Annotated in this window: 52 protein-coding genes and 1 tRNA gene (2 of these 53 only partly in view); 29 read left to right on the top strand and 24 right to left on the bottom strand. The window is 65.5% G+C overall.

The features are described 5' to 3' along the window. Positions 1–378: the 5' end (the start) of a 16S rRNA (cytidine(1402)-2'-O)-methyltransferase gene (gene rsmI / locus HNW77_RS00830; RefSeq protein ID WP_172154462.1), read on the bottom strand. It extends 615 nt beyond the left edge of the window; the window shows 378 of its 993 coding nt (coding positions 1–378); its start codon is at positions 376–378; the stop codon falls past the left edge of the window. An 11-nt stretch (positions 379–389) separates the two neighbouring features. Here rsmI and HNW77_RS00825 point away from each other — a divergent pair, with 11 nt between their 5' ends. Further along, positions 390–1730 (top strand): penicillin-binding protein activator, encoded by a 1341-nt coding sequence (locus tag HNW77_RS00825; RefSeq protein ID WP_241694202.1) that lies wholly within the window; start codon positions 390–392, stop codon positions 1728–1730. A 45-nt stretch (positions 1731–1775) separates the two neighbouring features. Here the strand turns inward: HNW77_RS00825 and HNW77_RS00820 are convergent, their stop codons facing one another. The 4 genes from HNW77_RS00820 to HNW77_RS00805 form a co-directional block, all read right to left on the bottom strand. Continuing rightward, the gene (locus HNW77_RS00820; RefSeq protein ID WP_172154458.1) at positions 1776–2120 is read right to left on the bottom strand and encodes a hypothetical protein; all 345 of its coding nucleotides are present in this window, start codon (positions 2118–2120) and stop codon (positions 1776–1778) included. A 175-nt stretch (positions 2121–2295) separates the two neighbouring features. Next, positions 2296–3222: an LpxL/LpxP family acyltransferase gene (locus HNW77_RS00815; protein WP_408886743.1), complete on the bottom strand. Its 927-nt coding sequence runs from the start codon at positions 3220–3222 to the stop codon at positions 2296–2298. After that, positions 3219–4205: a tetraacyldisaccharide 4'-kinase gene (lpxK, locus tag HNW77_RS00810; RefSeq protein WP_172154456.1), complete on the bottom strand. Its 987-nt coding sequence runs from the start codon at positions 4203–4205 to the stop codon at positions 3219–3221. Before lpxK ends, HNW77_RS00815 begins: the two co-directional genes overlap by 4 nt. Further along, a complete protein-coding gene (locus HNW77_RS00805; RefSeq protein WP_172154454.1) occupies positions 4205–5515 on the bottom strand; it encodes a 3-deoxy-D-manno-octulosonic acid transferase in 1311 nt (436 codons plus the stop codon). The genes lpxK and HNW77_RS00805 overlap by 1 nt, the downstream gene beginning before the upstream one ends. A gap of 260 nt (positions 5516–5775) precedes the next feature. Here HNW77_RS00805 and HNW77_RS00800 point away from each other — a divergent pair, with 260 nt between their 5' ends. Both HNW77_RS00800 and moaA read left to right on the top strand, forming a co-directional pair. After that, complete coding sequence (locus HNW77_RS00800; RefSeq protein ID WP_172154452.1) at positions 5776–5997, top strand: DUF3553 domain-containing protein; 222 nt, start codon at positions 5776–5778, stop codon at positions 5995–5997. 12 nt (positions 5998–6009) lie between these two features. Next, entirely contained in the window at positions 6010–7029 is a 1020-nt protein-coding gene (gene moaA / locus HNW77_RS00795; RefSeq protein ID WP_172154450.1) for a GTP 3',8-cyclase MoaA, read from the top strand. A gap of 3 nt (positions 7030–7032) precedes the next feature. Here the strand turns inward: moaA and HNW77_RS00790 are convergent, their stop codons facing one another. Further along, on the bottom strand, positions 7033–7896 hold the full coding sequence (locus tag HNW77_RS00790) for a methyltransferase domain-containing protein (RefSeq protein WP_172154448.1): 864 nt from the start codon (positions 7894–7896) through the stop codon (positions 7033–7035). Between the two features lie 56 nt (positions 7897–7952). Here HNW77_RS00790 and HNW77_RS00785 point away from each other — a divergent pair, with 56 nt between their 5' ends. The 5 genes from HNW77_RS00785 to HNW77_RS00765 all read left to right on the top strand — a co-directional run bounded on the left by HNW77_RS00785 (position 7953) and on the right by HNW77_RS00765 (position 11370). Beyond that, complete coding sequence (locus tag HNW77_RS00785) at positions 7953–8723, top strand: ComF family protein (RefSeq protein ID WP_172154446.1); 771 nt, start codon at positions 7953–7955, stop codon at positions 8721–8723. 77 nt (positions 8724–8800) lie between these two features. Continuing rightward, positions 8801–9061, top strand: a complete 261-nt coding sequence (gene grxC / locus HNW77_RS00780) for a glutaredoxin 3 (RefSeq protein WP_172154444.1) — start codon at positions 8801–8803, stop codon at positions 9059–9061. Between the two features lie 9 nt (positions 9062–9070). Next, the gene (locus tag HNW77_RS00775; RefSeq protein ID WP_172154442.1) at positions 9071–9523 is read left to right on the top strand and encodes a DUF1178 family protein; all 453 of its coding nucleotides are present in this window, start codon (positions 9071–9073) and stop codon (positions 9521–9523) included. A gap of 64 nt (positions 9524–9587) precedes the next feature. Continuing rightward, positions 9588–10094, top strand: coding sequence for a DUF2147 domain-containing protein (locus HNW77_RS00770; RefSeq protein WP_408886742.1), 507 nt, complete (start codon positions 9588–9590; stop codon positions 10092–10094). A 46-nt stretch (positions 10095–10140) separates the two neighbouring features. Beyond that, entirely contained in the window at positions 10141–11370 is a 1230-nt protein-coding gene (locus HNW77_RS00765; RefSeq protein ID WP_172154440.1) for a lactonase family protein, read from the top strand. 28 nt (positions 11371–11398) lie between these two features. Here the strand turns inward: HNW77_RS00765 and ubiG are convergent, their stop codons facing one another. Next, positions 11399–12148 (bottom strand): bifunctional 2-polyprenyl-6-hydroxyphenol methylase/3-demethylubiquinol 3-O-methyltransferase UbiG, encoded by a 750-nt coding sequence (ubiG, locus tag HNW77_RS00760; RefSeq protein WP_172154438.1) that lies wholly within the window; start codon positions 12146–12148, stop codon positions 11399–11401. A 156-nt stretch (positions 12149–12304) separates the two neighbouring features. Between ubiG and HNW77_RS00755 the strand changes: the two genes are divergently transcribed. From HNW77_RS00755 to prfA, 6 genes are all read left to right on the top strand, one after another. Next, a complete protein-coding gene (locus HNW77_RS00755; protein WP_172154436.1) occupies positions 12305–13558 on the top strand; it encodes an aspartate kinase in 1254 nt (417 codons plus the stop codon). Positions 13559–13566: 8 nt separating this feature from the next. After that, entirely contained in the window at positions 13567–14637 is a 1071-nt protein-coding gene (locus HNW77_RS00750) for an NAD(P)H-dependent flavin oxidoreductase (RefSeq protein WP_172154525.1), read from the top strand. Continuing rightward, positions 14634–15764 carry a helix-turn-helix domain-containing protein gene (locus HNW77_RS00745; RefSeq protein ID WP_172154434.1) on the top strand — a complete coding sequence of 377 codons (1131 nt, stop codon included), beginning with the start codon at positions 14634–14636 and terminating at the stop codon, positions 15762–15764. Before HNW77_RS00750 ends, HNW77_RS00745 begins: the two co-directional genes overlap by 4 nt. A gap of 134 nt (positions 15765–15898) precedes the next feature. Further along, positions 15899–17059, top strand: a complete 1161-nt coding sequence (ispG, locus tag HNW77_RS00740; RefSeq protein ID WP_172154432.1) for a flavodoxin-dependent (E)-4-hydroxy-3-methylbut-2-enyl-diphosphate synthase — start codon at positions 15899–15901, stop codon at positions 17057–17059. Positions 17060–17152: 93 nt separating this feature from the next. Further along, on the top strand, positions 17153–18409 hold the full coding sequence (gene hisS, locus HNW77_RS00735) for a histidine--tRNA ligase (RefSeq protein WP_172154430.1): 1257 nt from the start codon (positions 17153–17155) through the stop codon (positions 18407–18409). Between the two features lie 2 nt (positions 18410–18411). Continuing rightward, positions 18412–19473 carry a peptide chain release factor 1 gene (gene prfA / locus HNW77_RS00730; protein ID WP_172154428.1) on the top strand — a complete coding sequence of 354 codons (1062 nt, stop codon included), beginning with the start codon at positions 18412–18414 and terminating at the stop codon, positions 19471–19473. 12 nt (positions 19474–19485) lie between these two features. Here prfA and HNW77_RS00725 read toward each other — a convergent pair whose 3' ends face one another. After that, complete coding sequence (locus HNW77_RS00725; protein WP_172154426.1) at positions 19486–19947, bottom strand: hypothetical protein; 462 nt, start codon at positions 19945–19947, stop codon at positions 19486–19488. A 30-nt stretch (positions 19948–19977) separates the two neighbouring features. Between HNW77_RS00725 and prmC the strand changes: the two genes are divergently transcribed. After that, entirely contained in the window at positions 19978–20841 is an 864-nt protein-coding gene (prmC, locus tag HNW77_RS00720) for a peptide chain release factor N(5)-glutamine methyltransferase (RefSeq protein WP_172154424.1), read from the top strand. A 284-nt stretch (positions 20842–21125) separates the two neighbouring features. After that, positions 21126–21671, top strand: coding sequence for a DUF4167 domain-containing protein (locus tag HNW77_RS00715; protein WP_241694201.1), 546 nt, complete (start codon positions 21126–21128; stop codon positions 21669–21671). Positions 21672–21716: 45 nt separating this feature from the next. Here the strand turns inward: HNW77_RS00715 and HNW77_RS00710 are convergent, their stop codons facing one another. Next, entirely contained in the window at positions 21717–21974 is a 258-nt protein-coding gene (locus tag HNW77_RS00710) for a hypothetical protein (RefSeq protein WP_172154423.1), read from the bottom strand. A gap of 31 nt (positions 21975–22005) precedes the next feature. Further along, positions 22006–23283, bottom strand: coding sequence for an adenosylmethionine--8-amino-7-oxononanoate transaminase (locus HNW77_RS00705; protein WP_172154422.1), 1278 nt, complete (start codon positions 23281–23283; stop codon positions 22006–22008). A gap of 61 nt (positions 23284–23344) precedes the next feature. Between HNW77_RS00705 and HNW77_RS00700 the strand changes: the two genes are divergently transcribed. Genes HNW77_RS00700 through bioD form a run of 3 tightly spaced genes read left to right on the top strand, consistent with a single transcriptional unit; the run spans position 23345 to position 26579 of the window. Further along, positions 23345–24538: an aminotransferase class I/II-fold pyridoxal phosphate-dependent enzyme gene (locus HNW77_RS00700; protein WP_196781805.1), complete on the top strand. Its 1194-nt coding sequence runs from the start codon at positions 23345–23347 to the stop codon at positions 24536–24538. Then, positions 24535–25185, top strand: a complete 651-nt coding sequence (locus HNW77_RS00695) for an alpha/beta fold hydrolase (protein WP_172154420.1) — start codon at positions 24535–24537, stop codon at positions 25183–25185. The genes HNW77_RS00700 and HNW77_RS00695 overlap by 4 nt, the downstream gene beginning before the upstream one ends. After that, the gene (bioD, locus tag HNW77_RS00690) at positions 25182–26579 is read left to right on the top strand and encodes a dethiobiotin synthase (RefSeq protein ID WP_172154419.1); all 1398 of its coding nucleotides are present in this window, start codon (positions 25182–25184) and stop codon (positions 26577–26579) included. The genes HNW77_RS00695 and bioD overlap by 4 nt, the downstream gene beginning before the upstream one ends. Positions 26580–26619: 40 nt before the next feature. Here bioD and lexA read toward each other — a convergent pair whose 3' ends face one another. Further along, entirely contained in the window at positions 26620–27291 is a 672-nt protein-coding gene (lexA, locus tag HNW77_RS00685; RefSeq protein ID WP_172154418.1) for a transcriptional repressor LexA, read from the bottom strand. Between the two features lie 117 nt (positions 27292–27408). Then, positions 27409–28617, bottom strand: coding sequence for a molybdopterin molybdotransferase MoeA (locus HNW77_RS00680; RefSeq protein ID WP_172154417.1), 1209 nt, complete (start codon positions 28615–28617; stop codon positions 27409–27411). A 160-nt stretch (positions 28618–28777) separates the two neighbouring features. Here HNW77_RS00680 and rpmG point away from each other — a divergent pair, with 160 nt between their 5' ends. Next, entirely contained in the window at positions 28778–28945 is a 168-nt protein-coding gene (gene rpmG, locus HNW77_RS00675) for a 50S ribosomal protein L33 (RefSeq protein WP_007400522.1), read from the top strand. Positions 28946–29041: 96 nt separating this feature from the next. Here rpmG and HNW77_RS00670 read toward each other — a convergent pair whose 3' ends face one another. Together HNW77_RS00670 and eno are read right to left on the bottom strand one after the other, a co-directional pair. Continuing rightward, positions 29042–29371: an FtsB family cell division protein gene (locus tag HNW77_RS00670; RefSeq protein WP_061271732.1), complete on the bottom strand. Its 330-nt coding sequence runs from the start codon at positions 29369–29371 to the stop codon at positions 29042–29044. A gap of 61 nt (positions 29372–29432) precedes the next feature. Beyond that, positions 29433–30713 (bottom strand): phosphopyruvate hydratase, encoded by a 1281-nt coding sequence (gene eno, locus HNW77_RS00665; RefSeq protein WP_172154416.1) that lies wholly within the window; start codon positions 30711–30713, stop codon positions 29433–29435. Positions 30714–30852: 139 nt separating this feature from the next. On the opposite strand from eno, the gene HNW77_RS00660 reads away from it, so the two are divergent. Continuing rightward, positions 30853–31338, top strand: a complete 486-nt coding sequence (locus tag HNW77_RS00660; RefSeq protein WP_172154415.1) for a DUF3429 family protein — start codon at positions 30853–30855, stop codon at positions 31336–31338. A 79-nt stretch (positions 31339–31417) separates the two neighbouring features. Here HNW77_RS00660 and HNW77_RS00655 read toward each other — a convergent pair whose 3' ends face one another. The 5 genes from HNW77_RS00655 to HNW77_RS00635 form a co-directional block, all read right to left on the bottom strand. After that, positions 31418–33739 carry a xanthine dehydrogenase family protein molybdopterin-binding subunit gene (locus HNW77_RS00655; protein WP_172154413.1) on the bottom strand — a complete coding sequence of 774 codons (2322 nt, stop codon included), beginning with the start codon at positions 33737–33739 and terminating at the stop codon, positions 31418–31420. Next, the gene (locus HNW77_RS00650) at positions 33732–34205 is read right to left on the bottom strand and encodes a (2Fe-2S)-binding protein (protein WP_172154411.1); all 474 of its coding nucleotides are present in this window, start codon (positions 34203–34205) and stop codon (positions 33732–33734) included. Before HNW77_RS00650 ends, HNW77_RS00655 begins: the two co-directional genes overlap by 8 nt. A gap of 21 nt (positions 34206–34226) precedes the next feature. After that, on the bottom strand, positions 34227–35555 hold the full coding sequence (locus tag HNW77_RS00645) for a c-type cytochrome (protein WP_172154409.1): 1329 nt from the start codon (positions 35553–35555) through the stop codon (positions 34227–34229). A 378-nt stretch (positions 35556–35933) separates the two neighbouring features. Then, positions 35934–38324 carry a glucose/quinate/shikimate family membrane-bound PQQ-dependent dehydrogenase gene (locus HNW77_RS00640; RefSeq protein ID WP_172154407.1) on the bottom strand — a complete coding sequence of 797 codons (2391 nt, stop codon included), beginning with the start codon at positions 38322–38324 and terminating at the stop codon, positions 35934–35936. Positions 38325–38460: 136 nt separating this feature from the next. Next, positions 38461–39942, bottom strand: a complete 1482-nt coding sequence (locus HNW77_RS00635) for a mannitol dehydrogenase family protein (RefSeq protein WP_172154405.1) — start codon at positions 39940–39942, stop codon at positions 38461–38463. A 252-nt stretch (positions 39943–40194) separates the two neighbouring features. On the opposite strand from HNW77_RS00635, the gene HNW77_RS00630 reads away from it, so the two are divergent. The 3 genes from HNW77_RS00630 to HNW77_RS00620 all read left to right on the top strand — a co-directional run bounded on the left by HNW77_RS00630 (position 40195) and on the right by HNW77_RS00620 (position 43676). Beyond that, the gene (locus HNW77_RS00630) at positions 40195–41712 is read left to right on the top strand and encodes a replicative DNA helicase (protein ID WP_172154403.1); all 1518 of its coding nucleotides are present in this window, start codon (positions 40195–40197) and stop codon (positions 41710–41712) included. Positions 41713–42021: 309 nt separating this feature from the next. Further along, positions 42022–43533 (top strand): YifB family Mg chelatase-like AAA ATPase, encoded by a 1512-nt coding sequence (locus HNW77_RS00625; protein WP_172154401.1) that lies wholly within the window; start codon positions 42022–42024, stop codon positions 43531–43533. Between the two features lie 68 nt (positions 43534–43601). Then, positions 43602–43676: transfer RNA gene (locus HNW77_RS00620), tRNA-Val, on the top strand. A 173-nt stretch (positions 43677–43849) separates the two neighbouring features. Here the strand turns inward: HNW77_RS00620 and HNW77_RS00615 are convergent. From HNW77_RS00615 to HNW77_RS00605, 3 genes are all read right to left on the bottom strand, one after another. After that, on the bottom strand, positions 43850–44230 hold the full coding sequence (locus HNW77_RS00615; RefSeq protein ID WP_172154399.1) for a hypothetical protein: 381 nt from the start codon (positions 44228–44230) through the stop codon (positions 43850–43852). 131 nt (positions 44231–44361) lie between these two features. After that, a complete protein-coding gene (locus tag HNW77_RS00610; RefSeq protein ID WP_172154397.1) occupies positions 44362–46248 on the bottom strand; it encodes a hypothetical protein in 1887 nt (628 codons plus the stop codon). 41 nt (positions 46249–46289) lie between these two features. Further along, the gene (locus HNW77_RS00605; RefSeq protein WP_172154395.1) at positions 46290–47249 is read right to left on the bottom strand and encodes a mitochondrial fission ELM1 family protein; all 960 of its coding nucleotides are present in this window, start codon (positions 47247–47249) and stop codon (positions 46290–46292) included. 111 nt (positions 47250–47360) lie between these two features. On the opposite strand from HNW77_RS00605, the gene HNW77_RS00600 reads away from it, so the two are divergent. After that, positions 47361–48476: a DEAD/DEAH box helicase gene (locus HNW77_RS00600; protein WP_172154518.1), complete on the top strand. Its 1116-nt coding sequence runs from the start codon at positions 47361–47363 to the stop codon at positions 48474–48476. A gap of 162 nt (positions 48477–48638) precedes the next feature. Further along, positions 48639–49658 (top strand): M14 family metallopeptidase, encoded by a 1020-nt coding sequence (locus HNW77_RS00595; RefSeq protein WP_172154393.1) that lies wholly within the window; start codon positions 48639–48641, stop codon positions 49656–49658. A 33-nt stretch (positions 49659–49691) separates the two neighbouring features. On the opposite strand, the gene glyA is transcribed toward HNW77_RS00595, so the two are convergent. After that, positions 49692–50981 carry a serine hydroxymethyltransferase gene (gene glyA, locus HNW77_RS00590; protein WP_172154517.1) on the bottom strand — a complete coding sequence of 430 codons (1290 nt, stop codon included), beginning with the start codon at positions 50979–50981 and terminating at the stop codon, positions 49692–49694. Positions 50982–51181: 200 nt separating this feature from the next. Here glyA and HNW77_RS00585 point away from each other — a divergent pair, with 200 nt between their 5' ends. From HNW77_RS00585 to HNW77_RS00575, 3 genes are all read left to right on the top strand, one after another. Next, positions 51182–52651 carry an amino acid permease gene (locus HNW77_RS00585; RefSeq protein WP_172154391.1) on the top strand — a complete coding sequence of 490 codons (1470 nt, stop codon included), beginning with the start codon at positions 51182–51184 and terminating at the stop codon, positions 52649–52651. Between the two features lie 80 nt (positions 52652–52731). Next, positions 52732–53724 (top strand): porphobilinogen synthase, encoded by a 993-nt coding sequence (hemB, locus tag HNW77_RS00580; protein ID WP_172154389.1) that lies wholly within the window; start codon positions 52732–52734, stop codon positions 53722–53724. Positions 53725–53869: 145 nt separating this feature from the next. Then, positions 53870–54679 (top strand): arginyltransferase, encoded by an 810-nt coding sequence (locus HNW77_RS00575; RefSeq protein WP_172154387.1) that lies wholly within the window; start codon positions 53870–53872, stop codon positions 54677–54679. A 49-nt stretch (positions 54680–54728) separates the two neighbouring features. Here the strand turns inward: HNW77_RS00575 and parC are convergent, their stop codons facing one another. Further along, a protein-coding gene (gene parC / locus HNW77_RS00570; protein WP_172154385.1) for a DNA topoisomerase IV subunit A crosses the window boundary here: on the bottom strand, positions 54729–56673 show its 3' portion. 272 nt of this gene lie beyond the right edge of the window; the window shows 1945 of its 2217 coding nt (coding positions 273–2217); its start codon lies beyond the right edge, outside the window — the gene reads right to left on this strand; the stop codon is at positions 54729–54731.

Raw genomic sequence — 56673 nt, 5'->3', positions numbered from 1 at the left:
AATGCGCTGGCCCGCGCTCAGGGCCTCGAGAAGTGCGGGGATCTGCCTGTCCTCGTTATGGTCATGCAGGGGGCGGGTCCGGGTGCGGATGCCGTATTCACGCAGTAGTCGCGCGCTGGTGCGCGTGTCCTCGCACAGGATCAGGTCGCACGCCGCCAGCGTCTCGACCGCGCGGCGGCTCATGTCGCCAAGGTTGCCTATTGGCGTGGAAACAAGCACAACTTCTCCACCCTGGTGCACAACCGGACCGGTTTCATCAGCGTTCCCGGCATGACGGGTGGCGGATTCTCCGCTATGAATATCATCACGGGTTATATCCGCCGGATGGTCCGGGGCATGTTGAGATTTTGAAGGCGAGGAAGATGAGGCGTCAGACATTCGGAACCCAGATGCAAGGACAGGATGCTGATACTGCCTCTGTGCGCCCTGCATGCAAGCGCTTATTGCTGGCAGGGCTGGCGCTGTCAGTGCTGACTGCCTGTGCTGGCGGCGAGGGGGGCGGCCATCATGCGCCCCATGCCGGGCGCAACGTGGGGGTGCTGTTGCCGCTGAGTGGTGCGAACGCCCGGCTGGGCCAGGAAATGCTGACCGCCACGCGCATGGCCATGAACACGCCCACGGCGCCCCCGCTTGACGTGCATGATACCGCCGCTCCCGGCACCACGGCTGCTACTGCGGCGCAGGCCGCCGTCCGGGCAGGCGATGGGTTGATCCTTGGCCCGCTCACTGCTGAGGAGACCGCGCAGGCCGCCCCCGTCGCCACTGCGGCGGGCGTGCCTGTCCTGGCCTTTACCAGCGACATGTCGGTCGCCCAGCCCGGTGTCTGGACCCTTGGCATCGCGCCCGAGCAGCAGGTGCGGCGCATGGTGCTCGCCGCGCGCCAGCAGGGGCGGCAGCATTTCGCGGCGTTCCTGCCCGATAACCGGCTGGGTCATGCGCTTGGGCAGGCGCTGCAGCAGGTGTGTGAGGAAAATGGGCTGCAATCACCGCAGATCATGTTCCATGACAGCACACAGGAGGCGATGACCGCCAACCTGAAAACCCTGTCAGCCTATGACAGTCGCGCCGCCGCCGTGCCGCAGCCCGAGCCTGTCGCCCAGCCGCCGGCACCCCCCATGCCCGAGGCCGCGCCCGATACCGCGACCATGGACCCGGCCAACCCCGATGGCGCGCCGCAGGCCGCCACGCCCGCGCCGGAAGCCGCCGCGACCCCCACCGCCACCCCGGATTTCCCCGCACCGCCGTTTGATGCGCTGCTGCTGGGTGATACCGGGCTGCAACTGGGCATGGTCATCAACGCGCTGGCCCAGGCACATGTGGACAATACGCATGTGCAGATCATGGGGCCGGGGCTGTGGGCGGCATTTGCCACCAAACTCGGCGCGTTGCAGGGCGCATGGTACGCAGCGCCCGATCCGGCCACCCGGCAGGCGTTCGTGCAGCAGTTCATGGCCGCTTACCACCATATGCCGACCCCGCTGGCCGACCTGACCTATGATGCGGCGGCCCTGGTGAAGGCGCTGGACCAGAACCGCCCTGCCGGCAGCGCCAATGGCTACGCCGTGCAGGCGCTGACCCGCCCCGATGGGTTTGGCGGGGTGGATGGCGCATTCGGTTTTCTGGAGAATGGCAAGACACGGCGCGATCTGGCCGTGTTCCAGATCCTGCCCACCGGTGGCGGCAGGATCGTCATTCCTCCTGCGGGCAGGCTGCGGCGCAGCGCCAACTAGGGGGCAGGGCAGTAGGGTGGTGGTGGTCTGACCGTCGCTGGCCTTTCAGGCAGCGACGGTAGCACCATGCGCCAGCACCGGGCGAATGGCATGCAGCGCGGCTTCAAAGCTGCTGTAGGTGGCAAGCTGGCGGTCGCGGATCTGGTCAACAAGCACCCAGCCCATGCCTTCGGGGCGGACCATGTAGGCGGGCCTGGCGTTCTCGCGCACCCAGACCAGGACATGTTCGATATCGGGCTCGTTATCATCGTTGTGATCGGAGATATCCGCGTCACACAGGCCCATGCACGCACCGGCCTCAAGCCAGCGCATCAGGTATTCGCGGTGACGGGGCAGGAAGCCCTGCCGCAGGGAAACAACATTGCTGGCGGAAGCCTGCTGCGTGATCATGTGCATTCCGTTGGCCCTCTGACTGTCTTGGCGTGACAAGATGGGAACAACGCTATTCCTGCATGGCAGCTTTGCCAAACTGAATTTCAGGCAGAAAGCCGCACAAACAGGCAGAAACAACACCCTGTGGCAAAAAAGCAATATTTTGTAGCATGCATGCTCATTCTTTAGGCTTTTAATTGGGCAATTGCCCATTCCATCGGCGATGAATCCAGAGCCAACTGCCCGGCTGCTGCCGTATTGTGCCTTCAATCCAGTCATTCACCTGTTGCGTCAGCGTCATCTGGTCGGCTGCGCGGTTGCCGCTATCGGGCAGGTCGATGGGGGGGAGGACATGCATGCGCAGCCGTGCGGGGCCCAGGCGCTCGATATAGCCGGGTATGACCGGACAGCGCAGTTTGAGCGCCATGGCGGCCATGGCGCCTGCCGTCATGGCGGGCTGGCCGAAAAAGCGGGCGGCGACTCCATCATTCATCTTCTGGTCCACCAGCATGCCCAGATGGCCGCCTTTGAGGATATGCGCCAGCGCATTGCGCGCGCCACGTGCCCCCTTGGCAAACAGCGGCACGGGCGCGCCCATCGCCTCATCACGCAGGTCGCACAGGATGCGGTCGACAAGCGGGTTGTTGGGCGCACGGTAAAACGAGGAGAACGGCAGTCCGTACCGCGCCACGGCGGGGGGCAGCATCTCCCAGTTGCCGATATGGCTGGATACGAAAATGGTTGGCCCCCCCTTCGCCGCCTGCGCGATGAGGTGTTCCGCGCCCACCACATCCCAGCCAGGCGCGCCATCAGCCGGGTTGCGGGGCAGGGTGGCTAGGTGCGGGAACTCGCCGGCATTGCGGCCGATATTGTCCCACATGGCGCGGATGACGGTGCTGCGCATGCCGGCATCGAGTTCGGGCATGGCCATGCGCAGGTTGGCATCGGCTATTTTCGATACGGGCAGGCGCGGCCCCACCGTGCGGCACAGCCACCCCCCCAGGTTGGAGGCCCGCACCGGGCCTAGGCGGCGGAAAAGGGCCACAAGCCCGCGCACCAGGGCGGCCTCAAGGCGCATCTGCCCCGTGGGCTGTTTTGCCTTGGGGTGTTGTGCGTTCATTGCTGTGTCGTGCCCAGCCATAGATCCAGTATCCGTTCGGGCATGGCGGGGGTGGTCCATGCCAGTTGCAGGCCGACCGTGTGCACCATGGCCCGCAGGGCCGCATCGAGGCGCACTTCATCCTTCTGCGTTGTGACAAGACAGGCCCCGGCCTGCGCTGCAAGCCTGTGCAGCCGGGCCTGCTCGGCTGCGGTATAGGCGTGATGATCGGGGAAGGCGAGGCAGTTTACGGGGTGGATGCCGTTTTGCGCCAGCCCCTCGAAGAACTTGGCGGGCCGCCCGATTCCAGCAAAGGCGATGACGGGCCGGCCAGGCGGGATGGCCCGCGTGTCAGGGTGCAGGGTTGCCGTAAAGCGGGGCAGGCCATCGGGCAGGCTGGCTGCAAGGCCGGGCAGGTCATGGCCCATGATGACCACGCCCCCGGCGCGGGCGAGTGCCGTGGCCACCGGCTCACGCAGCGGGCCTGCGGGCAGTACCCGGCCATTGCCAAAGCCGACCGCGCCATCAACCACCACCAGCGCCAGGTCCTGATGCAGGGTGGGGTTCTGGAACCCGTCATCCATCAGCAGGCAATCCGCGCCATCGGCCAGTGCGCGGCGTGCCGATACCGCCCGGTCAGCGCCGACATAACACGGCGCGATACGGGCCAGCAGCAGGGGTTCATCGCCCACGTCACGCGCGGTGTGGTGGTGCGGGTCAACCCGTGTTCCCGCCCGTGCCCGGCCGCCATACCCGCGTGAGAGGAAGGCAGGTCTGCGCCCCCGGTTTATCGCGCGCCGGGCCAGATCCATCACCAGCGGTGTCTTGCCCGCGCCACCCACGCCAATATTGCCACAGCACAGCACCGGCACGGGCGCATGCCACGGCGTATGGCGCAGGCGGCGTGCCGTCGCGGCTGCATAAAGATGGGCAAGGGGGGAGAGCAGTCCTGCCATCAGTCCGGCAGCGGTGGCCGGACGCCACCAGAATGCGGGCGGCTGCATCAGCGCGGGACCAGCGCAAGCAGGGCGTGGGCGATGCGCCGGGCCAGCGTGGAATCCGGCTGGGCATGCTGCCGGGCGCGCGCGCCTGCCTTGTGGCGGGCTTCAGGGTTCTGCAACAGCGGGATGAGCCATCGGGCAAGATCGGGCGGGGTTTCGACCGACTGCACGCTGTCCGCCATGCGGGCATAAGCCTGGCGGAAATTGCTGACCCGTGGCCCGCTGGCGATAGGGCAGCCAGCGCGCGCGGGTTCCAGCGGGTTATGCCCGCCGCCCGCGCAGCCCGGCAGGCTGTTGCCCATCATTACCGGCGCGCCAAGGGCAAAGAACAGACCCGTCTCGCCCAGCGTATCACAGACCCAGAGCCCATCCTGCGCCGCAGGGGTCTGGCCCAGGGCGCGGCGTGGGGCGGCGGGATCGACCAGCGTGGCGATGTCCGCGCCGCGTTCGGGGTGGCGGGGGATGAGAATGGTCAGCGCATCGGGTACTGCCTGCCGCACGAGGGCACTGGCGGCGATGATGGTGGCGTCTTCCCCCTCATGGGTGGAGGCCGCGACCCAGACCGGGCGGCTGCCCAGCAGGGCGTGCAGCCTGCGCCCCGCCGCCGGGTCTTGCGGCAGGGGGGCGGCGGCATCTTTCAGGTCCGCAATCAGGTCGATCCGGGTTGCGCCGCCGTGCCGCAGGCGGGCCGCATCTTCCGTGCTGCGGGCCATGACCCAGGCAAAGGCCGAGAGCATGCGGGCCAGAAGGCAGGCCGCCCTGCGCCAGCTGGCCAGAGAGCGGTCGGACATGCGGCCATTGAGCAGTGCCAGCGGCATCTTCCGCGCGTGGCAGGCGGCAATCAGGTTGGGCCAGAACTCGCTTTCCACCAGCGCGCCTACATCCGGCCGCCAGTAATCAAGGAACCGCGCCCCCCAGCGCGGTACATCCAGTGGCGCGAACTGCGTAATGACCCGGTCCTGTCCCGCTATTGCAGGCAGGCGCTCATGCAGGATGGCGCTTCCCGTGACCGTGCCGGTCGTGACCAGGACATGCAGCGCGGGATCAGCGCCGAGCAGGTGTTCTACCACCGGGAGAAGGGCGACCGTCTCGCCCACGCTGGCGGCATGCAGCCATGCAAGCAACCCCGGAGGGCGCGCGCGCGTGGCCCATCCGCGCCGCTGGGGCAGGCTTGCCCGGGTTTCCTTGCCGCGGGCCAGCCTGCGGCGCAGGTTCACGCGCAGGGCGGGGGCCAGCAGGGTAGACAGGCCATGCCACCCAGCCCCCAGCACGGCGCCGCACAGGCGGTCCCTTATGGTGAGGCGGCGGCTCATGCCCGTACCGGCCGGGAAAGGGGGGTGTGCATGCCCTTGCGGTAACATGCCTTGTGTGGAGGGGGAAGACGGCGCGGCGGCAGGGCCTGATTGCGCGCGGGGTGATGCGGGCATCGCTCATATGCAATGCCGCCTGCGCGACGGCCCGGATGCCGGGCGGCGCGGCTGGCCACTCGTTTTGCAACCATCCTGCGCGAGGCAAACCGTTTTTTTGTTGAATACCCGCCAATGGGGTTTAATAAGGCCCGCACCGGTCCGATATGCCGGTCATGACCTCCATGCAGGAACCGCGCAGCATCATGGCCCCTCCACCTTTCCGGTCCTTTCTTGTTCCCGGACAACTGGTTCGCCACCCCGACCACCCGGAATGGGGCGACGGCGCCGTGCAGTCAGCCATCGGCGCGCGCGTTACGGTCATGTTTCCCCATGCAGGCAAGGTGATGGTCAATGCCATGGTCGTGCAACTGACCGAGCTGTCCTAGGGCTCCTGCCGCATGAACCATGCCCCGCTACCCGATTCCTACGGTCGCCTGCTGACATATCTGCGCGTCTCGGTCACCGACAGGTGCGACATGCGCTGCATCTACTGCATGGCCGAGGACATGACCTTCCTGCCCAAGGCGGAGATCCTGTCGCTGACCGAACTCGAGCGCCTGTGCGCAGCCTTCATCCGCCACGGCGTGCGCAGGCTGCGGGTGACCGGGGGCGAGCCGCTGGTGCGGCGTGATGTCATGTCCTTCTTCCACGAGATGGGAAAATGGCTGCACCGCGATACGGACGCGCCGGGGCTTGATGAACTCACGCTCACCACCAATGCCAGCAGGCTGGCCGAATTTGCCGATGGCCTGCGGGCAGCGGGCGTGCGGCGGGTCAATGTCAGCCTTGATTCACTTGATCCCGCCCGCTTTGCCCGCATTACCCGGCGCGGCAACCTGGCCCGTACGCTCGATGGCATCCACGCGGCGCGGGAGGCAGGGCTTGCGGTGCGCATCAACACCGTGGCCATGAAGGACGTGAACGAAGATGAATTCGATACCCTGATCGCCTGGTGCGGCGAGATCGGCGCCGATCTGTGCCTGATCGAGACCATGCCCATGGGCGAGACGGGCGAAGACCGCACCGACCGTTACCTGCCGCTTTCAACCGTGCGCCGCAGGCTTGAGCAGGACTGGACGCTGGAACCGCTGGCTTACCGCACCGGCGGCCCCGCGCGTTACGCCCGCATTGGCCAGACGGGCCGGCGCATCGGCTTCATCACGCCCATGACCCATAATTTTTGTGAAAGCTGCAATCGCGTGCGCCTGTCCTGCACCGGCAGGCTATATACCTGCCTTGGCCATGAAGGTTCGACCGACCTGCGCGCGCCGCTGCGCGCGGGTGAGGATGATGCGGCGATGATGGATCATGTCCGCGCCGCCATCCTGCGCAAGCCAAAGGGGCATGACTTCCTGATCGGGCGCGAGGCCGATGACCCCGCCCGCGTGCGCCGCCACATGAGTGTTACGGGCGGCTGAATGTTACGGCCTGCCGCGCAGCGCCTCCTCCAGGCTCACGCTGAACTGGCCGGGCCGCAGGGGCTGGGGCTGCGTGGGAGCAGGGGCCCAGCCGGTCATGACCGCGACATGCAGCGACTGCGCGAGACCGCCATCGGCATCACGCGGCAGGCGGCCCAGCGCCTCGGCCAGCAGGGCAGGGGTGGTGAGGCCACGCGCGCGCTGGCACAGGGCATTGGTCTCGCCGCCGTGGCGCAGGTCGGCCAGCAGGCCCATGGGGGTGGCGTAGCTCAGTTCGATCACGTCCGCATCGGCCACCGGCAGGGCAAACCCCGCGCGTTGCAGCAGGGCGGCGCAGTCGCGCAGGCCGGGAAAGGGCGAGATGCGCGGCGAGACGCCACCGCGCCGCGCCATCTCGGCTTCCATCAGCGCCGTGCGCAACCCGCCCAGCGTGGGCAGGATGGGCATGCAGGCCAGGAACAGCCCGTCAGGTGCCAGCACATGGCGCACCTGCGCCAGCAGCCCCGGCAGGTCATTGACCCAGTGCAGCGACAGGCACGCCACCACCAGATCGAAACTGTGCGGCGCAAAGGGCAGCCATTCCCCATCCATGGCCACGGCTGGCCCGGCATCAAGGGCCGCCATGCGGGGCGAGAGGTCGGCGGCAAGGGTTTCGATGCCGCGGGCGCGCAGCAGGGGCGCCACCACGCCACGCCCGCCAATATCCAGCGCCGTGGCGAACGGGCGCGTGACATCATCCAGCCGGTCGAGCAGGCGGGTGGCGGCTTCCTCCACGATCGGGCGCACGGCTGCCACGTTGCGCGCCGCGCGCTCACGGTGCAGCCTCACGGCATGGCGATCGAATATCTGCGGCACATCCGGGCTCATGCCCCTTGGTGTGAACCCATGCCCGTGCCCTGCCAAGCCCACGATCGTGTGAGTTCATGAGCAGCACCCCGTGGTGGCGCCCCTGGTGGCGCAGGGCCGCGACGCCGGTGCTTGACCTGCTGTTTCCGCCCGGCTGCCTTGCCTGCGGGGCGGAGGTGGCGCAGGCGGGTCATCTGTGCGGCCCATGCGTGGGCCGACTGCACCTGATCACGCCGCCATTCTGCCGCCGCTGCGCGCTGCCATTCATCTCACGCGCCGCTGCGGGGCCGGACATGACCTGCACCGCATGCCAGCACAGCCCGCCCCCGTGGCACGAGGCCCGTGCCGCCATGGTCTATGATGACACCGCGCGCAGCCTGATCCTGCCGCTTAAATATGCCGACCGCACGGAAAACGTATCGCTGCTGGCACGTTACATGGCCATGGCGGCCAGTGACATCATGACGGGGGAGAGCCTTTTCATGCCGGTTCCGCTGCACCGCCTGCGGCTGTTTGGCCGCCGCTACAACCAGGCTGCCCTTCTGGCCCGTGCGCTGGCCGGTCTTGCCGGGGCTGCCGCCGTGTGTGACGGGCTTGAGCGCACCCGCGCCACCCGCCCGCTTGAAGGGCTGGGCCGCAGCCAGCGCCAGCACCTCATGTCCGGGGTGATTGCGGTGCGGCCGGGGCGGATTCCCGCACTGGCGGGGCGGCACGTCATCGTGGTGGATGATGTCATGACCACCGGCGCCACCCTGGCCGCCTGCACCGTTCCCCTGCTTGCGGCGGGGGCTGCGCGGGTTGATGTGCTGGCCGCCGCGCGTGCCAGTGGCCAGCAGGCGCCGCAATAGGATAAGATGGCCCCGAACAGATGCATTCGCCCCGGATTATGGGTGGCGGATCAACCCGCAAGCCAAGTGAAGGTTCAATGCCCGCAATCGATATCTATACCCAACCCGGCTGCCCCTACTGCATCCGTGCCGTGCGGCTGCTCCAGCAGAAGGGGGTCGCCTTCAACGAAATCAATGCCCCCTACGGCACGCCCGAGCGGGCGGAATCGATCAGCCGCTCGGGCGGCCGCACCACCGTGCCGCAGATCTTCATCGACAACACGCCCATTGGCGGCTGCGATGACATGATGGCGCTCGAGCGCACGGGCAGGCTCGATGCCCTGCTGGGCAGGGGCTGATACATTGGCATGATCCGGTATCAGTTGCGCTGTGGCGCGGGGCATGAGTTTGAAGGGTGGTTCCCCGGTAGCGCCGCGTTCGAGCGGCAGGCCGCAGGCGGGCTGCTGTCCTGCCCGCATTGCGGCGTGCCCGACGTGACACGTGCCCTTATGGCGCCCGCCATCCATACGGGCATGCCCGCACGGCAGATGGAAGAAACCGCAACGCCCACGCCACCCGGCCATGCGCCACAGGCCATGCCCGACACCATGCTCGCCCTGTTACAGAAAATACGCGAAACGGTTGAGACACATTGTGACGACGTAGGCGACCATTTTGCCGAGGAAGCCCTGGGCATGCACCGCGGCGAGCGCGAAGCCAGGGGCATTTATGGTAGCATGACGGAAGAGGAGCATGCCGAACTTGATGAGGCGGGCGTGGAGGTCCACGCCATTCCATGGGTCCGGCGCGCTGACAGCTAAAGGGTAGACGCGCGCGCTCCGGGGCACCCACCGGAACGCGCGCCATGTCGGGGGAACGATTGAGATGCACGACACAAAACGGAAAACGACCCTGCGCCAGGCGGGTGGCCGCATCCTCCGGGCGTTTGCCCTGCCGGGCATGGCCGCGTTATGTGCCATGGCGGTCGGGCTGGCTTCCCCCGCCACCGCTCATGCCGGGGAGCCGGACATCATCGGCCGGTGGATGACCAAGGACCATGACGGCGTGTTCGAGATCAGCCAGTGCGGGCAGGACGTGTGCGGCAGGCTGGCTGGCCTGCGCTACACCACCGACATGCCGCGCGACAAGCGGGGCGAGCCTGAATGCAACCTGCCCATGCTCAACGGCTTTACCCCTGACCCCGAGACCAGGGGGCACTGGAACGGCCATGTCACCGATCCGGATACCGGGCATGTGTACCATGCCAAGCTGTGGGTCTCGCAATCGGGTGACCTGAAGCTGCGGGGGTTTGTAGCCGTGCCTTTATTTGGTGAAACCGAAACCTGGACCCGCTATACCGGGGCCATCGGCCCTGCGTGCAAACTGCCGTAGCAAGCAAGAAAAACAGTTTTAACTGACCGGGATCGCCCTTTCTGTCATGAGCACCACCCTCTCACGCCGTACCTTCGCCACTGCCCTGGTAGCCAGCGTGCCAGCACTCTCCCGGCGCGCCCTGGCCCAGACCGTGCCCCCCAAGCCCCGTGTCATCTGCTATATTGGCGGCTACACCCAGCACGGCCCCCCGGGCGGGGCGGGCAACGGGCAGGGCATATCGGTGTTCGAGATGAATCCTGATACCAGCAGCCTTTCCCCGCTCATGACCTATGTGGACATTGCCAGCCCGTCCTTCATGGCCATGTCCAGCGATTTCAGGCATCTGTACGCGTTGAGCGAAATCGATGATTTCAACGCCAGCAAGGAAGGCTGCGTGACCGCGTTCTCGGTCAACCGCTCGAGCGGGGAACTGACCAAGCTCAACGTCATGCGCTCGGGTGGCGCCGTGCCCGCGCATCTGAGCATTCACGCCTCGGGCAAATATGTGCTGGTGGCCAACTACATGGGGGGCACGGTGGGCGTGCTGCCCATCCACCCCGATGGCAGCCTGGGCGACCCGACCGACGTGGTGCACAATACCGGCCCGCGCATGCCCGACCGCGCGGCGGACAACCCGCCGGGCAACTTCGCCATCAGCGATCATTCCATGGCGCATGTGCACATGGTGGCCTCCGACCCCTCGGGCCGCTACGTGCTGGCCTGCGATGCCGGGCTGGACCGGGTCTATGTCTGGACGCTCGACCTGCATACCGGCCGCCTCGTGCCCGCCAAGACACCCTTCATCGCCATGACGCCGGGTTCCGCCCCGCGCCATTTCTCCTTCAACGAGAAGGGGACGATGATCTACATCCTGGGCGAGCAGGATTCGAAAGTGGTCGCCGCCACCTTCAACCCGCAGACCGGCGAGATCGTGCCGCAACAGACCGTGAGCACCGTCACCCCGCATTTCCGCGGCAGCACGCTGGCGGCGGGCATCCTGCTCTCGCCCAACGGCAAATACCTGTATGTGTCGAACCGGCTGGGCGATTCGCTGGCCAGCTTCCACGTGAACGACGACGGCACGCTCAACCTGGTGGAAGAAATCTGGATGCATGCCGATTACGGTCGCGCCATGATGTTCGACCCCAGCGGCACCTTCCTGTTCTGCGCCAACCAGCGTAGTGATTCGGTTACGTCGTTCAAGGCCAATGCCCAGACCGGCGTGCTTGACTTTACGTGGAACTTCACCCCCGTGGGCAGCCCGACCACCTTCGCGTTCATGAACACGATCTGAGTGGTCTGACCGCAACGGCGCGCGGCGCTTAGTCGCGTACGAGGGCCGCGATGTAGTTTACCGCCATGTCGCGGCTTTCGCGCCAGCCGCCCAGGCCGGGCACCATGCCCGCCATGTCGGTCACCCGCAGCCCGGCGCGGGCGGCGTACTGGCCCAGCTCGGCGGGGGTGATGAACTTCTTCCAGTCATGCGTGCCCACGGGCAGCAGGCGCAGCACGTATTCCGCCCCGATCTTGGCCATGGCCATCGAGCGCCACGTGCGGTTCATGGTCGAGACCACCATCGCCCCGCCCGGCCTGAGCAGGCTGCCCAGCATGCACAGGAAGGCGGCGGGGTCGGTCACGTGCTCGATCACCTCAAGGGCGGAAATCGCATCAAAGCGTGCATGGTGGGCCACCAGTTCCTCGGCGCTGCCGCAACGATAGGCCAGCGGCCCCGCGGAAGCGGGCAGGGGGTGGTGGCGCAGGTGCAGCCGCCCCGCCGTAATCGCCGCCTGGGAGGCATCAAGCCCGGTCACATCAAAGCCCGCGCGGGCGAACGCCTCGCTGGCCAGCCCCGCGCCACAGCCGATATCGAGCAGCGTGCGCCGGGCGCCATCTTCCGCCACGGGGGCGGGCAGGTGGCGCATGGCCCAGCCCGTGCGCAGGTCGTTCATGGCATGGAGCGGGCGCATGGGGCCTGCGGGGTCCCACCACCGGGCCGCGAGATCGCTGAAATGGGCGATTTCTTCAGGGGCGACGGAATCCGCCGACACAACGGTCGAATCGTGATGCTGCATGGGTGCACCGCCTTTCATTTGGCTTTCTCCCGCTGGACGCGGAAGCTGCGGAGATGTATGTGACGCGGCTTGCGCATAACGCAATGCCCCGGATTGGCCAACAGGCCCCCGTTCCGGATATGCTGAAGCCCGAGCCATAATGGAGCCATTATTCCGATGTCCCCTACCGTACCGCGGATCGTGATGAAATTCGGCGGCACTTCCGTCGCTGATCTTGACCGGATTCGGGCCGTGGCGGAAAAAGTCCGGAAACAGGTCGAGGCCGGGTGCGAGGTGGCTGTCGTGGTCTCCGCCATGTCTGGCGTGACCAACCGCCTTGTCGGTTACTGCCGCGATCTTTCCGCAACCCATGATGAACGCGAATACGATGCCGTCGTTTCCACGGGCGAGCAGGTGACCAGCGGGCTGCTGGCCATCGCGCTGCAGAAGCTGGGCATCAATGCCCGCTCCTGGCTGGGCTGGCAGATCCCGCTGCGCACCGATAACGCCCACGGCAAGGCGCGCATCGAATCAATCGACGGCACGGCCCTGATCGAGAGCATGCGCGCAGGCCAGGTGCCGGTCGTGGCGGGTTTTCAGGGCATCGGGGCAGACGGGCGCATCACCACGCTGGGCCGTGGCGGCTCCGATACCTCGGCCGTGGCGCTGGCGGCAGCGCTGAAGGCGGATCGCTGCGACATCTACACGGATGTGGACGGAATCTATACAACCGACCCCCGTATTGTTACCAAGGCACGCAAGCTGGACCGCATCACCTATGAGGAAATGCTGGAACTGGCATCGGTCGGCGCCAAGGTACTCCAGACCCGGAGCGTGGAACTGGCCATGAAGGAGCGCGTGCGCGTGCAGGTGCTCTCCAGTTTTACTGACGGGCCAGCACCATCGGAAGGGCATCTGCCCGGTTCATTAGTCGTGGATGAGGACGAAATCGTGGAACAGGAACAGGTCGCCGGAATTGCCTACTCCCGGGACGAGGCGAAGGTTTCCGTCCGCCAGCTTCCCGATCGGCCGGGCATTGCCGCCGCCGTGTTCGGCCCGCTGGCCGATGCCAACGTCAATGTGGACATGATCGTGCAGAGCACGGGCGATGACGGCATGACCAACATGACCTTCACCGTGGGCAAGACCGACCTCGCGCGCGCCATTTCGGTGCTGGAAAGCACGCACGCCACCACCCAGTACGCCGAACTGCAGACCGATGACAGCGTGGCCAAGATCAGTGTGGTGGGCGTGGGCATGCGCTCGCATGCCGGTGTGGCCAGCACCATGTTCCGCACCCTGGCCGAGCGCAACATCAACGTGCAGGTCATCTCGACGAGCGAGATCAAGGTCTCGGTGCTGATCGCCGCCGAATATACTGAACTGGCCGTGCGCGCGCTCCATGCCGCCTATGGGCTGGATGCAGCGTGAGCACCGCCATGTCCGCCACCCCTGATGTCCTGACCGACCCCGCGCGCCGCGCTGCGGCCCGGAGCCGCCTTGACCACCTGTGGGGCCGTGGCACGCGCTTTCTGGGCAGTGAATACGCGCTGCTGGCCGGAGCGATGTCGTGGGTGAGCGAGCGCAACCTCGTCTCGGCCATTTCCAACGCGGGCGGCTTTGGCGTGCTGGCCTGCGGCGCGATGGAGCCCGAGCGGCTGGCCGAGGAAATTGCCGCCACGCAGGCGCTGACCCAAAAGCCCTTTGGCGTGAACCTGATCACCATGCACCCCCGGCTTGATGACCTGGTGCAGGTCTGCATCAAGGCGGGCATTACGCATGTCGTGCTGGCGGGCGGCATTCCGTCCGGGCCGGTCATCCGCGCCATCAAGGACGGGGGGGCGAAGGTCATTGCGTTCGCGCCCGCGTTCGTGCTGGCCAAGCGGCTGGTGCGGCTGGGTGTCGATGCGCTGGTGATCGAGGGATCGGAAGCGGGCGGGCATGTCGGTCCCGTGTCGCTGACGGTGCTGGCGCAGGAAATCCTGCCCCATATCCATGACGTGCCGGTGTTCGTGGCAGGCGGCCTTGGCCGGGGCGATGCCATCGTGTCCTACCTTGAGCAGGGCGCATCGGGCGCGCAGCTTGGCACGCGCTTTGCCGCCTCACGCGAGAGCATCGCGCATGAAAACTTCAAGAAGGCCTTCATCCGCGCCAACGCGCGTGATGCCGTGACATCGGTGCAGCTTGACGAGCGCTTTCCGGTCATTCCGGTGCGGGGGCTGAACAATGCGGGCACGCGGCGCTTCATGCAGCACCAGGCGGAAACGCTGCGCCGCTTTCAGGGTGGTGAACTGACCAGGGAAGCCGCCCAGCTTGACATCGAGCATTTCTGGGCGGGCGCCCTGCGCCGCGCCGTGATTGATGGCGATGTGGAAAACGGATCGGTCATGGCCGGGCAGTCGGTGGGCATGATCACCGCCGAGCAGCCGGTCAGCGAAATTATCAGTCAACTGGTCGATCAGGCCATCGATGCCCTGATCCGTCAGGAAGAGAGGGCCCGCTACGGATGACCGACGGCAAGCGCATTTTTCGCGGCAAGGCAACGCCGGGCGCGCCCGCGCCAGCACCGGGTCCTTCTCCCATTGCCTCGGTTGGCGACATGCTGCGCGCGCGCCGCGAGGAACTGGGCTGGAACCTGCCCGATGTCGCGGCATGGCTGCGCATCCGCCTGCCTTACCTGCAGGCCCTTGAGGAAGGGCGCCCCGGCGAACTCCCCGGTTCAGCCTATGCCATCGGCTTCCTGCGCAGCTACGCCAATGCGCTGGGGCTGGAAGGCGAACAGCTTGTCGAACGCTTCAAGATAGAAAGCCGGGGCGCGTTTACCCGCAAGGCCGAACTGTCCTTTCCCGTGCCGCTGCCCGACCGGGGGCTGCCGACCGGTGTGCTCCTGCTGTGCGGCCTCGTGATTCTGGTAGGCGCCTATGCGGGGTGGTACAAGCTGACCGGCTCGCAGGGCATTCACGACCTTCCGGTCAAGCTGACCCTGCCGGGCCTGTCATCGGGCACGACCGCATCGCCGCAGGTGGCCTCGGTGCTGCCGCCCGCGGATGAGCGGCCCACCCCGCAGCCCCTGCCGCCGCAGGAGCGCGAGGCCCTGACCGGCACGCCCGCCGAACTGCCGCCGACCGCAGTGCTGCCCCCCGTGCCTGCGCCGGCCGCTCCTGCGCAGCCACTGGAAAAAATGGGCGAGGACCGCAACGTGCTGGCCCAGCAGGCGCCCGTCACGGCCCCGCCCGCTCCGTCGACCGACAGCGTGACCCTGAACGCATCGGCCACGACCTGGGTGCAGGTGCGCAAGCACGGTGGCCCGGTGCTGTATGACCACGTGCTCCAGCCCGGCGAGACATGGCAGACACCGCAGGGCCAGACCGGCCTGGAACTGACCGTGGGCAATGCGGGCGGCCTGACGCTTGCAGCCGACGGGGTCACGACCCAGCCGCTCGGTCGCAATGGCGAGGTGCGGCACAATATTCCGCTCAGCCCGGCAGCCGTGGCTGATGGCTCGGTGCTGCATGCGGCACCTGTGGCAAATATCCACCCGCCAATGCCGTCATCCATCCAGCCCGGCGGCACAACAGCCACAGGGAGCGGCAATAATCTCTCTCCGCCCCTCCCGCAGCACATCAATCCAGAGTAAAAGGGTCTCCTACGGCATGGTCCACATTGTGGCCGCCATGCCGGGAACCGGCATGTAACAGACCATCGGGCCGTGCCACGCCCCGCCACGGCGGGCCGGAGCACACACCGCCGCCTTATGTGGAGGGCACAGAAATGAGCAGCTATCGTCCCTATCAGCACATCGAACGCCGCAAGTCGCGTCAGATCCATGTCGGCAAGGTGCCGGTCGGTGGTGATGCCCCGGTTTCGGTGCAGACCATGACCAACACGCTGACCACCGATGCCGAGGCCACGATCGCGCAGATCCGCCGCGCCGAGCTTGCGGGCGTGGATATCGTGCGCGTCTCCTGCCCCGATGAGGAGAGCACCAAGGCGCTGGCCGAGATCGTGCGCGAAGTGAACGTGCCGATCGTGGCCGACATCCACTTCCACTACAAGCGCGCCATCGAGGCTGCCCAGGCGGGGGCGGCGTGCCTGCGCATCAACCCCGGCAACATCGGCAGCGCCGAGCGTGTGCGCGAGGTGGTGAAGGCGGCCAAGGACCACAACTGCTCCATCCGCATCGGCGTGAACGCGGGTTCGCTGGAAAAGCACCTGCTGGAAAAATACGGCGAGCCCAACCCCGAAGCCCTGGTGGAAAGCGCGCTCGAGCACGCCAAGATCCTTGAAGATCATGACTTCCATGAATTCAAGATCAGCGTGAAGGCATCGGACGTGTTCATGGCGGTCGCGGCCTACCAGCAGCTTGCCGATGTATGCGATCACCCGCTGCATATCGGCATTACCGAGGCGGGCAGCAAGCGTGCGGGCACGGTCAAGTCCTCCATCGGGCTGGGCAACCTCCTGTGGGCAGGCGTGGGTGACACGATGCGCGTCTCGCTCTCGGCCGAGCCGGAAGAGGAAGTGCTGGTCGGCTGGGATATCCTCAAGTCGCTCGGCCTGCGCCACCGTGGCGTGAAGATCATTTCCTGCCCGTCCTGCGCGCGGCAGGGCTTCAACGTGATCGAGACCGTGCAGACGCTTGAAGACCGCCTGGCCCATATCAAGACGCCCATGACGCTGTCGATCATCGGCTGCGTGGTCAACGGCCCCGGTGAGGCGCTGATGACCGATATCGGCGTGACCGGGGGCGGCTCGGGCCGCCACATGGTCTATTCCGCCGGCAAGCAGGACCACACCATGCCCGCGGGCGACATGATCGAGCATATCGTGGACCTGGTGGAAAAGAAGGTGGCCGTGCTGGAAAAGGCGGATGCCAACAACACCCCCGCCGAGGAAATGGCCCGCGAGGCCACCATGTCCACCACGGACTGAATGAGGCGCCGCGCCTGCCCAGGGGCGCGCGCGGCCTGACCGGCGGCCTGCCTGCGGCCCGCCGGATTGAATTGAAGACAGGAATATCGCGTAGTGAGCAGCTTACAGCCCGTTCGTGGCACCCATGACCTGATTGGTGAGGAACGCAGGCGGTTCAACCATGTAGTGGAAACCGCGCGCCGCATTGTCGGCCTGTACGGGTTTGATGAGTGGTCGACCCCCGTGTTCGAGGATACGCGGGTCTTTTCGCGCTCGCTGGGCGATACGTCCGATGTTGTCTCCAAAGAGATGTACACATTCGAGGACCGTGGCGGTGAATCCCTGACCCTGCGGCCCGAGGGCACGGCGGCCATCTGCCGCGCGCTGGTCACCAACGGGCTGACCCAGTCGCTGCCGCAGAAGGTGTTCTACGCCGGCCCCATGTTCCGCTACGAGCGCCCGCAGAAGGGGCGCTACCGCCAGTTCCACCAGATCGGCGCCGAACTGCTGGGTTCTGCCGAGCCACTGGCCGATGCCGAGGTCATTGCCATGGGCCGCGACGTGCTGCACGCGCTCGGCATTGGCGATGACGTGGTGCTGGAACTCAACACATTGGGCGATGGCGCCAGCCGCGATGCGTGGCGTACGGCGCTGATCGCCTATTTCAGCGAACGGCGCGCCGAACTCTCTGCCGATAGCCAGGCCCGGCTGGAGCGCAACCCGCTGCGCATCCTTGACAGCAAGGCCCCGCAGGACCGCGCGCTGGTGGCGGATTCCCCCACCATCGCCCAGTTCCTGACCCCCGAGGCGCAGGCTTTCTGGGATGGCCTGCGCAGCACGCTGGATACGATGGGCGTGCGCTTCCGGGAAAATCCGCGCATCGTGCGCGGGCTGGATTATTACGGGCATACCGCCTTCGAGTTCGTGACCGAGCGCCTTGGCGCGCAGGGCACCGTGCTGGCTGGCGGCCGCTATGATGGCCTCGTGGCCGAAATGGGTGGCCCTGCCACGCCTGCCATCGGCTGGGCTGGCGGGATCGAGCGCCTGTCCATGCTGCTGGAGGATGTTCCGGCCGAGCCGCGCCCGGTCGCCGTCGTGCCGATGGGCGCGGATGCGCAGGCCGTCTCCCTGGCCGTGCTGCAGGGCCTGCGGGCTGCGGGCATCCGGGCCGAGACATCCTATCGCGGCAACATGAAGCGCCGCATGGAACGCGCCAACCGCATGCAGGCGTCGCATGTCGTGGTGATTGGCAGCGACGAGATCGCGCGTGGCGTGGCCCAGCTCAAGAACCTCGATAGCGGGCAGCAGACCGAGGTGCCGCTTGATGGCGTGGCCGCAGCCCTTCAGGCCGGAAGCGCCGCAGGGGGCTGAGCGTGTCAAAATTCGACGAACGCCTGGACCGGATCGTTGGCCGGTGCGCGGAATTGCAGGCCCTGCTGGCGGAAGGTCTTTCGGGCAGCGATTTCACGCAGGCCTCGCGCGAGTATGCCGAGCTTGAGCCGATTGTCACGCGCGTCAACGCGCTGCGTACGGCGGAAGAAGCCGAGCGTGATGCCAGCCAGATGCTCGCCGACCCCGAAATGCGCGAACTCGCCCAGGCCGAACTCGATGAACTGCGCTCGCAGATCCCGACCCTGCGCCACGACATCCGCCTGGCCATGCTGCCGCGTGACGAGGCGGATGAGCGCAGCGCCATCCTTGAAATCCGCCCCGCCGCAGGCGGTGACGAAGCCGGGCTGTTCGCTGCCGAACTGTTTGGCGCCTACCAGCGCTATGCCGACCAGCGCGGCTGGCGCTTCGAGATTCTGGAATATGACCAGTCCGAACTCGGCGGCCTGCGCGAGGGCATTGCCAGCATTACCGGGCGTGGCGTGTTTGCCCGCCTGAAATATGAATCCGGTGTGCACCGCGTGCAGCGCGTGCCCGCTACCGAGAGCCAGGGCCGCATCCATACCTCCACCGTGACCGTGGCCGTGCTGCCGGAAGCGGAAGAAGTGGATGTCGAGGTCCATGAGGGCGACCTGCGCATAGATGTCTACCGGGCATCCGGGGCAGGGGGGCAGCACGTCAACAAGACCGAGAGTGCGGTGCGCATCACGCATCTGCCCACCAATATCGTGGTGGCGATGCAGGAAGAGAAAAGCCAGCACAAGAACCGCGCCAAGGCCATGAAGATCCTGCGCGCGCGCCTGTATGAGCGCAACCGCGCCGCAGCCCACGAAAGCCGTGCCGCCGACCGGCGCGCCCAGGTGGGCACGGGCGACCGCTCCGAGCGCATCCGCACCTACAACTTCCCGCAGGGCCGGGTGACCGATCACCGCATCGGGCTGACGCTTTACAAGATTGACCGCGTGATGGCGGGCGAACTCGATGAGTTTGTCGATGCCCTGACGCAGGAAGAACAGGCCGCCCTGCTTGCGGCGGATGAAGGCTGAGGGCGCACCCGTTCAGGACGTGGGGGCGGCGCACAGGCTGCTATGGCCGGGGTGGCGCTCGACGCTTTCGGGCTCATTGTCATCGATGAGGTAGAACTCGGTGAAATTGCGCGAGGCAATGGCCTCAAAATGATGGCCATCGGGATGATACAGAATGCCTTCCCCGCTGACCTGATGGATCTCGACCTTGCCACCGGGGCGGCGGATGTAGATTTCCCCGCACAGGGCATAGCTGTGGTTGAGGCGCCCCATCGCGGTCTCGACATGGACCGTCTGGCTGGTATGGTTTGCGTCGAGGCGAAAGGTGGCAACAAGCTGCTCATCGACGTAAAACCGCTCGGCTTCCGAAATTTCCCCACTGCCATAGTCGTCCCTGACATCGAACGATCCGGCAAGGGCAGGGGAAGCGCCAGCGCACAGCATGGCGGCCAGAAACAGGCGCGCAAGGCGCAATGAAGGGGCGGGCAGGTACATAATGCCCCAGTATGACGGAAAGCAGCGGCGATGAAAGATGCCATGACACCGGCGCCCACAAATTTGCGCCACCTGTTGCATGACGCGACGCAAAAACTGCGTGCCGCCGGCATCGAGGCCCCCCAGCGCGAGGCGCGCCTGCTCGCGGCCCATGCGGCCCGGACCGACCTCGCCGGGCTGCTGCGCATCGATACGCTGGGCGAGGCCGCTACGGCCCGGCTTGCCGATATGCTGGCCCGGCGCCTGCGGTATGAGCCCATGGCCTATATTACCGGGCAGGCCGGGTTCTGGTCGCTTGACCTTGCGGTATCGCCCGCAACCCTCATCCCGCGCGCCGATACCGAAACTCTTGTCGAGGCCGTGCTCGACCACCTGCCTGACCGGAACGCCCCGCTGCGCGTGCTCGATATCGGCACCGGCACGGGCTGCCTGCTGCTGGCCATCCTGGCGGAATACCAGCGTGCCCACGGTATTGGCACGGACCTCAACCCGCAGGCGGCGGAACTGGCCAGCTTTAACGCCACGCGCAACGGGCTGGCCGCGCGCAGCCATATGCTGTGCTGCAACTGGGCCGATGGTGTGGCGGGGCCGTTCGACCTCGTGCTGAGCAATCCGCCCTATATTCCCCATGCCGACCTGGCCACCCTCATGCCCGACGTGGTGGCTCATGAACCCGCACGCGCGCTTGATGGCGGGCCGGACGGGCTTGTCGCCTACCGCGCCCTGGCCCGCATGCTGCCGGACCTGCTGGCGCCGGGTGGCCTGGGCGTGCTGGAACTGGGCATTGGCCAGCATGGGAGCGTGCCCGCGCTCATGCGCGAAGCGGGGCTGGACGTTGTGGAAATACGCCCCGATCTTGGCGGAATAGGGCGGGCGCTAGTGGTGAAAAAATAATTTGGCAGAAAGAAAAGCGCGGGCTATATTGCCAAAACGCAGGGAAAACGAAAAGCGGGTTGATTGCTGTTCCATTCCCCGCGGGCGATCCCGATTGCAAAACATAAATGTCAGGCGACCCGAACCCCCTACAGGTTCCGCCACGCGCAGGGATCCGTGTCCGGTGTCGTACCGGACAACCAACATGGCAACAGACGGGACGGGCAGAGACCGCCCCACGGTCCAGGGCAGCGCCAGCGACCGGCAACAGGAAAGTGCTGCGACAGCTTATGAACATGAAACGCATGCGGAGCCGTCACCATCGTTCGGGCGGTAGCAGTGGCGGAACCGTACGCCATAATAATGGCCAGATCCCGTTGAACCGCAACCATGTATTTGACAGCAATGGCCCGGACCTGCGCGTGCGGGGCACGGCACAGCAACTGTTTGAAAAATACCTGCAGCTTGGCCGCGATGCCAGCGGCAGCGGCGACCGCGTCATGGCGGAAGCCTATTTTCAGCATGCCGAACATTATTTCCGCATTCTCAACGCCATGACGCAGGCCGCCCAGCAGAGCCAGCAGGAACGTCAGGAGCGCATGTCCAACCGGCAGCCGCGGCCCGTCGAGAACCGCCAGCCCGGCGATAACGCCGCCGATGAGCCCGCCGAGCCCGCAGCCGAGCAGGCCGCCGTGATCGAGCCTGCGGAAACAGCCCCCCAGCCCACGATCGACGCCGCTCCGGAAGCCGCACCGGCTCCCGCGCCGCGTGCGCCCCGCGCTCCGCGCCGCAGCAGCCGCGCCAAGCCCGCCGCGGGCAAGAAGGAAGAACTGGAATCCACCCCGTCCTGATCAACGGGCCGACCCCCGCCAGCCCTGCTGCGGGGGTCATTGCTTTCAGGCAGTTGGCTTGACCAGCCGCCAGACCTTGCGCTTGCGGCCATCGCTTGCCCCAGACGCATCCTCCACCGTAACCAGCCCCTGATTGCGCAGGGCCTGCAGGGCCAGGCGGGCATGGTAGGTGCCGAGTTCGGGGAACAGGTCGCCAATTTCCTTGACGGAACGCGCCTGCCCATCCGACAGGATCTTCAGTACGATCTGCCGCTTGCTGTCATGATTTGTCATGCGCCAGGATCTGTGCTGAAAAAAAGTCATAGGCTTCCATACCAGATCAGTCCGTCATGGCCTAGCGCTGATCGGGAACCGTTTGGCCCAGAACCGTGCGGATTGCGGTGGCCAGGCGGGTAAGCTCGGCTGGCGTGATGGTAAAAGCAGGCGTCAGGTAAACGATGTTCCGGAAGGGGCGCACCCATGCCCCTTGGGCGATCAGGGCTGTCTTGAGCGCATTCATGTCACGTATGCGGTCAAGTTCCACCACGCCGATCGCGCCCATGACACGCACATCAACCACATGGGGCAGGCTGCGGCACGGTTCGAGTTCGGCGCGCATCTGCGCTTCGATCCGGGCTACCTGCTGCAGGCGGGGTTCGGCGGCAAACAGGTCAAGCGAGGCATTGGCGCAGGCGCAGGCCATGGCATTGGCCATGAAGGTCGGCCCATGCATGAGCGCATGCAGCGGATCATCGGACAAAAAAGCCTCGAATACGTGCCTGCGCGCCACGGTGGCGGCCAGCGCCATGGTGCCCCCGGTCAATGCCTTTGAAAGGGTTATGATATCAGGCACGATCCCGGCCTGCTCGCAGGCGAACATCGTGCCGGTGCGGCCGAAGCCGGTAAAGATCTCATCAAGGATCAGCAGCACGCCATGGCGGTCGGCCAGCGTGCGCAGGGTGCGCAGCACTTCGGGCGCATGAAACAGCATGCCGCCCGCGCCCTGCACCAATGGTTCGGTGATGATGGCGGCAATGCTGCCCGCGTGCTGCGCCAGCAGGGCATCAAGGGCTGCGGTGCTGGCGGCATCGACCGGCAGGTCGGCAATGAAATGCTCGGGCAGCGCGCCGTTATAGAGGCTGTGCATCCCTTCTTCGGGGTCGCACACGGCCATGGTGGCGATCGTATCGCCATGATAGCCGCCACGGAAGGCCAGCAGCCTTGTCCGCCCGGTCTGGCCCTGGTTGAGCCAGTACTGGATGGCCATCTTCATCGCCACCTCGACCGCGACCGAGCCGGAATCGGTAAAGAACACCCGCTCCAGGTCACCGGGCAGCAGGCCCGCAAGGCGGCGCGCCAGCGTCAGGGCCGGTTCATTGGCCAGGCCGCCAAACATGACATGGGGCATGCGCTCAAGCTGGGCCGACACCGCAGCACGGATGTGCGGGTGATTGTAGCCGTGGCAGGCCGTCCACCATGAGGCGATGCCATCAAGCAGTTCCGTGCCATCGGCCAGCGTGATGGTGCAGCCCTGCGTGCGCGCGGCGGGGAGCGGTGGCAGGGCGGTCTGCATCTGTGCGTAGGGCAGCCAGACATGCTGCATGCCTTGTTCCAGCCATTCAGGTCCACACATGCGCTCTCTCCGTGATATTGCATTGGCGGGATTGACCGGGGCGGCAGGCTCCGGCAGGAGAATGCGCTTCATGGCCTGTTTCGATACCCTTTTCCAGACCGCGCTCGACCACATGGCGCAGCACCATGTCCGCCGCGTGCTGCGCCCCGTGCGCCAGACCGGGCCGGTCACCGTTATCCGTGACGGGCGCGCGCTGGTCAATTTCTCATCCAATGACTATCTCGGCCTGTCGCATCACCCCGCCCTTGCCACCCGCGCGGCACAATGGCTGCATGAGGACGGAACGGGTGCGGGCGCCTCGCGGCTCGTAACGGGCACCAGCGCGCGGCATATGGCGGTGGAAGCGCGCCTCGCGACCTTCAAGGGGGCGGAAGCCGCGCTGCTGCTGGCCAGCGGGTGGCAGGCCAATGCCTCGGTGCTGGCGGCCCTGCTGCGGCTGGCGGCCGAGCAGGGCGCGCCCCCGCTGGTCTTTGCCGACCGGCTGAACCATGCCAGCCTGCATCAGGGCTGCATGGCGGCTGGCGTGCGGCAGATCCGCTTTCGCCATAACGACCTTGATCATCTGGAAAGCCTGCTGATCCGCCATGCCGGTGATCCGGGGCTGCGGATCATCGTGACGGAAAGCGTGTTCAGCATGGACGGCGACCGCACCGACATCGCCCGCCTCAGCGCGCTGGCGCGGCAATACGGCGCCTTCACCTACGTGGATGAAGCCCATGCCACCGGCGTGCTCGGCCCGCAGGGGCGTGGCCTGTGCGCGGGGCATGAGATCGATCTGGTCATGGGCACGTTCAGCAAGGCGCTGGGCGGCTTTGGCGCGTTCGTAACCGGCTCGCGCGCGTTGTGCGACTGGCTGGTCAATGCCTGTTCGGGCTTCGTGTTTACCACCGCCCCGCCGCCTGCCATGCTTGGCGCAATGGACGCGGCCCTTGAATGCGTGCCCCATCTGGATGAAGACCGTGCCCGGCTGGCCCGCAACGCAGCCCATATCCGCGATGTGGTGCGGGGCTGTGGCCTCTCGCCCGAGCCCTCGACCACGCAGATCGTGCCCATCATGCTTGGCGATGCCGCCCGCGCCCTGCGCTTTGCCGCAAGCCTTGAGGCGCAGGGCCTGCTTGCCACCGCCATACGCCCGCCCACGGTGCCCCCCAATGGCAGCCGCATCCGCCTTGCGCTGAGTGCTGCCCATACCGATTGCATGATCGGGCAGCTTGCCACGGCCATTCCGCTGGCCCTGCGGCAGAGCGCGGCATGAGCGCTGCCCTGCCTGTGGCCTTCGTGCATGGCTGGGCGTTCGACCCCACCTTCTGGGCCGCGACCCGCACGGCGCTTGGCACGGCACGCACGCGTTGCCTCGACTTTGGCTTCTTTTCCCCGCGCGCCCACATGGACCTGCCGCAGGTGCCCTATATCGGAGTCGGGCACTCACTGGGCACGTTATGGCTGCTGCGCCACCATGGTCCGCTGTGCCGGGGCCTGATCCTGATCAACGGTTTCAGCCGGTTTGGGGCCGGGCCAGATTTTACGGCTGGCATTGCCCGGCGCGTGATCGAACGCATGCGGCAGGGGCTGCTGCGCGCGCCACAGGGGCTGCTGCACAGCTTCCGCCTGCGCGCGGGCATTGATTCGCCCGTGCCGGAACCGATCGCGCGCGACCGGCTGGAAACCGGGCTGGATGCGCTGATGGACATGGACTGCCGGGCCGACCTGCACGCCACGACATGCCCGGTTCATGTCATGGCGGGCACGCAGGATGCCATTGCCCCCCCCGCGCTGACCAAGGCCTGCTTTACTGCCCGGCCAATTGAATGGGTGGAAGGGGGGCACCTGCTGCCGCTTACGCATGCCGGGGCCTGTGCTCATGCCATCACCACCATGGCCAGACGGATAACGCCATCATGACGCGCAAGGACAGCATTGCCGCCCGGTTCGATACGGCGCGGGATTATGAGCAGGCGGCCCGCATCCAGCGCATTGCCGCCACCGAACTGGCCGGGCGCATTGCTGCCGGCATGCGCGCCCATGCCCCGCTCCGCATTCTGGAAATTGGCTGTGGCACCGGCTTCCTGACCCGTGAACTGCGCCGCCTGTTTCCCCATGCCCACATTACCGCTACCGATATTGCGCCGGGCATGCTGCAACGCCTTGCACGATCCATGCCGGATGACGGGCAACTTGTGTTGCACCGCATGGATGGCGAAGCGCCAGACCTGACCGGACCGTTCGACCTGATCTGCTCCAGCCTGGCCATGCAGTGGTTTGCCGACCGCAAGGCAGCCCTCGCCGCGCTCGGTCGCCTGCTGGCGCCGGGCGGGCAGATGGCGCTGGCAACGCTGTGCGCGGGTAGCTTCCGCCAATGGCGGGCGGTGTATGACGCCGTGGGCAGGACATGCCCCATGGTCGATTACCCACCCAGTACCACGTTGCAGGCCGAATGGCCCGGCTGTGGCGCGGGCCTGTGGGAAGATGTTGAAATCATCGACACGCCTCGGTCTCCCTTGGCCTTCGTGCGTGAACTCCGCGCGATTGGCGCAACCCATACCGACAGCCCCCACACGGATGGCCTGCGGCGCGTGCTGGTTGCGGCAGGCGCTGGAGATGCGCCTTTTGCCATGTCGTATCATGTTGCGTACGGGCAGTTTCATCGCGCGCCGTGGCCCGGCGTGTTCGTGACCGGCACGGATACGGATGTGGGCAAGACCGTAACCTCCGCCGCACTGGTGCGGGCGTGGAACGCCGCTTACTGGAAGCCGCTGCAGAGCGGCACGGATGATGCGCCATCCGACAGCACGAGCCTGCGCCACCTGACCGGGCTCGATGCCACGCGGCTTTATCCGCCAGCAGCCAGTTTCGGGGCGTCTCTTTCGCCTGAGGATGCAGCGCGACAGGTCCATGCCCGCATCGACCCTGATCTGATTGCCCTGCCGGACCACGATCCGGCGGCAGGCCCGGTGGTGGTGGAAGGGGCAGGGGGCGTGTTCGTGCCGATTGCGCCCGATTACCTGATGATCGACCTGATGGCGCGGCTGGCGCTGCCGGTGGTGCTGGTTGCGCGCAGCACGCTGGGCACGATCAACCACACGCTGCTCAGCCTTGCCGCCCTGCGGGCACGGGGGCTGCATGTGGCGGGCGTGATCCTGAACGGCCCGCCCGAACCCGTGGGGCGTGATGCCATCATACGCCACGGCCAGGTGCGCATTGTGGCGCAGTTCCCGCCCATCACACCCATGGGGCCGGAAGCGGTGGCGCAACTCGCGACCCTGCTGCCGCCGTGGCATGACATCATGCCGTCATGAGAATGCCGCCTGTTTGAAACAAAGGCGGCATCCGTAACCTTCAGTAGCGCCGGATCAGGCCAGCCAGCGTGCCCTGTATGTACACCCGCCCTGCCGGGAAAATCCGGGTCTCATACGCGCTATTGGCGGGGATCAGCGCAATCTCGCTGCCCTGATGGCGGATGCGCTTGAGCGTCACCTCATCGCCATCAATCAGGGCCACCACGATCTCGCCGTCATTCGCGTGGTTCTGTTCACGGATGATGACCATGTCGCCATCAAGAATGCCCGCTTCCTCCATCGAGTTGCCCGTTACCTCCAGCGCATAATGGCTGGCCTTGCCCAGCATGTCGGCGGGCACGGTGATGCGGGTGGTCTCGGGCGTTATGGCCTCGATGGGGTTGCCCGCGGCAATACGCCCCACAAAGGGCACGTCCATCACGGCGGCGATCTGTTCGGGGGCGGGCAGGTCGGGCGCGGGCCGGGGCGAATCGGCAGGGCGGGGCGGCGGTACATCGATATCGGGCAGGCGCAGGATCTCGAGCGCACGGGCCCGATGATGCCTGCGATGCAGGAAGCCACGCTCCTCCAGCGCTGAAATGAGGCGATGAATGCCTGATTTGGAGCGCAGGCCGAGCGCATCCTTCATTTCATCAAAGGAGGGGGAAAAGCCCGTCCGGCGCAGATGGCCATCGATAAACAGCAAAAGCTCATGTTGTTTCCTGGTGAGCATGCCACATGTCCTTTTGCCGTGAGCAGCGCCGCCAATGCGCGAGCGCCATGGAACAAATCAAAAACCTGTTCCATGTTCTATATTGGTTCCCTCTCGCGCGTCAACTGGCATTCCGGCTTATGCAAAGACGTGATCGATACGGATCACAGCGCAGGCATCGCCCTTTCGTGCCGCTGGCGCGTGGGGGGCACGCAGTACCAGCGCCTGGCTTTGCGCCAGCACATGCAGCATGGCCGAATCCTGTCTGGGGAAGGGCGTTGCCACCAGGCGGCCTTGTTCGTCCTGTGCCAGGGTTGCGCGAAGGTGGTCCATGCGCTGGTCGTTTTGGGGCACGTCGCAGCCCAGAATGGCGTGAACCGGTGGCTCGACAGGGTGCGCCAGCCCGGCCATGCGCCGCAGGGCAGGTAGCACGAACACGATGGAACACACGAAGGCCGCAACCGGGTTGCCCGGCAGGCCGATAAAGGGCAGGCGGCCCAGATGGCCTGACATCAGCGGGCGGCCCGGGCGCATGGCAATCTTCCAGAAATCGGTTTTCAGCCCCACCTGTTCCAACCCGGCGCGCACTAGGTCATGGCTGCCCACGCTGGCACCGCCCGCAGTCAGCAGCATGTCCACGCCATCAACCATGCGTTCCAGCGTCGCCACATCGGCCATGTCATCGCGCAGCACCGGCAGCATGACCGGCTCGGCGCCCACGGCGCGCAGCAGGGCGGCCAGCATGGGCGTGTTGGAATTGGCAATCTGGCCCGCGCCAAGGGGGCTGCCGGGCAGGAGCAGTTCATCGCCCGTGGCGGCAATGGCCACGCGCGGGCGGCGGGTGACCTGCACCCACGCATTGTTGGCTGCCGCCGCCAGCCCCACATCACGCGCCGACAGCCGCCTGCCCGCGGGCACAAGCACCTGCCCCGCCGCAAAATCCTGCCCCATGCGGCGCACATAGGTGCCGGGCGCCAGCGTGTGCGTGGTGTGCACGCTGTCACCCTCGCGCCGGGCGTTCTCCTGTATCAGCACGGCATCCGCGCCGGCGGGCATGACGCTGCCGGTAAAGATCCGCACGCACTGCCCGGCCGCGAGCGTGCCGGTAAAGGGATGGCCCGCAGGGGCCTCGGCAATGCAAGCAAGGCTTGCCCCGCCAGCCGACAGGTCAGCCGCGCGCACGGCGTAGCCATCCATGGACGAGACATCGGCCGGCGGGTTGGACAGCCCCGCCATGATCGGGGCGCTACTGACGCGCCCGCAGGCATCGGTCAGGGCCACGACCTCGGCCGGGAGAGGGAAAACCCCTTCAAGAATCCGCTCACGCGCTTGCGCTACACTCAACATCGGGCACGACACTCCATTTTTTTTACCATTCTGGGGCGATTCCAGCAGAAATATTGGTCAAGGTGCTTGACCTGAGCCTTGTGTATGCGCATTTTCCGCCAACTTGAACCACTGCTGCACCTGAGTGTTCCAGCAGCGGCGGAGCAGTGCTGAGGATATCATGGCCAAGAGCAACACCATTCAGATCAAACTCGTCTCCACGGCGGACACGGGCTACTTCTATGTGACCAAGAAGAATGCCCGCGCCCAGACCGGCAAGATGGAACTGCGGAAATACGACCCCGTCGCGCGCAAGCACGTGGCCTTCCGCGAAGCGAAGATCAAATAATCTCCCGATCCGTGGAGATGCAAAAAACCCCGGCAGGTTTTCCGCCGGGGTTTTTTTGTGTCCGTGCCGCACTGGGCCTGCTTAAGTCGGGCCTGCCTAGTAAAGATGGTCATGCTCAGCGTAAGGCACGACAATCTCGTCCTGGCGCGCAAGGTTCTGCATGGAGCGGGCGCGTTCATCAAGCAGGTCGGTATCGAGCGCGCCTTCCTTGAGACCACGCACGCGGCGCAGCCACACCTCCTGCTCGGCCGTGGCGTCCTGCTGGGCGGAACGCGCCTCATCAAGCAGGTGCAGTTGCGTGGCATAGCTGTGCAGCCCGTGCTCGCCGCGCATGACGTTCCAGCCAAAATAGCCTGTCAGTGCGATGAACAGGGCAGGGGGAATGGTCGCCCGCATTACACGCTTCGCGATCTTGACTACCTGCATCCCATTCCCCCTTTTTATATCCCTTCAGGCCGGACGGGCTTAACCCGCCCAGGCCCGCATGTCATCCGTTCTTGAGAATCGTGCGCCCGGCATAGCGTGCCGCGGTGGCCAGTTCGTTCTCGATCCGGATCAGCTGGTTGTATTTTGCCGTGCGATCGGAGCGCGACAGCGAGCCGGTCTTGATCTGCCCGCAATTGGTCGCCACGGCCAGGTCGGCGATGGTGCTGTCTTCCGTCTCGCCCGAGCGGTGGCTCATCACGGCCGTGTAACCGGCATGCTGGGCCATCTGCACGGCTTCCAGCGTCTCGCTCAGCGTGCCGATCTGGTTGACCTTGACCAGCAGGGAGTTGGCCACGCCATCCTTGATGCCCCGGCGCAGGCGGTCGGGGTTGGTCACGAACAGGTCATCCCCCACCAGTTGCAGCTTGTGGCCGAGATTGGCGGTCAGTTCGGCCCAGCCTTCCCAGTCGTCTTCCGCAAGGCCATCCTCGATGGAGATGATGGGGTAGCGGGCGGAAAGATCGGCCAGATAGGCGATCATGCCAGCCGCATCGAGGCTCCTGTCCTCGCCCGCCAGTTCATAGCGGCCATTTTTGTAGAACTCGGTGGCCGCGCAATCGAGGGCGAAGGTCACGTCATCACCCGGCTTGTAGCCCGCCGCCTCGACCGCGCGCATCATGAAGCCAAGCGCTTCGTCCGCCGATTTCAGTGCCGGGGCAAACCCGCCTTCATCGCCCACGTTGGTGTTGTAGCCAGCGCCTGACAGGCTCTTCTTGAGCTGGGCAAAGATTTCGGAACCCATGCGGATGGCATCGGTGACGGTAGGCGCACCCACCGGCTGGATCATGAATTCCTGGATGTCGATCGGGTTGTCGGCATGCTGGCCGCCATTGATGATGTTCATCATCGGCACGGGCAGGGTGCGGGCATAGACGCCGCCCACGTAGCGGTAGAGCGGGGTCTGCAGTTCCTCCGCCGAGGCCTTGGCGACTGCCAGCGACACGCCGAGAATGGCGTTGGCACCCAGCCGGGCCTTGTTGGGGGTGCCGTCAAGATCGATCATCGCCTCGTCAATGGCGACCTGATCGGTCGATTCCACGCCCTGCAATGCTTCAAGGATTTCGCCTTCCACATTGGCCGCGGCCTTGAGCACGCCCTTGCCGCCATAGCGCTTGAGGTCGCCATCGCGCAGTTCCACGGCTTCATGCGCGCCGGTGGAAGCGCCTGACGGCACGGCGGCGCGGCCCTTGGCGCCCGATGCCAGTTCAACATCCACCTCGATGGTGGGATTGCCCCGGCTGTCGAGGATCTCGCGGGCGATGATATCGATAATGGCGCTCATGGTATCTGTTTCCTCAGATTTGACATTATGGGGATGGCGCATGCCACCGGCACGCATATCCTTCCCCACGATAACAGATGCAACGCATCGCGCCAGAGTAGGCTATGCAACTCAGCACAAGATATTAGGAGACCCCGCCGTGAAACGCCTGCCGCTGCTTGCCATCGTTACCGCCGTGGCCAGCCTGCTGCCACTGGTTGGCTGCACCTGCGCGATCCTGTTCCTCTCGCCCGACCACACCCCACGCCTGCTGACCGCCGCCGTGGGCTATGGCGCGGTGATGCTGTCCTTCCTGGGCGCGGTGCACTGGGGGCTGGCGCTGGAACAGCCCGACATCATACCCGCAGGCGGCACGCAGCGTCTGACCAACCTGCGCCTTGCACTGGGCGGCCTGCCGGCCTTCATCGGCTGGATCGGGCTGTGCATGGCGACCGTGCAGGAACTTGCCGGGCTCATGACGCTGATCGCGGGATTTGCCGCGACAGCCATGGTGGAACGCATGGCCTGGCGGCGTGGTGCCATGCCGCGGGGCTACATGATGGTGCAGTGGTTTGTCATCTGTCTGGCGGAACTGTGCTTTCTGGCCATTCTGGCCGCCTGCATGGGCATGCGCCCCGGTAGCTGAAGGGAATGCGCAGGCCATGAAAAAGCCCGGCATGCAAGGCGCATGCCGGGCTTTTTTCTTGCGTCAATGCTGGAAGGGATCAGCTTCCCTGCAACCCGCGCAGCACATCGGCCGGGCGCACCGGCATGTGGCGCAGGCGCACGCCCACGGCATTGAAGATGGCGTTGCCAATGGCAGGCCCCACCACCGTCGTGCCCGGCTCGCCAAGGCCCATGGGCTTTTCGGTGCTGGGCAGGAACTCGATGTCCATTTCCGGCGTATCGGCAATACGCAGCGGGGTATAGGTGTTCAGGTTCCGGTCCACGGGCAGGCCGTTCACGATTTCCGTGTTCTCGAACAGGACCATGCTCAGCCCCCACAGCGCGGCACCCTCGGTCTGGGCCTTGGCGCCATCGGGGTCGACCACGGTACCCGCATCAACCACGATGGTCAGCTTCTGGCAGGTGACCACGCCGGTGCTGCGGTCAACATGCACCTGTGCCACGCAGCCGATCCAGGTCGGCATGCCGCGTTCCTGCCCTGCCGTGGTGGCAAGGCCGAGTGCGGTATCCTTGGGCAGGGTGGTCTTGCCCCAGTTCACCTTTTCCATCAGGCGGCGGACAACCGCAGCCTGACGCAGCGCACCACCGACGGAATCCGGTGCCTCGCCCTTGTTGCGGCCCTGTGCGGTCAGCAGGTCAAGGCGGAACTGCGCGGGGTCTTTCTTCTGGCGGTGCGCGACCTCATCGAGGAAGCACTCGATCCCCCAGCTGGTCCAGCCGGGGCTGACCGAACGCAGCCAGCCGGGGCGGAAGGTCTTTTCCGCCAGGTCATTGCGCAGCGCGCGCACGCGGAAGGCGCCAACCTCGTACCAATGATCGCCACCGGCGATGGCGAACTGGTCATAAGGCTTGCCGTCCACACCCTTTTCCATGAACGCTTCGGCCATGACGCCCGTGGGCCAGCCCGCGGCAGCCTGGTAGTCCATGCCCGTGATCCTGTCGCTGCCATCAAAGGCCATGCGCACGCGCTGGACGGAAGGCGAGCGGAAGGAATCGAACTGCATGTCGTCCGACCGCGTCAGGATCAGCTTGACCGGCTTGCCACCCAGCGCCTTCGACGCAAGGGCGGCGGGGATCATGTAGTCACCATTCAGCCTGCGGCCAAAGCCGCCACCGAGCAGGTAGCTGCGCAGGATCACCTTGCTCTCGGGCACCTGCAGCGCCTTGGCCAGCGTGGGCAGGATCAGGCTCTGCCACTGGTTGCCGGCATGGATCTCGTACACGCCGTCCTTCTCGAAGGCGACGGCATTGGTCGGCTCGAGCTGGTAGTGCAGCACGGATGCGCAGGTATATTCCTGCTCCATGACCGTATGCGCGCCGCTGAAGGCCTGGTCCACGCCATCATCATTGAAGATGTAGACGCCGCCATCCTTGTTCTTGATCAGTTCGCGGCCGCGATCCTGAATGTCGGCCTCGGATGTGTGGATGGTCTCGCCCGGGGTCCAGTCCACCTTCAGCGCATCGGCGGCGCGGATGGCGGCACTGTAGGTCCTGGCCAGCACCACGACCCAGCCCTGTACCACCTCGGACGGGTCCTCGATGATCAGGTAGCGCTCGTAGCCCTTGATCTTCTTGGCATCCGTATCATCAACGGAGCGCACCTTCGAGCCATAGCGGGTGGGCGGCATCTTGGGGCGGGCATAGACCATGCCCTCCACCTTGACGTCGATGCCGTAGATGGCGGTGCCGTTGGTCTTGGCCGGAATGTCCAGCGCCTTGATCTCGGCATTGCCGATCAGGCGGCGTTCGCTCGCGGGCTTGAGCGGCAGCTTGGCCATTTCCTCAGGCGTGAAGGAATGGGACGGATGGCCCTTGGCCACGATATCGCCAAAGCTGATCTGCTTGGTGCCAGCCGTCACGATGCCATTGGCCACCGTGCACTTGTCGGGCGTCGTGCCAAGCAGGCGGGCGGCTTCCTCGACCAGTGCCGTGCGGGTGGCCGCACCGGCCTGGCGGAACACATCCCACGTCATCCAGACCGACCAGCTGCCGCCGGTCACCATCAGGCCCCATTTGGGGTCGGTGTCGACGTAGTTGATGCGGACCTTGCTCCAGTCGGCTTCCATCTCGTCCGCGATGATGCGGGCAAGGGCGGTGCCGATATGCTGGCCCATTTCCGCGCGGATGATGTTGACCGTGATCTCGCCATCGGGCGCGATCGCGCACCAGATGGTCGGCTCGAACGCGCCATCGCCGGGCAGCGCCTTGTCGAGCGGGAAGATCTGGTTGGCCGAGGCCGGGCGCGCGAAGCCGAACATGACCCCGGCGCCAAGCGAAGTGACAAGAAAGCCGCGACGCGACAGGGTGGTCTGTTCGCGGCGTCCGTCCTTGCCCAGGCGGAAGCGGTTTAATCTACCCATTTGATGCATCTCCGCGTGCGTTGGCCGCGGCCTTCTTGATGGCCTCACGAATGCGAACATAGGTCATGCACCGGCACAGGCTGCCTGCCATGACGGCATCGATTTCCTCATCCGTGGGAGAGGGGTAATCCTTCAGCAGGCTTACTGCCTGCATGATCTGCCCGGACTGGCAGTAGCCGCATTGCGGCACCTGGATCTCGCGCCAGGCCTGCTGCACGGGGTGGTTACCCTCGGGGTCGATGCCTTCGATCGTGGTGATGTCGGCACCTTCTGCCGCGCTGACCGGGGTCACGCACGAGCGGGTGGCCCGGCCACCGATATGGATGGTGCACGCACCACACATGCCGATGCCACAACCGAATTTTGTTCCGGTCAGGCCAACTTCGTCACGGATGACCCACAGCAGGGGGGTATCATCGGGCACGTCAACGGTTACGTCTCGTCCATTGAGGCGAAAGGTCGTCATGTTCTAGCTCCGTCTTTCAGCTCAATGGGACGACGCGACAGGCGGCGTGGGCAGGGTCTTGCGCACGTCAGCGGCCTTCTTTTCCAGATCGGTCCACGGCGGCAGGGTCGTGCGGGTTGCCCGCAGGTAGGTTGCCAGCCGGGCGAGGTCCGCATCCGAGAAGGAATGGTAGAAGCTGGGCATGGACACCGTGGAAATGCCTTCCGTCGTGCCAATGCCGCGCAGGATGACCTGGAACAGGTTGGTCGGCTCATCGAGCCACAGCGCGTTGTTCAGCGCCAGGTCGGGGCGGCCTTCAACCGGCTGCGGGCCAGCATTGGCGTGGCACGCGGCGCAGGCACCGGCATAGAGCTTGGCGTTCGGGTTGACCTGCGGGCCGACCAGATCCTTCATCGAGGCGTTCATGGCCCATGCAAGGGCCTTGGGGTCCTGGCTTACGCGGGTCGAGGCATGATCGATCTGGGCCAGGTAATGCGCGATGGCATGCACGTCGGCTTCCGGCATCTCGCTCAGGCCGCCATGCACCACGGGCGACATCGGGCCGGCAGCGCTGCCATGCAGCGGCGCGGAACCAAAGCGCAGGTATTTGAAATACTCGTCCTCGGTCCACACGACCGGGGTCGGGTTATGCTCATTGAGCGGGGGCGCGATCCAGTTATCGACCGGCGCGCCATCATAGGGCGCGCTGGCCTTTTCGGCGCCCATCAGGTTACGCGGCGTGTGGCATGCCGAGCAGTGGCTCAGCCCTTCGGCCAGATACGCGCCACGGTTCCATGCGGCATCCTGCTGCTGGTTGTACTTCAGCGGTCCTTCATGCAGGAACAGGAGCTTCCAGCCCGCCTGCTCGAGGCGGATGTTGAAGGGGAAGCCCACCGTGTTGTCGCGCTTGACCGAATGCACCGGCGCACGCGTCATGAGGAAGGCATAGACATCATCGATGTCCTGGTCCGTCATGTGCGTGAAGTGATCGAACGGGAAGGCGGGGAAGAGCTGCGTGCCATCACGCGAGATGCCCTTGCGCATGGCGCGCTTGAAGGCGGCCTCCGACCAGTGGCCGATGCCCGTTTCGGGGTCGGGCGTGATGTTGGAGGAGAAGATGGCGCCAAAGGGCGTGTCCATCTTGTAGTCACCTGCAAGCTCGACGCCGCGCACGCCATCGGTGCGGGTGTGGCACTCCGCGCAGTAGCCGCCAGCGGCCAGCACGCGCCCGCGCTCGATCTGGGCGGCGGTGAAGGTGGAGGGAGGAGGCGGTGCAACCGGCGCAATGGCCGGATACCACGCATAGGCCAGGAACCCGACGCCACCGGCGACACCGATCCCCACAATCGCTGCTGCAATACGTTTAATCACGATGTTCTCGCGGTTGTGAAAGTCATCATATCACCCCGTATCATCCGCCCGGTTCCAGTGCCGTCATGGCGCGAAACACAGGAGACGGTGCAACATTGCACCCCCTCCGAAGCACCGGAACTGCCGGATGTGCGGGAACATCGGCGCCACGGCGGAAACTTTAGTATTACCGTTTCCTAATCAAGCCGTTCGGGCGCGCGTAAGATCAAAGCGATGATAAGACTTATTTGTTTTCCTGCTTAATGCACGAAATCCCTGCAAAACCGTGGATAATGGTTCGCAAGGTGGCCTGTATGAGCAGCATCTATATACAGGTGAATATAGATGTGGCGGGCAATGTCAAGCCGGGGAAGGAAAAAATCCTTCCCCGGCGCAGCTTCAGTTTCCGTCAGGCAGGCTGTAGGCGACGATGTAGTCGCCAAGCTTGGTGCCGAACGATCCGTGGCCGCCATCGGCGGTGACGATGTACTGCCTGCCATCAACCGCATAGGTCATGGGCGTGGACTGGCCACCGGCGGGCAGGCGGTCCTGCCACAGCACCTGGCCGTTCGTCACGTCATAGGCGCGGATGTAGTAATCGAGCGTGGAGGTGAGGAAGGCCACGCCACCGGCCGTGGTGAGCGGGCCGCCAAGGCTGGGCACGCCCATCTTGATGGGCAGGGGCAGCGGCGCGCTGTCACGGATCGTGCCGTTGCGGTGCTTCCACACGATCTTGTTGGTGCGCAGGTCGATGCCCGACATGTAGCCCCAGGCAGGCTGCTTGCACGGCAGGCCGAACGGCGAGAGGAAGGGATGCAGGTCAACGCCATAAGGCACGCCAAACTGCGGCTGCACGCCACTTTCCGAGCCCGAGGGCAGGGACTTGTCCGGTGTGGCCGGGTTGTTCGGCCCGCGCGGGATCAGCCTGGATACGAACGGGATGGCGATGGGGTTGGCAATCGCGATCTGGCGCACGGGGTCAACCGCAAGCCCGCCCCATTCGAACATGCCCAGGTTGCCGGGGAAGACCAGCGTGCCCTGCAGCGAAGGCGGCGTGAACGTGCCCTCATAGCGCAGGCGATGGAACATGATGCGGCAGACAAGCTGGTCATACATCGTGCCGCCCCACATGTCGGCATCGGTCAGGAGCTTGCTGGGGCGGAAGGTCAACTGCGAGAAGGGCTGCGTGGGCGAAAGGTGGTCGCCAGGGGCTGCCCCCTGCGGCACGGGGCGCTCGGGCGCGGGCACCACGGGCTGGCCATTGCGCCGGTCGAGCACGAAGATGTTGCCGGTCTTGGCCGGAGCATACAGGGTGGGAATGACCTCGCCCTGCGCGTTGCGGATATCGACCAGGCTGGGCTGGGCGGGGATGTCCATGTCCCACAGGTCGTGGTGCACGGTCTGGTAGGACCAGACCAGCCTGCCGGTGGTGGCGTTGAGCGCCACGATGGAGCTTGCATAGCGCTCGGCATCCGCACCGCGGTTGCCGCCCCAGATATCGGGTGTCTGCACGCCCATGGGGATGTAGATCAGATCGAGCCTGGCATCATAGGAAGACGTGATCCACGAATTGGGGGAATTCGGCACGAAGCTGTGGTGTTCGGACGGCATCTCGTTCGGATCGGGATTGCCGGGGTCGAACGCCCATTTCAGCGCGCCGGTATGCACGTCGAACCCGCGCGTCACACCCGAAGGTTCATGCGTGGAGTAGTTGTCGGTCACGGCGCCGGACACGATCACGGTGGTATCGGTCACGACCGGGGGGGAGGTGGGTTCATAAAAGCCCAGCGTCTTGACCGGCATGCCGTCCTGCAGGTTCACCACGCCGTTATTGCCAAAGTTGGCACAGCGCGCGCCGGTTGCGGCATCAAGCGCGAAAAGCTGGCCATCATTGGTGGGCAGGAAGATGCGGCGCGCGCACTCGACCGGGGCTGTGGCGCCATCGCTCGCCTGCGCGTCATCCGCCCTGTCTTCATGATAGGACACGCCACGGCAGGTCAGGTGCTGGAAAGTGGGGTTGTAGGACAGTTTTGGGTCGAACTTCCACCGCTGCTGGCCAGTCTTCGCATCGAGTGCGAACAGGATCTGGTGGGGGGTGCACAGGTAGAGCGTATCACGGATCTTGATGGGCGTGACCTCGTCGGTGATTTCACCGGGATCATTGGGGCCGCGCAGGTCGCCGGTGCGGAAGGTCCAGGCCACCTTCAGCTTGCTGACATTGCTGGCATTGATCTGCTTGAGCGGCGAGAAGCGATCACCGAACTGGGTGCGGCCGTAGGCCTGCCAGTCCTCATCGGGCATCTGGTGGGCATCACCCGGTTCGGGGGCATTCTGCGCCACGGGGGGCAGGCTGCCCGCGATATCCTGCGGGTCCTGTGTCAGGGCGGCACCCACCACCACCACGGCGGCACCAATCGCGCCGAGCAGGGGCAGGCGGGTGGCGGGGCTGGCAGGCTGCAGGTGGCGCGTCACCCACGGCAGGGCAAGCACGATGCCGATGGGCACCAGAATATCGCCACGCGGGGCCAGCGCCCAGAAGTCAAGCCCGGCTTCGTGCACTGCCCATACCATCGTGCCGAGCAGGAGCACGGCATAGACCGTAAGCGCCATGGCCTGCCGCCGTGCCAGCAGCACGGCCGTGACCAGGAGCAAGATACCCGCGACGACATAATAAAAGGAGCCGCCGATGAGACACAGCCATAGCCCGCCTCCCAGCAGGTAGAGACCCGTCAGGGCGCACACGGCAATGGCCGCAGCGAGAAGGGGAGCCGAGCGTATGAGGCTATTCATAAGTTTTCCTGATTACCGTGATACAGTCCGAACATTTTCAATGAGAAAACGTAGGAGACGCCATCAGGTCAAGCCCAACATTATGAATAAAACGTGTGTCGTATTATTTCAGGGGGTTAAATCTTCCCCTGAATGGTTATTCCCCGGCGGATACAACCTCACGCAGCGTCACATGGGTTCCCCGGTCGCGAACGGACTGGCGCAGCGCCAGGTAGCGCTGCACGAAAACCGCGCTTTCCCGCAAATTCCAGCCCGCAAAGGCGGTCATGTCCAGCGCCTCTTCAAGATTGGCCGAGGCCGCCTTGACCCGGTCTTCATCGGTCAGGTGTGGCTCGATCACATCATAGAGTGTGCCTTTGTCATCACGCCCGCGCAAATATTCCGCATAGCACGCCACGACAAAGGCAATGCGCTCCACCGGGCGGCGATGGGCGATCACGCCCATGGCGGTGCTCCTGACGAACATGGACAGCTTGGAGGTGCTGTCAGAGGCAATGCGCAGCAACTGGTCGCTGATCGCCCTGTTGCGGAAACGGTGCAGCAGCAGCCTGCCGTATTCCCTCAGCGCCATGCCCGGCGGCGCGTGCAGCAGGGGCTCGGCATCAAAGGCCAGATACTGCTCGACGAGGGCGACCTCGTTGAGGTCGAGCATGATCTCGCTGACAACACGGTAGCCCGCCAGCACGCCCGAAAGCCCGAGCAGCGAGTGCGAGGCATTGAGCATGTGCAGCTTCACCGCCTCATAGGGCTCGACATTATCGGTAAACTGCACGCCCACGGCATCGAGTTCCGGGCGGCCTGCGCAGAACCTGTCCTCTATGACCCACTGGATGAAATCCTCGCAGAAAACGGGGATACGGTCATCAAGCCCGCTTTCCGCATCAAGGCGCTTGACATCCTCGGGGTGCACGGCGGGGGTGATGCGGTCCACCATGGTGCAGGGGAAGGTGACGTTCTCCTCCATCCACTGCGCCAGCCCCGCGTCACGCGCCCGCGCCCAGCCAAGGAAGGCCGCGCGTGCCACATGCCCGTTCTGGGGCAGGTTGTCGCATGACAGGATGGTGAACGGACCAGCACCACTCTCGCGCCGCTGGCGCAGGGCCTCTGTCAGCAGGCCGAACACCGTGTGCGGCACGTCGCGCTTGAGGTCTTCGGCAATGACGGGGTGATCGAGGGGGAAGACGCCATTTTCATCAACGTAATAGCCGCCCTCGGTCACGGTCAGGCTGACAATGCGGATAGCGGGATCGGCCAGGCGGGCAATGGTGGCGGCCCGGTCGGCGGGGGCGTACATATATTCCGTAATGGAGCCGATCACGCGCACCACGTTCGGCGCGTCGGGCGCGCATTCGGTCAGGGAATACAGGCCGTCCTGTGCGGCCATGTCCTGCGCCTTGAGCGCCTCGTGCGGGGTTTCCATCAGGCCGATGCCCAGCAGGCCCCAGCCCTGCTGGCCCGCGCGTGCGAGCACGCGGTCGATATAGACCGCCTGATGGGCGCGATGGAAGTTGCCAACGCTGATATGCGCGATGCCGGGCGTTACCTTGCTGCGGTCATAGGCAGGCACCACGATCTCGGGCGGCAGGTGGGGCAGGGATGTGTTGTTGAGTGGGGTCATGACCATATTTCCACGGAAAGGATTTTTCGACGCCTAATCAGAAAAGACCCATGCGGCAACCCGCCCGCCTGCGGGGCCGCCAGGCGGGCGCCTGCGGGGCGCGGGTAAAAATCGCGCTACCCCGCGCGCTGGCTCCGGGCCGGGCGGAAGGCATGTTTTTTTATTACGCCCCGCAGGAGCGGGCAGCCTGCCAGCGCGGCCATGCACAATCATCTCTTCCGGCGCGGCCCCGTGATCGGATAGAAAGGCCGGGTGAATACCATCCAGAATCCTCCCCCCGCTGAGTCCCGCCAGCCGGACTCGCTCCTTGGCGTGTCGCAGCGCCTGCCGCCTGCCAACCTGCAGGCCGAGCAGGCGCTGCTCGGCGCGTTGCTGACCAACAACAAGGCCTATGATCGCGTTTCCGACTTCCTGACCGGCACACATTTTGCCGATGAGATCAACGGGAAGATCTATGATGCGATTTCCAAGCATATCGAAGAGGGCAAGCTGGCTGACCCGGTCACGCTGCGCATCTATTTCCAGAATACCGGCGTGCTCGACCCCGTAGGCGGCACGGCCTATCTGGCCAAGCTGCTGACATCGATGGTCGGCATCATCAATGCCGCCGATTACGGGCGCGTGATCCATGATGCGTGGATCCGCCGCCAGTTGATCGATATCGGCCAGGACGTGGTGAACAACGCCTTTGGCGCGCGCCCCGACCTTGATGGCCCCGACCAGATCGCCGCCAGCGAGGAGGCGCTGTTCCGCCTGGCCACCGAGAAGGGGCAGGATGGCGGCTTCCTGTCCTTTGACCGCGCGCTGGCCGACGCGGTCAAGATTGCCCAGCATGCCTTTGACCGCGACGGCGACGTGGTGGGCCTGACCACGGGGCTGCGTGACCTTGACAAGAAAACCGGCGGCTTGCATCCCTCCGATCTGCTGATCCTTGCCGGACGCCCCGCCATGGGCAAGACCGCACTCGCCACCAAGATCGCGTTCTCCGCCGCGCGCTCGCTCATGGTAGCGGCGCGTGAGGCGGATGATGACGCCAAGCCCAAGGGCTCGGTGGCCATCTTCTCGCTGGAAATGTCGGCCGAGCAGTTGGCCACCCGTATCCTGTCCGAGCAGTCCAGCGTGTCGGGCGAGAAAATCCGCCGTGGTGAACTGGTGCAGAAGGAATTCGACCGCTTTGTGCAGGTCAGCCGCGAACTGTCGCAACTGCCGCTGCATATTGACGATACGCCCGCCATCACGCTCTCGGCTATGCGCACGCGCTGCCGCAGGCTGGCGCGCACCAAGGGGCTGAGCCTTGTGGTGGTCGATTACCTGCAGCTCATGCGGCCTTCGGTCGGCACCAAGGCGGACAACCGCGTGCTCGAAATCTCCATGATCACGCAGGGGCTCAAGGCGCTGGCCAAGGAACTCTCGGTGCCGGTCATTGCGCTGTCGCAGCTCTCGCGCCAGGTGGAGAGCAGGGAAGACAAGCGGCCCATGCTGTCGGACCTGCGTGAATCCGGTTCGATCGAGCAGGACGCGGATGCGGTGATGTTCGTCTATCGCGACCAGTACTACCTCCAGCAGCGCCAGCCCAAGGAAACCTCCTACGACTCAGTGGACAAGTACCAGACCGCGATGGAGGAGTGGCAGCGCAAGATGGACCTGGCCCATAACCGTGCCGAACTGATCCTGGAAAAGCAGCGTCATGGCCCGACAGGGACGGTGAACCTGTTCTTCGAAGGTGAGTTTACGCGCTTTGGCGACCTCGACATGTTCCACGACGCTTAAGGGAAGGATGAAAGTGATGCGCCGTGTGCGGGCGGCGCATCACTGTGGTCTGTGTGCCACAAGCAGAACGACACGGCTGGTTGGGACAGAAACGTGCACAAAACCGCACAGACAGGATGGGACGGCGAAGGCAGGCAGGTCAGGCACAGGCACCCTCTTCATCGCGCATCCAAAAGTTTTATAAGAAATATTATGCCAACAAATTGGGTGTGAGAGACGCCACGGCGCATGATCCGGCCGGTTTCGCCATATTGCGTTTCGTCATGTTCCATAATGGCCAAACCGCCCGCAATCCGGCATCATCCATGCATGACTGATACGGCGCTCGCATCGATCTGCGGTTTTGCATTTTCCGGCATCGAGGCCGTTCCTGTCAAAGTCGAGGTCCAGCTTTCCGTCGGCCTGCCATCCTTCCTGATCGTGGGCCTGCCGGACAAGGCCATCAATGAATCGCGTGAGCGCGTGCGCGCGGCCCTGTCGGCCATGGGGCTTGCGCTGCCGGCCAAACGCATTGTGGTCAACATGGTGCCTGCCAGCCTGATGAAGGAAGGATCGCATTTCGACCTGCCCATCGCCCTTGCCCTGCTTGTGGTCATGGGCCTGCTTTCAGGTGACATGGCGCAGCGTTACGCGGCCCTGGGCGAACTGTCGCTTGATGGCGGCGTCAACCCGGTCTGTGGCGTGCTGCCTGCCGCCATGACCGCGGCGAGCCTGTCGCTCGGGCTGATCTGCCCGGCAGCCCAGGGCGTCGAGGCCCGCTGGGCCAGTGAGGACATGGACATCCTCGCCATCCGTTCCCTGCCCGAACTGCTCAACCATCTGCGCGGCCAGCAGGTGATCGAGCCGGTCGAACTGCCCCCCATCGCGCCGGAAGACCTGAGTGCCCTGCCCGACCTGGCTGACATCCGCGGCATGGAAACCGCGCGCCGCGCACTGGAAATTGCCGCCGCGGGCCGCCATTCGCTGCTCATGGTCGGGCCGCCAGGTGCTGGCAAATCCATGCTGGCCGCCCGCCTGCCCGGCATCATGCCCGACCTGACAGCGGTTGAAATGCTGGAGATCAGCCGCATTCACAGCATTGGCGGCCTGCTCAAGGATGGCCAGCCCGTGCGCCGCCCGCCGTTCCGTGATCCGCATCATTCCTCAAGCCCCGCGGCCCTGAGCGGCGGCGGCGCAAGGGCGCGGCCCGGCGAGGTCAGTCTGGCGCATCACGGCGTGCTGTTTTTGGATGAAATGCCCGAATTCGGGCGTTCGGCGCTCGAAGTGCTGCGCCAGCCGATGGAAACCGGCAGCATTTCCATCGCCCGGGCCGCGGCCCATGTCACCTACCCTGCCCGCTTCCAGCTCATTGCGGCCATGAACCCGTGCAAATGCGGTTATCTGGGCGATGCGGCGCAGGAATGCCGCAAGGCGCCGCGCTGTGGCGAGGATTATCAGGCCCGCCTGTCCGGCCCGCTGCTCGACCGGCTGGACATGACGGTGCATGTCGAACCGATGCCATTGAGCCGCATTGCCGAGCTCAGGGGTGGCGAGGCCAGCGCCATCGTGGCCGCCCGCGTGCGTGAGGCCGTGGCCCGCCAGCAGGCCCGTCAGGGTGCGGCCCGCAATGCCGAGGCCCCGACCGATGATTTCCGCATCACCGCATCCGCGCGTGACTTTGCCGTGCAGGCCGCTGAAAAAATGCGCCTTTCTGCCCGTGGCTTCACCCGCCTTCTGCGCGTGGGCCGCACCATAGCCGACCTGGGCGCGCAGCCGGACGTGGAACGCGGCCATATTGCCGAGGCCCTGGCCTACCGTTTTCGCCGCGCGGGTGGAAAATGACCCGAAAGCGATTTTTCCCTCTTGCGCGCCCTGCCTGGCTGGACTAAATAACCCCCACCGAAGCGGATGGGTGCGTAGCTCAGCGGTAGAGCATCGCCTTCACACGGCGGGGGTCACAGGTTCAATCCCTGTCGCACCCACCATCCGGCCTTACTCCTTAATATTCAAGCATAAATACTGCGTTGCGCTTCTCACCTGATGGGCAAGGCACACGCAGCGCATTGCCATACAGACAGGCCGACCCTGTCTGGCCGCCTGCCCCGGGAAATAAAAGTTTTTGGTAAAGCTTTTTTCAAAAAGCTTTGAAAACGCTGTCTTACGGCACCTGCCCCAACGCATCCCGGCATTTCACGTAAGATAATTTGTCCTGAAACAGGAACAGCACGTAGTAATCAAGCGTGCGGCGGCGCTTGCGGGTGGGGTTGGTGTAGAACGGAAAGACATCAAACGGGCCGTCATACCCTTCGGGCACCGGTTCGCGTTCGGTGATGCAGCGCACCCTGAACAGCGGCGCATAGGCGGTGGCATCGGCTTGGGTGCGCCGGACATGAAACAGGTTGCGGCGGAACTTGCGCAGCCGCTCGGGCAGGACAAAGATCATGTTCTGCTCAAGAAAATTCTGCGGCGGGTTGCGGTCGCGCAGGTATTTCATGTCGTTGGGCATGTCACAGAAGAAATTGGTGTCCTGTACGATCATGGTGCGGTCGGTCTTCCTCCATGCCGGCGATGGGCCGGTTCATTGCATACGGGCCGCTCAGGCAGGCGCACGCCCCACGCCCCACGCCCTACGCCCCACGCCTGTCCATCCACCTACGATGACGGCCCCGTTCAGAACCCGAACATATGGTCGATTGAAAACCGTCCGTCCCCGGTCCTGCGGCCATGATAGCCAAACAGGCGGCAGGTCGTGTCACGGATGATGACATAGGCCCCCTCGCCCGCAATTTCCAGCGCGGCGCGCCCGAATACTTCATGCGGCCAGATTTCGCACGAGCCGGATTGGGGAATGGCGACGTGTTCCTGAGCCATGATCGCGCCATGGGCGGCATGGAGCGTAAGCCGCGTGTCCGACACGGCATGCCACAACCCCGATGCCGGATAGATCAGCATGCAGAAACTGTAGGGTTCATGCAGCGCTGCCGTCAGGAACAGCCTTGTGGAAAGCCCCGGCGGCGGCCCGGCATAGGATTGCGGCTCCCCGCGATAGGTCATGGCGGTGTTGAAGATATGCGCGCCAAAGCTGGTCTCGGCCACATGGCCGCTCATGCGGTCCTCATAGCGGATCAGGGCATGCAGCCAGCCATCCGCCTGCCCGCCTTCGCGGAAATCATAGACGAGTTCGGCATGTCCCGCCCCGCCTGCGAGTTCGCCCGCATCCAGCACGCTGGCATGGTCGCGCCCCAGATTGCCCATGAACCGCGCGGCCCCGGCCTGCCCGCGCCGGTCAAAGCAGTCCACGCGCACGGGCAGGCTTGTCAGGCTTTCCGCCATGGGGGCGGGCACGACCAGCGTGCGGTAACGCGCCGGGTCGGGCACGGGGAATGGCAGCAGATAGCCCCGCCCGAAAAAACGCGGGTCCAGTTCCGCAATGCCGGGATCGGGCTGCAAATCGGCGCGCTGTACGTTGAGGTGCGCGATGCGGGTGCGGGCAGCCCGCGTCACCTCATAACGCGGGCGCACCACATAGCCGCCTGCGCGGAATTCAACCTGTGCCGGCCAGGCCAGATCGGGCAGCATGTCGCGCACATGCACCGCCAGCGTCTGGTATGGAGCCAGCGTCCGGTCGATGGCTACCTGTTCATCACACCCCATGCGGTTGAGCGTCATGGCGCCTGCAGGAATGCTCAGGTCGTGGCTGTTCTGCACCCAGAGCACCACGTCCTCGCCCGGTGTGGGGGCAGGCAGGTTGGCATAGCGGTTGGCAGGCCAGGCATTGGCATCATGCGTGACCGACAGGCTGGCATTGGCCCCCTTGCCCCGTGTTTCCAGCGCGTATTTCACCACGTCGTGGCCTGCGATGCCGATGGCGTGGATGAAAAGCTGGCCGGTAAACGCGGGCAGGCCGAAGCGCTGGCGGATCTCGGCGCTATCAAGCACGATGGCCTGCTCGCCCTTGGGCACGGGCTGCTCCCAGGTGTGCAGCACGCAGCCGTTCTCATCAAACAGCCGCAACCACAGCCTGACATTGCGCGCGCCATAGCGGGCCCAGTAATTGGCCGTGACCAGACGGGTGGAAAATTCCCCTGTTTCGCGGAAGAAAGCGAAATTGGTGCCGAAATTGAGCCGGTCAAGATAATGATGCCCGACCGAGAGCATATCCTGCGGCAGGCGCACCGGGGCCAGCGTGTGCAGCGTGCCGCCGGGCGGCATGAGGCCCGCCAGGCGGTTCTCCATTACGCCAGATGCAAAATCCAGCGCCCACACGGTCGTGGCCGTGCTGGCGGGCAGGTCGGCCAGCGCGCGCAGCTCCTGCCCGCAGCAGGGCTGCCCCACCCTGAGTGAATCATGGGTATACAGCCCCGCAACCTGTAGCAGCACGGGCAGCAGGGGCAGAATGGTTTCTGCCATGCCATGCGGGTCATAGATCGCCACGAGACCGGCCTGGGCCAGTTCGCGGTTCAGGGTGGTCAGTTTTCCGGCAGCGAGCGGATGGGTCAGGGCCCGGTAGGCCATATTGCCGCCGGTGCGCGGGTCAAAGGTACGAATGCCAAGCATGGGTGCCGTCTTGTTCCACTTTGGTGCGGGCGGGAGGGTGTTCAGGCTAGGGGTGGCAGGCCACAGTACTGCCGCACGGCCTGCGCCGCCAGTTCGGTATCGTCAAGGGGCGTGACCCCCCATGTTTCCAGCCGCCCGGCAAAGGGGCGGATGCGGCCGGCCAGTTCGAGTTCACGCACAAAATGCCCGATGCGCCGCGACCGGCCCGGCAGTGCCGCCACCATGACCGGCACGGAGGTCGCAACTGCCTCTGATATCATGGAAACGCTGTCCGTCGTCACCACAATCGCATCGGCGCAGGCCAGCAGGCCCAGATAGGGGTTGGGGCCGGTCTGGTCCCACACCCATGCATCGGGGCCGGCAAGGGCGCGTTGCAGTTCACGGCACACGGCCGGGTCGGTGCGGCGCGAGGGGGTGAGTGCAAGGCCCACGCGGTCGCGTCGCATCATGGCGGCAAGGTCAGCCGCCAGGGCAGCCCCTTCCGCCGGGCCAAGGCGGAAACGCCCGTTGCCGCCACCCACCAGCACCGCGACCAGCGGGCGGGGCAGGTGCGCCAGCCGGGGGGCCCATTCCTGCCGCGCCTGCGCCAGCAGCGCCGGGGTGACGCCATGCAGCGCCGTGCGCGTCAGCACGACATTGGGGCCACGCAGCCGGTCATGGTGGTTGGCAATGACCAGATCGAACCGCGCGGGTGAAAGGCGGGGGTTCTGCACCTGGATCACGCAGGCCCCTTCGCGCTTGAGCGCCGCCCCCACCGCGCCCCCGCTGCCGCCTATGGTGATGACCGGGTTGTCGCGATACGTATCGGGCAGGCCGAGCGGCTGTATGGCGCGCAGGGGTACGGGCCACCAGGCGGCGGGCAGGTGCCGCCACAGGCCGCGTGGCGCCAGGGCATGCAGGGTGGGCGCAAGGCCCGCGCGCTGCGCCAGGCCAAAGGTTTGCGAACGCATGCCCGCAAGGTCTGGTGCGATGACGGTTGCGGGGCGTAAGGGGGCTTGCATGCCCTCATCTGGCGCGACAAGGCGCAGGCCGTCAATGCCCTGCCCCTTTTGTCGCGGGCTTACCCGCGCTATGGGGCAGCAATGAGCGAGACAGAACCGACATTTTCCGGCATGGGGCTTGATGGCCGCGTGGTGGCAGCACTGGCCCGCATGGGCCTGCACCAACCTTCCGCGATCCAGAACGCGGTCATTCCCCCCATCGTGGCGGGCCGGGATGTGGAGGCCCTCGCCAGCACCGGCAGCGGCAAGACCATCGCCTTCGCCGCCCCGCTCCTGTCCGCGCTGATGCACGGCGGCGGCGTGGAGGGCAGCGCCGATAACAGCCGCGTGCGCTGCCTGATCCTTTCGCCCACGCGTGAGCTTGCGGGCCAGACGGCAGGCGTGCTGCGTGGCCTTGCGCGCGGCAGCGGGCTGCGCGCGCTCCAGGCCACCGGCGGCACGGCGCGCGCAGCGCAGGCGAAGACGCTGGCCGAGGGCGTCGCCATCGTGGTTGGCACGCCGGGGCGGGTGATCGACCTTGCGCGCGGGGGTGAGCTGGACCTGTCCACCATCACGCAGTTCGTGCTCGATGAGGCCGATCGCATGCTCGACCCCAATTTTGCCGAGGACATGCTGGCCCTCGCCACAGCCCTGCCCCCACGCCACCAGACGCTGCTTTTTTCGGCCACGCTGCCACCCGCCATGGCCGACCTTGCCGCCCGCCTGCTGCACAAGCCCGTGCGCGTGAGCATGGAGGCCGAACAGGCCCCAGCGCCCCGCATTGCGCAATATGCCATTTTCGTGCCGATGCGCCACAAGGCGGAGGCCACGCTGGCCTGCCTGCGGCAATACGGCATGCAGCGCGTGATGATCTTCGTGCGCACGCGCCACGAGGCGGATGCCATTGCCCGCGCGGTCTCGGCGCTTACGCCCGCCGTCGCCATCCATGGCGATCATTCGCAGGCCCGGCGCGAGCGCATGCTGCGTGATTTCCGTCAGGGCCGCGTGGGCGTGCTGGTGGCAACCGACGTAATGGCGCGTGGAATCGATATTGATGACATCGCCCTGGTCATCAATCATGACATCCCCGCCCCGGCCGAAGCCTATGTGCACCGCATCGGCCGCACGGCGCGCGCGGGCCGGCGCGGCATGGCCGTGGCCCTGTGCGCACCCGAGGAACGGCAGGCACTCAAGGACATCGAACGCCTGACCGGCCAGCGTATCCGTATCGCAACACTGCCGGAGTAAGTCTGCGCGCCGTCATGCATTTGTCATGCTCCGGGCGTGGTGGTGGCCTTGCCGTGGCAGGCGGGCCGGATAAACTGCTGGCATGATGAAGCACGATGCCATGCCCGTTTCCGGCCTGTACCGTAAAGGGCCCAGCCTGCGCCCCGGCGGGCTGCACTGGGCATGACATGCGGGCCGGATGAAACGCCGCTGCCGGTGCGCGTGGCGCGTCCGAGCCTGTTCCTTGATCGCCTTCCCCCGCCAGCCCAGCCCTTGCCCCGGTGGCGGGTTGACCTTGCTCCGCCCGACATCACGCCATGGCGGGCGGGCAATTGCGGCATTCCCGGCGTCATGCATTACGAGGGGCGCAGGCCGGGGCCGCATATCGTGTGCGTCAGCCTCATTCACGGCAATGAGTTCTCGGGCGCCATCGTGCTCGACCGCCTGCTGCGCATGCGCATCCGCCCGCGCTCGGGCCGCCTGTCCTTCATATTCGCCAACCCCGAGGCCATGGACCTCTTCGACCCGCGCGACCCCGTAAGGGCACGCTGCGTAGAGGAAGACATGAACCGCGTCTGGTCGCCCGCCACGCTGGCCGGTTCGCGCTCCGCCCATGAAATCGACCGCGCGCGGATGCTGCTGCCCGTTATCCTGACGGCGGACAGGCTGCTCGACCTGCATTCCATGCTGTGGCCGGGCGATCCGCTGATCCTGTCGGGGCTGTCCGCGCCGGGGCGGCAGATGGCGCGGCATGTCAGCGGGGTGGAAACAGCCGTGGCCGATCAGGGGCACCGCAGCGGTTGCAGGCTGATCGACCACCCCCGCTTCAGCGATGATGGTCCCGCCGCCGCCTGCCTGCTTGAGGCCGGCCAGCACTGGCATGACAGCACGGTTGCCCGCGCCATGCAGGCCGTGCTCTCCCTGATCGGGCCATGCTGCGGAGTGCCCGTGCCGGATGCGCCCACGGCGCGACGCACTATGGTGGTGACCAATGTGGTCACGGCGCGCACCGGGGCGTTCCGGTTCGTCGCGCCGTTCCATGGTGGGCAGGTGCTGCCGGCACGGGGCACGCTGGTCGCGCATGACGGGCGTGACGAGATCCGCACGCCCTATGACCGGTGCATGCTGGTCATGCCCAATTTGCGCCCCGCGCGCGGACATACGGCGGTGCGCTTTGCCCACGCTGCCCGCAGCCCGGAGTAAAACCCGCCCCATTGACCGGGGCGGGCCCCATGCTCAGGCGTAGATGGGGAAGCGCGCGCACAGCGCCTTGACGCGGGCATGCACGGCCTGCTCGGTCTTCTCGCAGCCTTCCTCACCCGGTGTCTTGGCAAGGGCGGTCAGCACTTCGTCGATCATCAGGCCGATTTCATGGAACTCGGCCGCGCCAAAGCCACGTGCGGTGGCCGCCGGGCTGCCAAGGCGGATGCCCGAGGTGATGGCAGGCTTCTCGGGGTCGAAGGGAATGGCGTTCTTGTTGGCGGTAATGCCCGCGCGCTCGAGCGCACGCTCGGCGGCGCGGCCCGTAACGCCCTTGGGGCGCAGGTCGACCAGGATCAGGTGGCAGTCGGTGCCGCCGGTCACGATGTCAAAGCCAGCCTTGACCAGTGTTTCGGCCAGGATGCGGGCATTGCTGGCCACGGCTTCCTGATAGGTCTTGAAGTCGGGGCGCAGCGCCTCGCCAAATGCGACCGCCTTGCCCGCGATGACATGCATGAGCGGACCGCCCTGCAGGCCGGGGAACACGGCGGAGTTGATCTTCTTGGCCAGGTCGGCATCGTTGGTCAGGATCAGGCCGCCACGCGGGCCGCGCAGGGTCTTGTGCGTGGTCGAGGTCACGACATGCGCATGCGGCACCGGCGAGGGATACAGCCCGGCGGCCACAAGGCCCGCGAAATGCGCCATGTCCACCATCAGGTAGGCACCCACCTCATCGGCAATGGCGCGGAAGCGGGCGAAGTCGATGATGCGCGGATAGGCGGAGCCACCGGCCACGATCAGCTTCGGCTTCTCGGCGCGCGCCAGGCGCTCCATTTCCTCGTAGTCCAGCAGGCCGTCCTGCTTGCGCACGCCGTACTGCACCGCGTTGAACCACTTGCCCGAATAGTTCGGGGCCGCGCCATGCGTCAGGTGGCCACCGGCGGCAAGGCTCATGCCCATCACGGTATCGCCCGGCTTGACCATGGCCATGAACGCCGCCTGGTTGGCGTTGGCGCCGGAATGGGGCTGCACGTTGGCGAATTCGGCGCCGAACATCTTCTTCACGCGCTCGATGGCCAGGGTCTCGACCTTGTCCACTTCCACGCAGCCGCCATAATAGCGGCGACCGGGATAGCCTTCGGCATACTTGTTGGTCAGGACGCTGCCCTGCGCGGCCATGACGGCGGCCGAGACCATGTTCTCGCTGGCGATCAGTTCGATCCCGTCGCGCTGACGCACCAGTTCCGCCCCGATCATGGCGGCGACATCGGGGTCGGCTTCGGTCAGGGGGGCGCGGAAAAACTGCTTGAGGTCACTCTGGCTGATAGGGTCCGGCACCGGTATGGTTCTCCATCAATTTATCGTCTGTCATTTCCGGCTGGGCAAACGGACATGACACCTATGGGGACAGGCCTGCTATGTGCGCCATATCGTGGCGTTTAGACAACGCCAAAATGACCGGGAGAGGCTGATTTGACTGTTGTTGCACCCCATGCATCCCCCTGCGCCATGACCGGCGTGCCCCAATGAACGCGGACATCAGGCGCGCATTGCTGCGCAGGCTGCCTGTCGGCGCCCCGGTGCGTGACGCGGGGCTGAAACGTGTTCTGGGGATTGGCAGCCTGCTGACCCTGGGCGTGGGCGGCACCATCGGGGCGGGCCTGTTCTCGCTTACCGGCATTGCCGCGGGCAACAATGCGGGGCCTGCGGTGATCCTGTCCTTTGCCGTTGCGGCCATTGCCTGCGCCTTTGCGGGGCTGTGCTACGGCGAGCTTGCGGGCATGATCCCCTCGGCAGGCAGTGCGTATGTCTATGCCTATGCCGCGCTGGGGGAACTGGCGGGCTGGATCATCGGCTGGGATCTGGTGCTTGAATATACGGTTGGCGCCTCTGCCGTGTCGGTCAGTTGGGCGCGCTACATGCGCTCGCTGCTGGAGGGCTGGGGCATCCATATCGATCCCCGCTTCATGGCCTCGCCGTTCGAGGTGGTGGGCATGGCGGGTGGCCAGCCGGTGCATGGCCTGGCCAACCTGCCTGCCGTGTTCATCATCGTGGCCCTTTCCGCCCTGCTCATGCGCGGCATTTCCGAATCCACGCGGCTCAACGGCGTGATCGTGGTGGTCAAGCTGGTCATCATCGCCGCCGTGATCGGCTTTGGCCTGCCCTATATCAGGACCGCGAACTACACGCCCTTCATCCCCCCCAACACCGGCGAATTCGGGCATTACGGGCTGTCGGGCATCATGCGGGCCGCGGGGCTGGTGTTCTTCGCCTATCTGGGGTTCGACGCGATCTCCACCGTGGCGCAGGAAACCCGCAACCCCGGCCGCGCCATGCCCATCGGCCTCATGGGCACGCTGGCCATCTGCACGCTGGTCTACATCACCTTCTCGTTCGTGCTGACGGGGCTGGTCAATTACCGCGACCTTGCAGGTGATGCCGCCCCCGTGGCCACCGCCATCGACCAGACCCCCTTTGTCTGGCTCAAGGCCGCCGTGAAGGTGGGGGTGATCTGCGGGTTCCTGTCGGTCATGCTGCTCATGCTGCTGGGGCAGAGCCGGGTGTTCTTCGCCATGTCACGCGACGGGCTGCTGCCGCCCATGTTCGGCCGCACGCATGCGCGCTGGGGCACGCCGGTGGCCTGCCACCTGTTCTTCATGGTGGTGACCGGGATCATGGCCGCCTTCCTGCCCATTACGCAACTGGCCAACATGACCTCGATCGGCACGCTGCTGGCCTTTGTCATCGTGTGCGTGGGCGTGATGGTGCTGCGCGTGCGCGAGGCCGACCGCCCGCGCGTGTTCCGCGTGCCCGGTGGCATGGTCGTGCCGGTTGCGGGCATTGCCAGTTGCCTGGCGGTCATGGTCTCGCTTGATGGGCTGACCTGGCTGCGGCTGGTGGTGTGGCTGGCGATCGGGCTGGTGGTCTATGGGCTGTACGGCATGCGGCACAGCAGGCTGGGCCGGGACATGCCTGCCATGCATGATGGCGAGTGAGTGTTACCGCATCATAATTTGGCACGAGGCTGCGGGCGGCTCATAGTCGGGCTCCCATTACCTCACTGGAGTTGGATTGGATGAGCATCGGTCAGTTTCCCCATGTAAGGCTGCGGCGTAACCGGCATGACCGGTTCACCCGGCGCCTCGTTACTGAAAACACGCTTTCGACCGATAACCTGATCTGGCCGATCTTCGTGACCGAGGGCACCAATTCCGTAACCGACGTGTCCTCCATGCCTGGCGTGCAGCGTGTCAGCCTTGACAGGCTGGCAGCCCATGTCGAACCGGCAGCGAAGCTGGACATCCCTGCCCTCGCCCTGTTTCCCATCACCCCCGCCAGCCTGCGTGACGAAGCCGGGACCGAGGCCACCAACCCCGACAACCTGATGTGCCGCGCCGCCCGCCTGCTGAAAAAGGAATTCCCCGAAATCGGCCTGATCGGCGATGTGGCGCTCGACCCCTATACCAGCCACGGCCATGACGGGCTGATCGAGGATGGTTACGTGGTCAACGACCCCTCGGTGGAAATCCTGACCACGCAGGCGGTCAACCAGGCTGCGGCGGGCATTGATATCATCGCCCCGTCCGACATGATGGACGGGCGCATCGGCTCCATCCGCACGGCCCTCGATGCCGGCGGGCTGGTCAATACCCGCATCATGTCCTACGCCGCCAAATATGCCAGCGCCTTCTACGGCCCCTTCCGTGATGCGCTGGGCTCGGGCGGCCTGCTCAAGGGCGACAAGAAGACCTACCAGATGGACCCCGCCAACAGCGATGAAGCCCTGCGCGAAGTGGCGCAGGACCTGCTCGAGGGCGCCGACATGGTCATGGTCAAGCCCGGCATGCCGTATCTGGACGTGATCGCGCGCGTGCGGCAGGAATTCGCGGTGCCGACCTTCGCCTATCAGGTCTCGGGCGAATACGCGATGCTGATGGCCGCCATACAGAATGGCTGGCTCGACCGTGACCGCGTGATCCTGGAGAGCCTGATGGCCTTCCGCCGCGCGGGCGCAAACGGCGTGCTGACCTATTTTGCACTAGATGCGGCCCGCCTGCTGCGCGCCTGATCCGGCCGGAAAGCGCTCTTTTGCCTGCCGCCGGATAGTTGATGCCTGCAACCGGGGAGATATGGTAACCGTATAAGCATACGGGCAGTCTGTCTTTCCGGTTGCGGGGCTGCCTTTTTTCCGTTTTCCGGCTGGTGGAGAGCGCATGACCTACACATCGCCACGGCACCCACAACTGTTCTATACCACCGCCCCCATGCCCTGCCCCTACCTGCCGGGGCGCATGGAGCGCAAGGTCGTGACCGAAATTGGCGGCCCCGAGGCCGTGCCGTTCCATAACCGGCTGTCACGCGCGGGGTTCAGGCGCAGCCACACCATTGCCTATGCCCCAGTCTGCGCCAACTGCACCGCCTGCACGCCCATCCGCGTGCCGGTGGCCCGCTTTGCGCCCGGCCGCACGCAGCGCCGTGTGCTCGCGCGCAACAAGGGGCTATGCAGCGCACGCGTGCCGCCCCATGCCACACCCGAGCAGTTCAACCTGTTCAGCGCCTATCAGGCCACCCGGCATGACGGCGGCGACATGGCCTCCATGACCTTCCCCGATTACCGCGCCATGATCGAGGATACGACGGTCGAGACCTTCATGATCGAGTTCCGTGACGCGGCGGCCCGACTGGTCTGCGTGGCGCTTGTCGACCAGCTTGATGATGGGCTGTCCGCCGTTTACGATTTTTTTGAGCCCGGCATGCCCGCGCGCTCGCTGGGCACGTTCGCGGTGCTGCAACTGATCGAATATACCCGCGCGCTGGGCCTGCCCTATCTGTATCTGGGCTACTGGATCAGCGAGAGCCACAAGATGGCCTACAAGGCCCGTTTCCGCCCCGCCCAGATCATGACGCGCGGCGTGTGGCATGACCTGGACCTGAGCCAGCCTGATGCCGCGCAGCCGCAGGACAGCGCCTTCCTGCCCGATGACCTGTTCCATCCGCCGCAACCGGGTATGGATAAAAAGTAAGACGCCGCCTGTTTGGGCACAGGCGGCGTTCCCTGAAGCTGTTCTCTTTTCAGCCCTTTGGCTTGCGGGTGGCCCAGGTGGGGGCCGGTTTGCCGGTATCGGCGCGCTTGCCCAGATACTCCTTTACATCAGCAAAGGGGCGGGTACGGTTGGGGTCGGGCCAGGCCAGGCCGGTTGCCGCCGTGAACACCACAACGTCACGCAGGCCACCTTCCTTGTATTTCTGCAAGATCACGCCAAGGCCGCGCGTCATTTCGGGCAACTGATCAAGCGGGAAGACCAGCATGCGCCTGTTCTGCCCCAGTACCAGCACATGATCGCCGCCAGCAGGCGCGCAGACCAGCGCGCTTTCGTTTTCCTTGAGGTTCAGCACCTGCTTGCCGGTGCGCTTTTCCGCCGTCATGGCGGATTCCGTCACCACGAGGCCGCGCCCGGCACTTGAGGCCAGCAGGCGCTTTGCGCTGTCATCAACCGGGAACATGGTGATGATGTCCTCGTCATTCGACAGGTCGATCAGCAGGCGCAGCGGCTGGCCATCGCCCCGGCCACGCGGTAGGTCGGCCACGCGCAGCGTAAAGGCGCGGCCATCGGTGGCGAACACGCATAGCCGGTCGTTGCTGTGGCATTCCACCGCCATGCCCGGCCCGTCGCCTTCCTTGAACTTGAGGGCCTGCGGGTCCTGCCCGTGGCCGCGCACGGTGCGGATCCAGCCCTTTTGTGACAGGATGACCGTCAGCGGATCGCGCTCGACCGGCAGGGCGGCTTCCACATCGATCTCGGGCGGCGGCTCGGCCAGCGTGCTGCGCCGGGCACCAAGCGCGCCACTGCCAAAGTTCTTCTGGATGTCCCTGATTTCGGCTGCGATGCGCTTCCACCGCAGCCCTTCCTGGCCCAGCAGGTCCTGCAGGGACTGCTTTTCCGCGCTCAGCTTGGCATGCTCGGCGCGGATTTCCATTTCCTCCAGCCGGCGCAGGCTGCGCAGGCGCATGTTGAGCACGGAATCCGCCTGCAGTTCCGTCAGGCTGAAAGTAGCCATCAGCGCTGCCTTGGCATCATCCTCCTCGCGCACGATGCGGATGACCTCATCAAGGTTGAGATAGACGGCAAGGAAGCCATCAAGAATTTCCAGCCGCCGGTTGACCGCCTGCAGCCGGTTGGTGCTGCGGCGCAGCAGCACGTCATGGCGGTGGTCGAGCCAGGCCTGCAGCACGTCCTTCAGGCTGCGCACGCCGGGTACCTGATCGGCGCCGAGCACGTTCATGTTCAGGCCAAAGCGGCTTTCAAGCTGGGTGGCGCGGAACAGCGTTTCCATCAGCACGGCAGGCTCGATGCCGCGTGACTTGGGCTCGAGCACCAGGCGGATGTCGGTGGTGCTTTCATCACGGATATCGGCCAGGAGCGGAAGCTTCTTTTGCTCCATAAGGTCGGCCACCTGCTCGATCAGGCGTGATTTCTGCACCTGATACGGGATCTCGGTCACCACGATATGCCATGTGCCGAACCGGCCCTGTTCCACGTCCCACTTCGAGCGGATGCGAAAGGAGCCGCGCCCGGTCTCATACGCGCGGGCGATGGCGTCGCGATCCTCCACAATGGCGCCGCCGGTGGGAAAATCCGGTCCCGGCATGTGCTCAAGCAGCTCAAGCGTGGTGGTGGATGGCTTGCGGATCAGCGCAAGGGCTGCCGAACAGATCTCGCCTACGTTATGCGGCGGGATGGAGGTGGCCATGCCCACGGCAATGCCCGCCGCCCCGTTGGCCAGCAGGTTGGGGAAGGCAGCGGGCAACACGACCGGCTCCTGCTCCTCACCATCATAGGTGGGGCGGAAATCGACGCTGTCCTCGTCAATGCCTTCAAGCAGGGCCTTGGCCACGGCAGTCAGGCGGGATTCGGTGTAGCGCATGGCGGCGGCGTTATCGCCATCGATCGAGCCGAAATTACCCTGCCCTTCCACCAGCGGGTAGCGCACGGCAAAATCCTGCGCCAGCCTTACC

Source organism: Komagataeibacter melomenusus (assembly GCF_013155395.1).
GTDB classification, from domain to species: Bacteria; Pseudomonadota; Alphaproteobacteria; order Acetobacterales; family Acetobacteraceae; genus Komagataeibacter; species Komagataeibacter melomenusus.
This window is presented reverse-complemented; position numbering and strand designations above follow the sequence as displayed.

Coding starts and splice junctions, on each gene's coding strand:
- HNW77_RS00825 (WP_241694202.1), top strand. CDS start 390: ATGCAAGGACAGGATGCTGATACTGCCTCTGTGCGCCCTGCATGCAAG.
- HNW77_RS00820 (WP_172154458.1), bottom strand. CDS start 2,120: ATGATCACGCAGCAGGCTTCCGCCAGCAATGTTGTTTCCCTGCGGCAG.
- HNW77_RS00815 (WP_408886743.1), bottom strand. CDS start 3,222: ATGAACGCACAACACCCCAAGGCAAAACAGCCCACGGGGCAGATGCGC.
- lpxK (WP_172154456.1), bottom strand. CDS start 4,205: ATGCAGCCGCCCGCATTCTGGTGGCGTCCGGCCACCGCTGCCGGACTG.
- HNW77_RS00805 (WP_172154454.1), bottom strand. CDS start 5,515: ATGAGCCGCCGCCTCACCATAAGGGACCGCCTGTGCGGCGCCGTGCTG.
- HNW77_RS00800 (WP_172154452.1), top strand. CDS start 5,776: ATGCCGGTCATGACCTCCATGCAGGAACCGCGCAGCATCATGGCCCCT.
- moaA (WP_172154450.1), top strand. CDS start 6,010: ATGAACCATGCCCCGCTACCCGATTCCTACGGTCGCCTGCTGACATAT.
- HNW77_RS00790 (WP_172154448.1), bottom strand. CDS start 7,896: ATGAGCCCGGATGTGCCGCAGATATTCGATCGCCATGCCGTGAGGCTG.
- HNW77_RS00785 (WP_172154446.1), top strand. CDS start 7,953: ATGAGCAGCACCCCGTGGTGGCGCCCCTGGTGGCGCAGGGCCGCGACG.
- grxC (WP_172154444.1), top strand. CDS start 8,801: ATGCCCGCAATCGATATCTATACCCAACCCGGCTGCCCCTACTGCATC.
- HNW77_RS00775 (WP_172154442.1), top strand. CDS start 9,071: ATGATCCGGTATCAGTTGCGCTGTGGCGCGGGGCATGAGTTTGAAGGG.
- HNW77_RS00770 (WP_408886742.1), top strand. CDS start 9,588: ATGCACGACACAAAACGGAAAACGACCCTGCGCCAGGCGGGTGGCCGC.
- HNW77_RS00765 (WP_172154440.1), top strand. CDS start 10,141: ATGAGCACCACCCTCTCACGCCGTACCTTCGCCACTGCCCTGGTAGCC.
- ubiG (WP_172154438.1), bottom strand. CDS start 12,148: ATGCAGCATCACGATTCGACCGTTGTGTCGGCGGATTCCGTCGCCCCT.
- HNW77_RS00755 (WP_172154436.1), top strand. CDS start 12,305: ATGTCCCCTACCGTACCGCGGATCGTGATGAAATTCGGCGGCACTTCC.
- HNW77_RS00750 (WP_172154525.1), top strand. CDS start 13,567: ATGTCCGCCACCCCTGATGTCCTGACCGACCCCGCGCGCCGCGCTGCG.
- HNW77_RS00745 (WP_172154434.1), top strand. CDS start 14,634: ATGACCGACGGCAAGCGCATTTTTCGCGGCAAGGCAACGCCGGGCGCG.
- ispG (WP_172154432.1), top strand. CDS start 15,899: ATGAGCAGCTATCGTCCCTATCAGCACATCGAACGCCGCAAGTCGCGT.
- HNW77_RS00725 (WP_172154426.1), bottom strand. CDS start 19,947: ATGTACCTGCCCGCCCCTTCATTGCGCCTTGCGCGCCTGTTTCTGGCC.
- prmC (WP_172154424.1), top strand. CDS start 19,978: ATGAAAGATGCCATGACACCGGCGCCCACAAATTTGCGCCACCTGTTG.
- HNW77_RS00715 (WP_241694201.1), top strand. CDS start 21,126: ATGCGGAGCCGTCACCATCGTTCGGGCGGTAGCAGTGGCGGAACCGTA.
- HNW77_RS00710 (WP_172154423.1), bottom strand. CDS start 21,974: ATGACTTTTTTTCAGCACAGATCCTGGCGCATGACAAATCATGACAGC.
- HNW77_RS00705 (WP_172154422.1), bottom strand. CDS start 23,283: ATGTGTGGACCTGAATGGCTGGAACAAGGCATGCAGCATGTCTGGCTG.
- HNW77_RS00700 (WP_196781805.1), top strand. CDS start 23,345: ATGCGCTTCATGGCCTGTTTCGATACCCTTTTCCAGACCGCGCTCGAC.
- HNW77_RS00695 (WP_172154420.1), top strand. CDS start 24,535: ATGAGCGCTGCCCTGCCTGTGGCCTTCGTGCATGGCTGGGCGTTCGAC.
- bioD (WP_172154419.1), top strand. CDS start 25,182: ATGACGCGCAAGGACAGCATTGCCGCCCGGTTCGATACGGCGCGGGAT.
- lexA (WP_172154418.1), bottom strand. CDS start 27,291: ATGCTCACCAGGAAACAACATGAGCTTTTGCTGTTTATCGATGGCCAT.
- HNW77_RS00680 (WP_172154417.1), bottom strand. CDS start 28,617: ATGTTGAGTGTAGCGCAAGCGCGTGAGCGGATTCTTGAAGGGGTTTTC.
- rpmG (WP_007400522.1), top strand. CDS start 28,778: ATGGCCAAGAGCAACACCATTCAGATCAAACTCGTCTCCACGGCGGAC.
- HNW77_RS00670 (WP_061271732.1), bottom strand. CDS start 29,371: ATGCAGGTAGTCAAGATCGCGAAGCGTGTAATGCGGGCGACCATTCCC.
- eno (WP_172154416.1), bottom strand. CDS start 30,713: ATGAGCGCCATTATCGATATCATCGCCCGCGAGATCCTCGACAGCCGG.
- HNW77_RS00655 (WP_172154413.1), bottom strand. CDS start 33,739: ATGGGTAGATTAAACCGCTTCCGCCTGGGCAAGGACGGACGCCGCGAA.
- HNW77_RS00650 (WP_172154411.1), bottom strand. CDS start 34,205: ATGACGACCTTTCGCCTCAATGGACGAGACGTAACCGTTGACGTGCCC.
- HNW77_RS00640 (WP_172154407.1), bottom strand. CDS start 38,324: ATGAATAGCCTCATACGCTCGGCTCCCCTTCTCGCTGCGGCCATTGCC.
- HNW77_RS00635 (WP_172154405.1), bottom strand. CDS start 39,942: ATGACCCCACTCAACAACACATCCCTGCCCCACCTGCCGCCCGAGATC.
- HNW77_RS00625 (WP_172154401.1), top strand. CDS start 42,022: ATGACTGATACGGCGCTCGCATCGATCTGCGGTTTTGCATTTTCCGGC.
- HNW77_RS00615 (WP_172154399.1), bottom strand. CDS start 44,230: ATGATCGTACAGGACACCAATTTCTTCTGTGACATGCCCAACGACATG.
- HNW77_RS00610 (WP_172154397.1), bottom strand. CDS start 46,248: ATGCTTGGCATTCGTACCTTTGACCCGCGCACCGGCGGCAATATGGCC.
- HNW77_RS00605 (WP_172154395.1), bottom strand. CDS start 47,249: ATGCAAGCCCCCTTACGCCCCGCAACCGTCATCGCACCAGACCTTGCG.
- HNW77_RS00600 (WP_172154518.1), top strand. CDS start 47,361: ATGGGGCTTGATGGCCGCGTGGTGGCAGCACTGGCCCGCATGGGCCTG.
- HNW77_RS00595 (WP_172154393.1), top strand. CDS start 48,639: ATGACATGCGGGCCGGATGAAACGCCGCTGCCGGTGCGCGTGGCGCGT.
- HNW77_RS00585 (WP_172154391.1), top strand. CDS start 51,182: ATGAACGCGGACATCAGGCGCGCATTGCTGCGCAGGCTGCCTGTCGGC.
- hemB (WP_172154389.1), top strand. CDS start 52,732: ATGAGCATCGGTCAGTTTCCCCATGTAAGGCTGCGGCGTAACCGGCAT.
- HNW77_RS00575 (WP_172154387.1), top strand. CDS start 53,870: ATGACCTACACATCGCCACGGCACCCACAACTGTTCTATACCACCGCC.